Annotated in this window: 63 protein-coding genes and 2 riboswitches (2 of these 65 cut by a window edge); of the genes, 27 read left to right on the top strand and 36 right to left on the bottom strand. The window is 71.0% G+C overall.

Annotated elements, in window-relative coordinates; all coding sequences use genetic code 11:
* The 9 genes from gcvP to FB391_RS09065 form a co-directional block, all read right to left on the bottom strand.
* Positions 1-60: the beginning of an aminomethyl-transferring glycine dehydrogenase gene (gene gcvP / locus FB391_RS09105; protein ID WP_141894112.1), read on the bottom strand. The gene continues 2832 nt to the left of window position 1, outside the view; 60 of the gene's 2892 nt are visible here — the first part of the coding sequence; it begins with the start codon at positions 58-60; its stop codon lies beyond the left edge, outside the window.
* The gene (gene gcvH / locus FB391_RS09100; RefSeq protein WP_141894111.1) at positions 57-440 is read right to left on the bottom strand and encodes a glycine cleavage system protein GcvH; all 384 of its coding nucleotides are present in this window, start codon (positions 438-440) and stop codon (positions 57-59) included. The genes gcvP and gcvH overlap by 4 nt, the downstream gene beginning before the upstream one ends.
* Positions 441-468: 28 nt before the next feature.
* Positions 469-1581, bottom strand: a complete 1113-nt coding sequence (gcvT, locus tag FB391_RS09095; RefSeq protein WP_141894110.1) for a glycine cleavage system aminomethyltransferase GcvT — start codon at positions 1579-1581, stop codon at positions 469-471.
* A 50-nt stretch (positions 1582-1631) separates the two neighbouring features.
* Positions 1632-1730, bottom strand: a riboswitch (glycine riboswitch).
* Position 1731: 1 nt separating this feature from the next.
* Positions 1732-1828, bottom strand: a riboswitch (glycine riboswitch).
* Between the two features lie 62 nt (positions 1829-1890).
* Positions 1891-3063 (bottom strand): MarP family serine protease, encoded by a 1173-nt coding sequence (locus tag FB391_RS09090; protein WP_141894109.1) that lies wholly within the window; start codon positions 3061-3063, stop codon positions 1891-1893.
* Between the two features lie 73 nt (positions 3064-3136).
* Complete coding sequence (locus FB391_RS09085; protein ID WP_141894108.1) at positions 3137-4003, bottom strand: ABC transporter ATP-binding protein; 867 nt, start codon at positions 4001-4003, stop codon at positions 3137-3139.
* On the bottom strand, positions 4000-4890 hold the full coding sequence (locus FB391_RS09080) for an ABC transporter ATP-binding protein (protein ID WP_141894107.1): 891 nt from the start codon (positions 4888-4890) through the stop codon (positions 4000-4002). The genes FB391_RS09085 and FB391_RS09080 overlap by 4 nt, the downstream gene beginning before the upstream one ends.
* A complete protein-coding gene (locus tag FB391_RS09075; protein ID WP_141894106.1) occupies positions 4887-5969 on the bottom strand; it encodes an ABC transporter permease in 1083 nt (360 codons plus the stop codon). The genes FB391_RS09080 and FB391_RS09075 overlap by 4 nt, the downstream gene beginning before the upstream one ends.
* A 10-nt stretch (positions 5970-5979) precedes the next feature.
* Entirely contained in the window at positions 5980-6975 is a 996-nt protein-coding gene (locus tag FB391_RS09070) for an ABC transporter permease (RefSeq protein ID WP_141894105.1), read from the bottom strand.
* A 43-nt stretch (positions 6976-7018) separates the two neighbouring features.
* A complete protein-coding gene (locus FB391_RS09065; RefSeq protein WP_141894104.1) occupies positions 7019-8698 on the bottom strand; it encodes an ABC transporter substrate-binding protein in 1680 nt (559 codons plus the stop codon).
* Between the two features lie 237 nt (positions 8699-8935).
* Between FB391_RS09065 and FB391_RS09060 the strand changes: the two genes are divergently transcribed.
* From FB391_RS09060 to FB391_RS09035, 6 genes are read left to right on the top strand one after another with little or no spacing between them, the layout of a single operon-like run.
* The gene (locus tag FB391_RS09060) at positions 8936-9676 is read left to right on the top strand and encodes an NUDIX hydrolase (protein ID WP_425462943.1); all 741 of its coding nucleotides are present in this window, start codon (positions 8936-8938) and stop codon (positions 9674-9676) included.
* 23 nt (positions 9677-9699) lie between these two features.
* Positions 9700-11052 (top strand): quinolinate synthase NadA, encoded by a 1353-nt coding sequence (gene nadA, locus FB391_RS09055; protein WP_141894103.1) that lies wholly within the window; start codon positions 9700-9702, stop codon positions 11050-11052.
* The gene (gene nadB, locus FB391_RS09050; RefSeq protein WP_141894102.1) at positions 11049-12653 is read left to right on the top strand and encodes an L-aspartate oxidase; all 1605 of its coding nucleotides are present in this window, start codon (positions 11049-11051) and stop codon (positions 12651-12653) included. Before nadA ends, nadB begins: the two co-directional genes overlap by 4 nt.
* The gene (nadC, locus tag FB391_RS09045) at positions 12647-13504 is read left to right on the top strand and encodes a carboxylating nicotinate-nucleotide diphosphorylase (protein WP_141894101.1); all 858 of its coding nucleotides are present in this window, start codon (positions 12647-12649) and stop codon (positions 13502-13504) included. Before nadB ends, nadC begins: the two co-directional genes overlap by 7 nt.
* 31 nt (positions 13505-13535) lie before the next feature.
* On the top strand, positions 13536-14681 hold the full coding sequence (locus FB391_RS09040) for a cysteine desulfurase family protein (RefSeq protein ID WP_141894705.1): 1146 nt from the start codon (positions 13536-13538) through the stop codon (positions 14679-14681).
* Positions 14682-14726: 45 nt separating this feature from the next.
* A complete protein-coding gene (locus FB391_RS09035; protein WP_141894100.1) occupies positions 14727-15683 on the top strand; it encodes a glycosyltransferase family 2 protein in 957 nt (318 codons plus the stop codon).
* A gap of 28 nt (positions 15684-15711) precedes the next feature.
* Here FB391_RS09035 and FB391_RS09030 read toward each other — a convergent pair whose 3' ends face one another.
* A complete protein-coding gene (locus tag FB391_RS09030) occupies positions 15712-17616 on the bottom strand; it encodes an ABC transporter ATP-binding protein (RefSeq protein WP_141894704.1) in 1905 nt (634 codons plus the stop codon).
* Between the two features lie 61 nt (positions 17617-17677).
* Here FB391_RS09030 and FB391_RS09025 point away from each other — a divergent pair, with 61 nt between their 5' ends.
* From FB391_RS09025 to FB391_RS09015, 3 genes are all read left to right on the top strand, one after another.
* On the top strand, positions 17678-17887 hold the full coding sequence (locus FB391_RS09025) for a hypothetical protein (protein WP_141894099.1): 210 nt from the start codon (positions 17678-17680) through the stop codon (positions 17885-17887).
* Between the two features lie 133 nt (positions 17888-18020).
* Complete coding sequence (locus tag FB391_RS09020) at positions 18021-19544, top strand: MDR family MFS transporter (RefSeq protein WP_141894098.1); 1524 nt, start codon at positions 18021-18023, stop codon at positions 19542-19544.
* Between the two features lie 101 nt (positions 19545-19645).
* A complete protein-coding gene (locus FB391_RS09015; protein ID WP_141894097.1) occupies positions 19646-20251 on the top strand; it encodes a carboxymuconolactone decarboxylase family protein in 606 nt (201 codons plus the stop codon).
* A 67-nt stretch (positions 20252-20318) separates the two neighbouring features.
* Here FB391_RS09015 and FB391_RS20085 read toward each other — a convergent pair whose 3' ends face one another.
* The 8 genes from FB391_RS20085 to FB391_RS08980 form a co-directional block, all read right to left on the bottom strand.
* Entirely contained in the window at positions 20319-20441 is a 123-nt protein-coding gene (locus FB391_RS20085) for a hypothetical protein (RefSeq protein WP_018172270.1), read from the bottom strand.
* A 38-nt stretch (positions 20442-20479) separates the two neighbouring features.
* On the bottom strand, positions 20480-21307 hold the full coding sequence (locus FB391_RS09010) for a DNA-formamidopyrimidine glycosylase family protein (protein WP_141894096.1): 828 nt from the start codon (positions 21305-21307) through the stop codon (positions 20480-20482).
* A 33-nt stretch (positions 21308-21340) separates the two neighbouring features.
* A complete protein-coding gene (locus FB391_RS09005; RefSeq protein ID WP_141894095.1) occupies positions 21341-21631 on the bottom strand; it encodes a hypothetical protein in 291 nt (96 codons plus the stop codon).
* A 69-nt stretch (positions 21632-21700) separates the two neighbouring features.
* Positions 21701-22180 carry a GNAT family N-acetyltransferase gene (locus FB391_RS09000; protein WP_141894094.1) on the bottom strand — a complete coding sequence of 160 codons (480 nt, stop codon included), beginning with the start codon at positions 22178-22180 and terminating at the stop codon, positions 21701-21703.
* Between the two features lie 9 nt (positions 22181-22189).
* Positions 22190-23179 carry a hypothetical protein gene (locus FB391_RS08995; RefSeq protein ID WP_141894093.1) on the bottom strand — a complete coding sequence of 330 codons (990 nt, stop codon included), beginning with the start codon at positions 23177-23179 and terminating at the stop codon, positions 22190-22192.
* A gap of 49 nt (positions 23180-23228) precedes the next feature.
* Positions 23229-23435: a hypothetical protein gene (locus FB391_RS08990; RefSeq protein WP_141894092.1), complete on the bottom strand. Its 207-nt coding sequence runs from the start codon at positions 23433-23435 to the stop codon at positions 23229-23231.
* The gene (locus FB391_RS08985; protein ID WP_141894091.1) at positions 23435-23947 is read right to left on the bottom strand and encodes a hypothetical protein; all 513 of its coding nucleotides are present in this window, start codon (positions 23945-23947) and stop codon (positions 23435-23437) included. Before FB391_RS08985 ends, FB391_RS08990 begins: the two co-directional genes overlap by 1 nt.
* Positions 23948-24015: 68 nt before the next feature.
* Positions 24016-24408: an MmcQ/YjbR family DNA-binding protein gene (locus FB391_RS08980; protein WP_141894090.1), complete on the bottom strand. Its 393-nt coding sequence runs from the start codon at positions 24406-24408 to the stop codon at positions 24016-24018.
* Positions 24409-24515: 107 nt separating this feature from the next.
* Here FB391_RS08980 and FB391_RS08975 point away from each other — a divergent pair, with 107 nt between their 5' ends.
* The gene (locus FB391_RS08975; RefSeq protein ID WP_141894089.1) at positions 24516-25889 is read left to right on the top strand and encodes a pyridine nucleotide-disulfide oxidoreductase; all 1374 of its coding nucleotides are present in this window, start codon (positions 24516-24518) and stop codon (positions 25887-25889) included.
* A 140-nt stretch (positions 25890-26029) separates the two neighbouring features.
* On the opposite strand, the gene FB391_RS08970 is transcribed toward FB391_RS08975, so the two are convergent.
* Positions 26030-26464 (bottom strand): VOC family protein, encoded by a 435-nt coding sequence (locus tag FB391_RS08970; RefSeq protein WP_141894088.1) that lies wholly within the window; start codon positions 26462-26464, stop codon positions 26030-26032.
* 66 nt (positions 26465-26530) lie between these two features.
* Positions 26531-27223, bottom strand: a complete 693-nt coding sequence (locus FB391_RS08965) for an alpha/beta fold hydrolase (protein WP_141894087.1) — start codon at positions 27221-27223, stop codon at positions 26531-26533.
* Positions 27224-27359: 136 nt separating this feature from the next.
* Here FB391_RS08965 and FB391_RS08960 point away from each other — a divergent pair, with 136 nt between their 5' ends.
* Positions 27360-27944 carry a 1-acyl-sn-glycerol-3-phosphate acyltransferase gene (locus tag FB391_RS08960; RefSeq protein ID WP_141894086.1) on the top strand — a complete coding sequence of 195 codons (585 nt, stop codon included), beginning with the start codon at positions 27360-27362 and terminating at the stop codon, positions 27942-27944.
* Positions 27945-27947: 3 nt separating this feature from the next.
* Here FB391_RS08960 and ychF read toward each other — a convergent pair whose 3' ends face one another.
* Positions 27948-29021 carry a redox-regulated ATPase YchF gene (gene ychF / locus FB391_RS08955; protein WP_141894085.1) on the bottom strand — a complete coding sequence of 358 codons (1074 nt, stop codon included), beginning with the start codon at positions 29019-29021 and terminating at the stop codon, positions 27948-27950.
* Positions 29022-29032: 11 nt separating this feature from the next.
* Positions 29033-29680 (bottom strand): dihydrofolate reductase family protein, encoded by a 648-nt coding sequence (locus FB391_RS08950; RefSeq protein ID WP_141894084.1) that lies wholly within the window; start codon positions 29678-29680, stop codon positions 29033-29035.
* Between the two features lie 72 nt (positions 29681-29752).
* Here FB391_RS08950 and FB391_RS08945 point away from each other — a divergent pair, with 72 nt between their 5' ends.
* Positions 29753-30409: a class I SAM-dependent methyltransferase gene (locus tag FB391_RS08945; RefSeq protein ID WP_185843015.1), complete on the top strand. Its 657-nt coding sequence runs from the start codon at positions 29753-29755 to the stop codon at positions 30407-30409.
* Positions 30410-30421: 12 nt separating this feature from the next.
* Here FB391_RS08945 and FB391_RS08940 read toward each other — a convergent pair whose 3' ends face one another.
* A complete protein-coding gene (locus tag FB391_RS08940) occupies positions 30422-31189 on the bottom strand; it encodes a class I SAM-dependent methyltransferase (protein WP_141894083.1) in 768 nt (255 codons plus the stop codon).
* 76 nt (positions 31190-31265) lie between these two features.
* On the opposite strand from FB391_RS08940, the gene FB391_RS08935 reads away from it, so the two are divergent.
* On the top strand, positions 31266-31868 hold the full coding sequence (locus FB391_RS08935; RefSeq protein WP_141894703.1) for a 3'-5' exonuclease: 603 nt from the start codon (positions 31266-31268) through the stop codon (positions 31866-31868).
* Between the two features lie 57 nt (positions 31869-31925).
* Positions 31926-33254 carry a DNA recombination protein RmuC gene (locus FB391_RS08930; RefSeq protein WP_141894082.1) on the top strand — a complete coding sequence of 443 codons (1329 nt, stop codon included), beginning with the start codon at positions 31926-31928 and terminating at the stop codon, positions 33252-33254.
* A 37-nt stretch (positions 33255-33291) separates the two neighbouring features.
* Here the strand turns inward: FB391_RS08930 and FB391_RS08925 are convergent, their stop codons facing one another.
* Positions 33292-33504, bottom strand: coding sequence for a UDP-N-acetylmuramyl pentapeptide phosphotransferase (locus FB391_RS08925; protein WP_141894081.1), 213 nt, complete (start codon positions 33502-33504; stop codon positions 33292-33294).
* A 145-nt stretch (positions 33505-33649) separates the two neighbouring features.
* On the bottom strand, positions 33650-34639 hold the full coding sequence (gene glpX / locus FB391_RS08920) for a class II fructose-bisphosphatase (RefSeq protein ID WP_141894080.1): 990 nt from the start codon (positions 34637-34639) through the stop codon (positions 33650-33652).
* A gap of 213 nt (positions 34640-34852) precedes the next feature.
* On the opposite strand from glpX, the gene fbaA reads away from it, so the two are divergent.
* On the top strand, positions 34853-35884 hold the full coding sequence (gene fbaA, locus FB391_RS08915; protein WP_141894079.1) for a class II fructose-bisphosphate aldolase: 1032 nt from the start codon (positions 34853-34855) through the stop codon (positions 35882-35884).
* Positions 35885-35971: 87 nt separating this feature from the next.
* Here fbaA and FB391_RS08910 read toward each other — a convergent pair whose 3' ends face one another.
* The 5 genes from FB391_RS08910 to FB391_RS08890 all read right to left on the bottom strand — a co-directional run bounded on the left by FB391_RS08910 (position 35972) and on the right by FB391_RS08890 (position 39566).
* Complete coding sequence (locus tag FB391_RS08910; protein ID WP_141894078.1) at positions 35972-36523, bottom strand: MOSC domain-containing protein; 552 nt, start codon at positions 36521-36523, stop codon at positions 35972-35974.
* Between the two features lie 54 nt (positions 36524-36577).
* Positions 36578-37273, bottom strand: a complete 696-nt coding sequence (locus FB391_RS08905; protein ID WP_141894077.1) for a zf-HC2 domain-containing protein — start codon at positions 37271-37273, stop codon at positions 36578-36580.
* A complete protein-coding gene (locus FB391_RS08900) occupies positions 37270-37821 on the bottom strand; it encodes a sigma-70 family RNA polymerase sigma factor (protein WP_185843014.1) in 552 nt (183 codons plus the stop codon). The genes FB391_RS08905 and FB391_RS08900 overlap by 4 nt, the downstream gene beginning before the upstream one ends.
* A gap of 99 nt (positions 37822-37920) precedes the next feature.
* The gene (locus FB391_RS08895) at positions 37921-38529 is read right to left on the bottom strand and encodes a DUF6264 family protein (RefSeq protein ID WP_141894076.1); all 609 of its coding nucleotides are present in this window, start codon (positions 38527-38529) and stop codon (positions 37921-37923) included.
* Positions 38526-39566 carry a 4-hydroxy-3-methylbut-2-enyl diphosphate reductase gene (locus tag FB391_RS08890; RefSeq protein WP_185843044.1) on the bottom strand — a complete coding sequence of 347 codons (1041 nt, stop codon included), beginning with the start codon at positions 39564-39566 and terminating at the stop codon, positions 38526-38528. Before FB391_RS08890 ends, FB391_RS08895 begins: the two co-directional genes overlap by 4 nt.
* 104 nt (positions 39567-39670) lie before the next feature.
* On the opposite strand from FB391_RS08890, the gene FB391_RS08885 reads away from it, so the two are divergent.
* Genes FB391_RS08885 through FB391_RS08845 form a run of 9 tightly spaced genes read left to right on the top strand, consistent with a single transcriptional unit; the run spans position 39671 to position 47740 of the window.
* On the top strand, positions 39671-40849 hold the full coding sequence (locus tag FB391_RS08885) for a low temperature requirement protein A (RefSeq protein ID WP_185843013.1): 1179 nt from the start codon (positions 39671-39673) through the stop codon (positions 40847-40849).
* On the top strand, positions 40846-42162 hold the full coding sequence (xseA, locus tag FB391_RS08880; protein WP_141894074.1) for an exodeoxyribonuclease VII large subunit: 1317 nt from the start codon (positions 40846-40848) through the stop codon (positions 42160-42162). Before FB391_RS08885 ends, xseA begins: the two co-directional genes overlap by 4 nt.
* Entirely contained in the window at positions 42159-42485 is a 327-nt protein-coding gene (locus tag FB391_RS08875; protein ID WP_141894073.1) for a DUF4190 domain-containing protein, read from the top strand. The genes xseA and FB391_RS08875 overlap by 4 nt, the downstream gene beginning before the upstream one ends.
* A gap of 59 nt (positions 42486-42544) precedes the next feature.
* A complete protein-coding gene (locus tag FB391_RS08870) occupies positions 42545-42799 on the top strand; it encodes an exodeoxyribonuclease VII small subunit (protein WP_141894072.1) in 255 nt (84 codons plus the stop codon).
* Complete coding sequence (locus FB391_RS08865; protein ID WP_141894071.1) at positions 42799-43446, top strand: DUF4245 family protein; 648 nt, start codon at positions 42799-42801, stop codon at positions 43444-43446. Before FB391_RS08870 ends, FB391_RS08865 begins: the two co-directional genes overlap by 1 nt.
* Positions 43447-43481: 35 nt before the next feature.
* The gene (locus FB391_RS08860) at positions 43482-44090 is read left to right on the top strand and encodes a carbonic anhydrase (RefSeq protein ID WP_185843043.1); all 609 of its coding nucleotides are present in this window, start codon (positions 43482-43484) and stop codon (positions 44088-44090) included.
* Positions 44091-44137: 47 nt separating this feature from the next.
* Positions 44138-45532, top strand: a complete 1395-nt coding sequence (locus FB391_RS08855) for a class II fumarate hydratase (RefSeq protein ID WP_141894069.1) — start codon at positions 44138-44140, stop codon at positions 45530-45532.
* A gap of 46 nt (positions 45533-45578) precedes the next feature.
* Positions 45579-47087 (top strand): sensor histidine kinase, encoded by a 1509-nt coding sequence (locus tag FB391_RS08850; RefSeq protein WP_141894068.1) that lies wholly within the window; start codon positions 45579-45581, stop codon positions 47085-47087.
* Complete coding sequence (locus FB391_RS08845) at positions 47084-47740, top strand: response regulator transcription factor (protein WP_141894067.1); 657 nt, start codon at positions 47084-47086, stop codon at positions 47738-47740. Before FB391_RS08850 ends, FB391_RS08845 begins: the two co-directional genes overlap by 4 nt.
* Positions 47741-47851: 111 nt before the next feature.
* On the opposite strand, the gene FB391_RS08840 is transcribed toward FB391_RS08845, so the two are convergent.
* The 4 genes from FB391_RS08840 to FB391_RS08825 form a co-directional block, all read right to left on the bottom strand.
* On the bottom strand, positions 47852-48571 hold the full coding sequence (locus tag FB391_RS08840; protein WP_141894066.1) for a hypothetical protein: 720 nt from the start codon (positions 48569-48571) through the stop codon (positions 47852-47854).
* Positions 48572-48738: 167 nt separating this feature from the next.
* Positions 48739-50109, bottom strand: a complete 1371-nt coding sequence (phoH2, locus tag FB391_RS08835; protein WP_141894065.1) for an RNA 5'-3' helicase PhoH2 — start codon at positions 50107-50109, stop codon at positions 48739-48741.
* Between the two features lie 200 nt (positions 50110-50309).
* A complete protein-coding gene (locus FB391_RS08830; protein ID WP_246093432.1) occupies positions 50310-51440 on the bottom strand; it encodes an aminotransferase class V-fold PLP-dependent enzyme in 1131 nt (376 codons plus the stop codon).
* Positions 51441-51499: 59 nt separating this feature from the next.
* Positions 51500-52285: an isoprenyl transferase gene (locus FB391_RS08825; protein WP_141894063.1), complete on the bottom strand. Its 786-nt coding sequence runs from the start codon at positions 52283-52285 to the stop codon at positions 51500-51502.
* 112 nt (positions 52286-52397) lie between these two features.
* On the opposite strand from FB391_RS08825, the gene trhA reads away from it, so the two are divergent.
* Positions 52398-53141, top strand: a complete 744-nt coding sequence (trhA, locus tag FB391_RS08820; RefSeq protein WP_246093431.1) for a PAQR family membrane homeostasis protein TrhA — start codon at positions 52398-52400, stop codon at positions 53139-53141.
* Between the two features lie 43 nt (positions 53142-53184).
* Here the strand turns inward: trhA and FB391_RS08815 are convergent, their stop codons facing one another.
* Positions 53185-53520, bottom strand: coding sequence for a hypothetical protein (locus tag FB391_RS08815; RefSeq protein WP_246093430.1), 336 nt, complete (start codon positions 53518-53520; stop codon positions 53185-53187).
* A 128-nt stretch (positions 53521-53648) separates the two neighbouring features.
* On the opposite strand from FB391_RS08815, the gene FB391_RS08810 reads away from it, so the two are divergent.
* Positions 53649-54056: a DUF4307 domain-containing protein gene (locus FB391_RS08810; RefSeq protein WP_185843011.1), complete on the top strand. Its 408-nt coding sequence runs from the start codon at positions 53649-53651 to the stop codon at positions 54054-54056.
* An 87-nt stretch (positions 54057-54143) separates the two neighbouring features.
* Positions 54144-54635, top strand: coding sequence for a transcription elongation factor GreA (gene greA, locus FB391_RS08805; RefSeq protein WP_141894062.1), 492 nt, complete (start codon positions 54144-54146; stop codon positions 54633-54635).
* A 36-nt stretch (positions 54636-54671) separates the two neighbouring features.
* Here greA and ilvA read toward each other — a convergent pair whose 3' ends face one another.
* Positions 54672-55248 carry the 3' portion of a threonine ammonia-lyase gene (gene ilvA, locus FB391_RS08800; protein WP_141894061.1) on the bottom strand. Its footprint extends 674 nt past the window's final position, so 577 of the gene's 1251 nt are visible here — the last part of the coding sequence; its start codon lies beyond the right edge, outside the window; its stop codon occupies positions 54672-54674.

Raw genomic sequence — 55248 nt, 5'->3', positions numbered from 1 at the left:
CATCGTGCGCTGGGCGGCGGCATCCGTCCCGATGTGACGGTCGGCGAACAGGCCCGTCATTCGGCGCCGCCCGTGAGCGAGACGTAGGCGTCGCGGTCGAGGAGTCCCTCGACCGCGGCCGGGTCCACCGTGATCTTGACGAGCCACCCCGCGCCGAACGGGTCGGCGTTCACGAGCGAGGGGTCGTCGACGACGGCGTCGTTGACGGCGACGACCTCGCCGGTGAGCGGGGCGTAGAGCTCGCCGACCGACTTGGTCGACTCGATCTCGCCCACGACGGTGGCCGCCGTCACAGCGCTGCCGACGGCCGGCAGTTCGACGAACACGACGTCGCCGAGCTTGTCGGCGGCGTACTCGGTGATGCCGACGGTCGCGGTGTCGCCGTCCAGGGCGACCCACTCGTGCTCGGCGGTGTACTTGAGGGCGGTCAGGTCGGTCATGGGTTCCTCCGGTGTGCGGGTCGGTGGCTCAGCGGGCGCGCTGATAGAACGGGAGAGCGGTGACGGTGGCGGGCACGCGGGTGCCGCGCACATCGATGAACAGGGGTGTGTCGGCGGTGCTCACGGCCGGCGACACGAAGGCCAGGGCGATGGGATGCCCCAGCGTCGGGCTCAGGGCGCCGCTGGTGATCTCGCCGACGGCCGCACCGTCGCCGTCCACCACGGCGTAGCCGGCGCGCCCGGCCCGCCTTCCCTCGGCGGCGAGCCCGACGAGGACCGGGGCGTCGGGAGCGACGACGGCGGCGAGCGCGGTCTTGCCCACGAAGTCAGGCTTGTCGACGGCCACGACGCGGCCGAGGCCGGCCTGAGCGGGCACGATGTCGAGCGACAGCTCGTGGCCGTACAGCGGCATGCCCGCCTCCAGTCGCAGCGTGTCGCGGGCGGCGAGGCCGGCGGGAACGAGGCCGAGCGGCGCGCCGGCGGCCAGCAGCGCATCCCACAGCGCCGGTGCGGAGTCGTTGCGCACGAGCAGCTCGAACCCGTCCTCGCCGGTGTAGCCGGTGCGGGCGATGAACAGCGGGGCGCCCTCGAAGGTGCCGTCCGACCACGCGTAGTAGCCGAGGTCGGCGAACGGGGGCTGCACTTCGGCGATGCCGGGGACCGCCTCGACGACGGCACGCGCGACCGGCCCCTGCACGGCGATCAGCGAGAACTCATCGGTGCTGTCGACGACCTCGGCGCCGAAGCCCTCGACGCGATCCGCGAACGCGGCGGCGACGGCATCCCGGTTCCCGGCGTTCGCGATCACGAGGAAGCGGTCGTCCGCGCGCCGGTAGACGATGACGTCGTCGACGATGCCGCCGGACTCGGCGAGCACCAGCGAGTATTTGGCCTTGCCGATGCGCATCGGCGAGATCGCACCCGCCAGCGCGAAGTCCAGGAACGTGCCGGCATCCGCGCCGGTGACCTCGAACTCGGCCATGTGCGAGATGTCGAACAGCCCCGCCGCCGTGCGCACCGCGTGGTGCTCGGCGAGGTCGGAGGTGTAGCGCACCGGCATGAGCCAGCCGCCGAAATCGGTGAACGAGGCGCCGAGCGCCTCATGGCGGTCGTGCAGGGCGGTGGTGCGAAGGTCTGTCATCGAGTTCTCCCGGTCGTGGGCGGGCAGGCGCCTGTCGACGCCTGTAGAACTCCCCCTCTGTCATAGGCCTGAGAGCTTCGCCCGCCCCCGAGGGGTGCGGACTTTCACCGTCGGCGGATCCACGGTGCGCGGATCGCTTTTCAGAGTCGGCCTGCCCGAACGGTACGCGTACCTGAGAGATTGGCGGGGAGGCTTGCTCCTTCGGTGCTCGACGATCGCGCTGCCGAGGCTCTCCCGCCCGGGTGAGGGGCCGTATGTTGACTTGCGGAGCCAGCATACCGGGCGAGGCGGCTGATCGACGCAGCGACGTCAGTCCGTGCAGCGCCCGGACGACACGCGGTCGGTGAGCTGGGGCGCCTGCGCGGCCACCGGGGTGAGCTCGGCCATCGTCATCGCGTAGCCGAGCTGGGGGTCGTCCTCTGCGCGCGCGAACACGACCCCGGCGACGGACCCGTCGGCCGTCAGCAGCGGGCCGCCCGAGTTGCCCGGCCGCACCTCGGCGTCGAGCGCATAGATCTCGCGAGGGCTCCAGGACGACTCGTACACGTCGGGCACGGTCGCGGTGCCGACCGAGCGCACGCCGGCCGAAACCATCGTGAACGGGCCGCCGTAGGGATAGCCCTGGACGACCGCGGCGGCGCCCGCCTGCAGCGTCGTCGAGAACGGCAGCGGGCGGGCCTCCAGGTCGTCCACGGCGATCACCGCGAGGTCGTCGGTCGGATCGAAGTACACGACGCGACCCTCACGCGCGGGGACGCCCGGCAGTTCGACGATCGGCGTGTCGACCCCCGCGACCACGTGGGCGTTCGTGACGACGCGGTCGTCGGCGATCACGAAGCCGGTGCCGCTGGAACCGCGTCCGCACGCGTAGGCGTTGCCCGAGACGCGGGCGACCGATGCCGCCGCCGTCTGCAGCGCGGGATCGTCCAGCGCGACGGGCGGCGCGGGATCGACCGTGCCGGGTCCGAGGAGCGTGCCCAGGCCCGGGAGCCCGTCGTCGAGCACGGCGCCGCGCAGCTCGGCCAGGGCGGCGGCGACGGGGTCGGGCGTGGCCGCCTCGATGCCGCGCAGCACGTTGGACGACGCGACGGCCGACGACACCACCGGGATGCCGGCGACCGCGATCGCCGGTGCGACCAGCGCGAGCGCGAGGCCGGCCGCGACCACCGAGGCGACGCCGCCCAGCGCGCGCTCCACGCCGCCGAGCTTGAGCCGGTCCGCGCCGGACCGCAGCACGGCGCCCAGGGCGGCGCCTGCGGCAGCGCCGAGCGCGACGAGGCCGATGGCCGTCACCAGCAGCGCGGGGCCGCGCCAGATCGGCGATGGCACCCACGTGCCCACCAGCGGCGTCAGCCAGAACGCCGCCACCGCCCCCGCGGCGAGCCCCGCGAGCGCGCCGATGCTCGCGAAGAACCCGCGATGCATGCCGCCGGCCAAGGCTCCGACCAGGATCAGGACGACCAGCACGTCGACGACGATCATGCCCATCCCTTCGCGTGCCGAACCGTCCCGACAGGCTACGCAGAGAGCCTGGGAGACGACCGCGACCCGCCGGTCAGGGCTGCTGCGCCGCGAGCTCCCTGCGGACCTGGTCTCGCAGCATCCCCTGATTCTCGGGGTCGGGTGCCGCGCCCAGCAGCGTGCGCGTGTACTCGTGCTGCGGGTCGAGGATGACGTGATCGGCGGGGCCGCGCTCCACGATGTCGCCGTGGTACATGACGAGGATCTCGTCGGAGAAGTGACGCGCCGTCGCCAGGTCGTGCGTGATGTACAGCACACCCAGATGGTCCTCGCGCTGCAGCTGCGCGAGCAGATTCAGCACCCCGAGCCGGATCGACACGTCGAGCATCGACACCGGCTCGTCGGCGATGATGAACTGTGCGCCCGGCGCGAGCGCGCGGGCGATCGCGACGCGCTGCCGCTGCCCGCCCGAGAGCTCGTGAGGACGCCGTTCGGCCATCCGGTCGCTCGGGACCAGCCGCACCCGGTCGAGTAGCTCGAGCACGCGGCGGCGCAGCTCGGTCCGGCTGATCCCGGGGTTGTGGATCTTGAGCGGGCGCTCCAGGTGATGGGCGATCGAGTGGAACGGGTTCAGCGACGCGAACGGATCCTGGAACACCATCTGCACATCGCCGCGGTAGGCCGCGACCGAGCGTCCTCCGCCCGTCGCCTTGCCGTCGAGCAGGATCTGTCCGCTCGTCGGGGTCTCCAAGCGTGCGAGCATCCTCGCGATCGTGGACTTGCCCGATCCGGACTCGCCGACGAGCGCGATCGTGCGCCCCGCCTCGAGGGTGAACGACACATCCTTCACCGCGTGCAGGGTCGAGACCTTCAGGCCGTTGCGCAGCCGGAAGTCCTTCACGAGATTGCGGGCCTCCAGCGTGCGCGACGCGGGAGCGGTGGCGGTGGGTTCGGCGGTCATGCCGCGCCTCCTTCGAGGGTGCCCCGCGCGCCCAGCGTGGACGCGACGGACTGCGTGCCGGTCCGCACGAAGTCGCCCCGCTCGCCGCGCAGGCTCGGGAAGCTCGACAGCAGCTTCTTGGTGTACTCGTGCTGCGGACGGCGGTAGACGTCGGTGGCGGTGCCGAGCTCGACGATCTCGCCCTGCAGCATCACCGCGATGCGGTCGCTGATCTCGATCAGCATCGGCAGGTCGTGCGTGATGAAGATCACGGCGAACCCGAGCTTCTCGCGCAGGCGCATGATCTCGCGGATGATTCCGCGCTGCACGACGACGTCCAGCGCCGTCGTCGGCTCGTCCATGATCATGACCTGCGGGTCCAGGGCGAGCGCCATCGCGATCATGACGCGCTGACGCATGCCGCCCGACAGTTCGTGGGGGAAGCTCGACAGCCGCTGCGGGTCGACACCGACGAGCTCCAGGAGCTCCTCGCTGCGCTGCTGCTTCTGCCGCTTCGACATCTCCGGCCGGTGCGTCGTGAACACGTCGAACAGCTGCGCCCGGATGTTGATCACCGGGTTCAGCGAGTTCATGGCGCCCTGGAAGACCATCGACACCTTGTCCCAGCGGAAGCGGCGCAGCTCTTCGTCGGCGAGCGCCACGACGTCGATGTCCTCGCCCGAGCGGTCGTGGAACACCACCTCGCCCGCGGTCATGAGGGCCGGCGGCTTGAGCAGCCGGTTCATGCCGTAGGCCAGCGTCGTCTTGCCGCATCCCGACTCCCCCGCGAGACCCAGGATCTCGCCGCGGTTCAGCGTGAGCGACACGTTGCGCACCGCCTTCACCGGCGGATCGACCTCGTACTCGATCGACACATTGGTCGCCGTCAGAACGGCCTCGCCCGTCATGCCTCTGCTCCGTTCGGGGTGTGGGCGGCCTCGACGCCGCGGCCCGCGCGCCTGGCCTGGCGCACCCGGCGGGCGTTCTGCGGTGCCAGTCGCAGCTTCGGGTTGATGATCTCGTCGATCGAGAAGTTGATGAGCGACAGTCCGGCGCCCAGGAGCGCGATCATGATGCCCGGAGGGACGAACCACCACCACGCCCCGGTTCCCAGCGCCTGCCCGCTCTGCGCGTCGTTGAGCATCGTGCCCCACGTGATCGAGCCGGTCGGCCCGAGTCCCAGGTACGACAGGCCCGCCTCGCCGAGGATGGCGAAGATGATGGCGAAGAGGAACTGCGCGGTCAGCAGCGGCAGCAGGTTGGGGAGGATCTCGACGGCGATGATGCGGCCGGTCTTCTCCCCTGCGACGCGACTCGCGGCCACGTAGTCGCGCGAGCGCAGGGAGCGTGACTGCGCCCGCAGCACGACCGCGGAGCCCGCCCACCCGGTGATGCCGAGGACGAGGGCGATGAAGAGCCAGCTGCGCACGGGCATGTAGCTGGAGATCACCATGACGAGGGGCAGGCCGGGGATCACCAGCATGATGTTCGTGAACAGCGACAGGATCTCGTCCCACCAGCCGCCCTTGTATCCGGCGACGATGCCGAAGATCAGCGACAGCACGAGGGCGATGAGGCCGGCGATGAACCCGACCATGAGTGATCCCTGCGCACCTGTGGCCAACTGGGCGAAGACGTCGTAGCCGAGCTTGGTCGTGCCGAGGATGTGCTCCGGGCTGGGTGGCTGCAGAGCGGGGTTGTCGGAGTCGCGGGGGTCCTGCGCGAAGATCGGCGCGATGATCGCGAAGAGCACGATGCCGACGACGATCACCAGGCCGACCGCGAGCTTGAGCGACATGCGCGGCATCAGCTGACGGATGCCGCGGCGCGCGGCCCGTGCTTCGTCGCGGGCCGTGACGATGTCGACGGTCGCGGGCGGCGTCATGATGGCGCCCGGCGCGATGATCGCGGGATCGATGGTGCGGTCCGACAGCGTCTGCGGCTCTTCAACACCAGGCTCGTCGACGGCGGTGCGCGGGTCGGTCACTTCGGTTTCCTCAGACATTGTGGCGCGCCCTCGGGTCGATGAATCCGTAGACGAGGTCCATGATGAAGTTCGCCGCGAGCACCGCGATCGTGATCACGAGGAACACACCCTGCATGAGCGCGTAGTCGCTGTTCTGCACGGACTGGATCATCAGCTTTCCGACACCCGGGTACGTGAACACCTGCTCCATGACGATGGAGCCCGCGACCACGAAGCCGAGCGAGATGCTGAAGCCGGCGATCGAGGGGATGGCGGCGTTGCGGGTGGCGTACGTGCGGAGGATGCGCATGGGCTTCAGGCCCTTCGCCTCCGCGGTGACGATGTAGTCCTCGGACACGGTCGACACCATCATGTTGCGCATGCCCAGCAGCCACCCGCCGACCGAGCTGATCACGATCGTGAGCGCCGGCAGGAAGCCGTGGTAGATCGCGTTGCCGATGAACGCCCAGCTCCACTCCGGCCCGTCGGGGTACTCGAACACGTCGTAGCCGCCGATGATCGGGAACCACCCCAGCGCGACCGAGAAGATCGCGACGAGGACGAGAGCGAGCCAGAAGTAGGGAATGGACTGGAGCACCGTCGTGAACGGCACCAAGTGGTCGACCCACGTGCCGCGACGCCACCCGACCCACGCGCCGATGCCGATGCCGAGGACGAAGGAGATGACGGTGGCGAGCCCGACGAGGATCACCGTCCACGGCAGCGCGGCCGAGATGAGGTCCACCACCGGGGTCGGGTACTTCGTGATGGAGATGCCGAGATCGCCCTGGAGCAGCCGGCTCCAGTAGTTGAGGTACTGCTCCCACAGCGACTGATCGGTCCCTCCGAGGAGGGCCTTGATGTTGCGGATCTGGGATTCGCTGATCTCCCCGCCGGCACGCTGCATCTTGGCGATCATGATGTCGGCGGGGTCGCCGGGCAGAAGCCTCGGCAGGAGGAAGTTGAGGGAGATCGTCGCCCACAGTGTCACCACATAGAACGCGATCCGCCGCGCATAGAACTTCATTGCGGCCTGCTCCTCCGTGCCGCGGCTTCTGCCCGGTTCTGCATTACTTCACCGGCTCCAGGTGCTGGAGGATGTAGCCGGCCGCCACCGAGCCCCACGCGGGCGGGAAGGCGTACAGGTCATCCTCGGTCGGCCAGCCCGTGAAGTCCTTCGAGTTGTAGAACGTCTGGGTGGCGTTGATGACGAGCGGGATGTAGGGCAGGTCGCGCACGATCTCGGTCTGCACCTTGGCGTACGCCTCCTTCTTGACCGCCTCGTCGTTCGTGGCGGCTGCGGCGGCCACGGCCTCGTTGACGATCGGGTTGTCGTAGCGGCTGAAGTTCCAGCGGCCCGTCGGGACCTCCTGGCCGACCTGCGAGGTCGACTCGCCGGTGAACCAGTCCTTGTAGATCTGGAACGGGTCGGCGACCGAGGTGCCGATGACGCCACCCATGATCAGCTGGTACTGACCGGTCTGACGGGCGTCCGAGAACTCCTGCCACTGCACGGTCGACGCGGTGACCTTGATGCCGGCCTCAGCGGCCTCCTCCGAGATCAGCTTGGCGGCGTCGTTGTAGTCGGTCCAGCCGTCCACCGAGATGAGGCTCAGCTCGATCGGGGTGCCGTCCTTGCCGTAGAAGCCGTCGCCGCCCTTGGTGTAGCCGGCCGCCTCGAGGATCTCTCCTGCGGCAGCGGCGTCGGGCGACTGCGGGCTGGTCTCGTTCGCCGGGTCTGCCAGCCACTTCGCGTCGCGCGGCATCAGCGTGAAGGCGGGCGAGATGTCGCCGGTGAGGCCGACGAAGGCCTTCTCCTTGATCGTGCCGCGGTCGATGGCGACGTTGAGCGCCTGGCGGACGGCGACGTCGGTCTGCGGACCGGTGCAGCCGAGCTCGGCGTTCGAGCACGTGTACAGGACCGTGGGGTCCTGCGGCGTGTTGATCATGCTGATGACGCCCTTGTCGGTGACCGAGTCGGGGTTCGGCACGAACATGCCGGTCCAGTCGAGCTTGCCGGCCGTCAGCAGGTCCTGCGCCGACTGGTTCGCGTCGATGCCGATGTACTGCACCTTCTTGATGGCGGGCACGCCCTCTTCGCGGAAGTTCTCGTTCGCGACGACCGTGTACGAGGCGTCCGTCACCTTGTCGACGACGTACGGACCGGTGCCGACCGGGTCTTCGTCGGTGAACGTCGAGTAGTCGTCGACGTCCTTCCAGATGTGCTCGGGCAGCATCCACGTGGTGCCCAGGATCTGGAACTCGTTCGTGTACTGCGGGGTCGAGTACGTCAGGACGAGCGTGGTGTCGTCAGGAGCCTCGGCCGAGACCAGGCCGTCCCGGTGGTTGGGCTCGTAGTTGAACGTGAAGGCGGCGTCGGCGGCAGAGAAGTCCTCGCCGTCGCTCCACTTCACGCCGTCCTTGAGCTTGACGGTGATGACGGTGCCGTCCTCGTTGTACTCGAAGCTCTCGCCGAGCATGGGCGATGGGGCGTCGTCGGCGGTCTTGTTGTAGAAGAAGAGCGGCTCGTAGATCGGGCCGAGGGCGGCGTGGAGGACGGTCGGCGAGAACGGGTTGAAGTTCGCCTCGATCGGGGTCTGGCTTCCGGCCCAGACCCGCAGCGTGCGTCCTTCGGAGGAGGAGTCGTTGCCCCCGCCTCCACCGGCACAACCCGACAGGCCGAGACCGAGGATCGCTGCCCCGGCGACGGCGAGAAGCGCGGCGCGGCGCTTCGCGTTTCGAATCATCATTGGTTCTTTCTCTCGTGCGGCATTGCAGGGAGGAGTGCAGGGCACCCGTACGTCCATTAGTTCTGTTCCCTAACAAACGTTTGAACGTAAACCTAACAAACATTCCCCTGCGACGCATCCCGGATTCGTCACGTCTTGGCAACGGTTCGACCTCGGTGTCGTGATCCGCGTTTTGTGTCGCTGCCGGTTTGGCTTCAGGTCACTCTGACACTATGATCGGGTACAGTTAGAGTCATCATGACCAGAACAACCGCCGACACCACGCCCACCACCGTCGCATCGTCCTCCGCCGACGCGACGCGCGTCGCCGTGTCGACCGTGATCTTCGCGCTGCGCCGGCTCGAGGGCGGCGACGCGGCACGGGTCGCGCTCCCCCTCGTCCGGCGCACGCGCGACCCGCACGAGGGCCAGTGGGCGCTGCCGGGCGGCTGGCTCGACATCGCCGAGAGCCTGGATGCCGCGGCATCCCGCACCCTCGCCGAGACGACGGGGCTGGCACCGAGCTATCTCGAGCAGCTGTACGCCTTCGGAGCGGTGGACCGCTCCCCCACGCGCGTCGTCTCCATCGTCTACTGGGCGCTCATCCGCGCCGACGAGATCTCGGAGGATGCCGTCGAGCCCCTGTTCGCGACCGAGAACGTGCAGTGGTTCGACGCAGCCGCACTCCCTCGCCTCGCCTTCGACCACAACGAGATCGTCGACTACGCGCTGTGGCGCCTGCGCAACAAGGTGGGCTACAGCCGCATCGCGCACGGCCTGCTCGCCGACGAGTTCACCCTCGCCGATCTGCGCGAGGTGTACGAGGCCATCCTCGGACGCCGGCTCGACCCCGCCAACTTCCGTCGCCAGGTCGAGAACTCCGGCACCCTCATCCCGACCGACCGCTTCCGCACGGGCAGTCATCGCCCCGCGCGGCTGTACCGCTACAACCAGGACGTCGAGCTCGCCGACCGCGGCCCGCTCGACGTCGCCCACTGACCCATCCCGAACGGAGCGCCGACATGCCCGCCGTCAACATCACCCTCCAGCCCCGGCCCGAGCTCGATCCCTCTGTGGACCACGAGATCCAGGCGATCGTGTCGGGCGCGCTGCAGGGCGAGACCTGCAACACCGATCTCGCCGCCGGACCGTGGGACTTCGACGTCCGGCCCGGCTACGGTCCCGGCTCGTCGATGGGCGACGTCATCCCCACGGGTTCGCCGCGCCAGGGCGAGCTGCCCCGCGAGTACCGCGAGGCGTCCGAGGCGGAGCTCGCCGAGCGCGTCCGCGCGGCCAAGGCGGCCCTCGGCGACCGCGTGGTGGTGCTCGGCCACTTCTATCAGCGCGAAGAGGTCGTCGTGCACGCCGACTACGTGGGCGACTCCTTCCAGCTCGCGAACGCGGCGCTCGAGCATCCCGACGCCGAGGCGATCGTCTTCTGCGGCGTCCACTTCATGGCCGAGACCGCCGATCTGCTGTCGCGCCCTGAGCAGGCCGTCATCCTGCCGAACCTCGCCGCCGGCTGCTCGATGGCCGACATGGCCGACATCGACCAGGTCGAAGACGCGTGGGAGCAGCTCGCCGAGATCTACGGCGACATGGACGCGGTGGATGCCGACGGCCTGGTGCCGGTCGTGCCGGTGACCTACATGAACTCCAGCGCCGCCATCAAGGGCTTCGTCGGCCGTCACGGCGGCATCGTGTGCACGTCCTCCAACGCGCGGACGGTGCTGGAGTGGGCCTTCGAGCGCGGTCGTCGCGTGCTGTTCTTCCCCGATCAGCACCTCGGCCGCAACACCGCCAAGGCGATGGGCGTGCCCCTCGAGCAGATGCCGATGTGGAACCCGCGCAAGCCGTACGGCGGCTCGGACGCCCAGACGCTGGCCGATGCCCGCGTGATCCTCTGGCACGGCTTCTGCTCGGTGCACCGCCGCTTCTCGGTCGACCAGATCGCCGCCGCCCGCGCCGAGCACCCGGGCGTGCGCGTCATCGTGCACCCGGAGTGCCCGATGGAGGTCGTCGACGCGGCCGACGAGTCCGGCTCCACCGACTACATCCGCAAGGCGATCGAGGCCGCGACCGAACCCACCACGTTCGCCATCGGCACCGAGGTGAACCTCGTGCAGCGTCTGGCCGCCGAGCACCCGCAGCACACGATCTTCTGCCTGGACCCGGTGGTCTGCCCGTGCTCGACGATGTACCGCATCCACCCGGGCTACCTCGCCTGGGTGCTGGAGGGCCTCGTCGACGGCGAGGTGCGCAACCGCATCACGGTCCCGCAGGACGTCGCGGAGCCGGCGCGCCTGGCGCTGGAGCGGATGCTGGCGGCCAAGCCGCCGGCAGCCCCCGCGGCCGATTGGGAGAACGCCTCATGACCGCATCCGGCGCCCCGCACGCGATCGTCGTCGGCTCGGGCATCGCCGGGCTGCTGACGGCGCTGCACGCGGTGCAGCACGGCTGCCGGGTGACCCTCGTCACCAAGGACGTGCTCGAGCACGCCAACACCCGCTTCGCACAGGGCGGCATCGCGGGAGTCATGTTCGACGACGACCGAGCGGAGGACCACGTGCGCGACACGCTGGTCGCCGGCGCCGGGATCGGCGATGAGGCCGCCGTGCGCGTGCTCGTCGACGAGGGGCCGGACCGGATCCGCGAGCTCATCGCCCTCGGCGTCGCGTTCGACCGGGACGCGAGCGGCGGATTCGTGAAGGGGCTCGAGGCCGCGCACTCGTACCCGCGCATCCTCCACGCCGGCGGCGACGCCACCGGCACCGTCATCGAGAAGGCGCTGGTGTCGCGGCTGCGCGCGAGCGCGGTCGAGGTGGTGGAGCACGCCTTCCTCGTCGACCTCGTCGTCGCGGCGGGCCGGGTGCGCGGCGTCGAGCTGCTGGTCGGCGACGCCCCCGGGGTCCCCGGCCGCCACGAGACGATCGTCGCCGATGCGGTGGTGCTGGCCACGGGCGGCGCCGGCGAGCTGTACGCGCACACCACGAACCCGCCCGTCGCGACCGGCGACGGGATCGCCGCGGCGCTGCGCGCCGGCGCCGACGTGCGCGACCTCGAGTTCTTCCAGTTCCATCCCACGGTGCTGACAGGCAGAGCCGACGCCGCCGGCACCGCGGCCGGCGCCCCGTTCCTGGTCTCCGAGGCCGTGCGCGGCGAGGGCGCGACGCTGATCGACGAGCACGGGCGGCGGTTCACCTTCGACGCGCACCCCGACGGCGAACTCGCCCCGCGCGACGTCGTGGCCCGGGCGATCGCGCACCAGATGGAGCTGCAGGACGAACGCCCCGTGCTCCTCGACGCGACCGGACTGCGCCCGACCGAGGCCGAGCGCCGCGCGTTCCTCGCCCACCGCTTCCCGACGATCGACGCCGCGGTGCGCGAGCGGGGCCTCGACTGGGCCCGGGAGCCCATCCCCGTCACCACGGCCGCGCACTTCCTCATGGGCGGCGTCACGACGGACCTTTTCGGCCGGTCGTCGCTGCCGGGCCTCTACGCCGTCGGCGAGGTCGCCCGCACCGGCGTGCACGGCGCCAACCGGCTCGCCTCGAACTCGCTGCTCGAAGGGGCGGTGTTCGGCGCCCGCGCGGGCGACGCGGTCGCGGCAGACGCCGCCTCCGGCGCCTGGCCCGCGGCGAGCGCTCCCGCCCCGGCGGACATCCCCGCCCCCGCGCCGGCGGCGGACGCCCCGGCGTTCTCCCGCCACGCACTGCAGGAGCTGATGTGGGAGGACGCGGGACTCGTGCGCGACGAAGCGGGCCTCGGCCACGCGGCATCCCTCATCGCGTCGTGGCGCGCGCAGCCGCGCACCCCGCGCACCGAGCGCGACTTCGAGGACGAGAATCTGCTGCTCGTGGCGGAGCGGGCGGTCGCGGCCGCCCGCGCTCGCCGGGGCTCGGTGGGCGCCCACTACCGTTCCGACGATGCTGGCGCGGTGGCCGCCGCGCCCGAGAAGGAGGCCGTCGCATGCTGACGCGAGCCGTGATCGACCGCGCCGTCGGCGCCGCGCTGGAGGAGGACGCACCCTGGGGCGACCTCACGAGCGAGGCACTCATCCCCGAGAATGCGGTCGCCCGCGCCGATCTGGTCGCACGCGAGCGCGGCGTCTTCTCGGGCGGCGAGGTCTTCGAGGCCGCCTTCCGGCTCACTGATCCGCGCATCGGCGTCGAGCTGGTGGTCGAGGACGGCGAGTGGTTCGAGCTGGGCGCCGTGCTCGCGGTCGTGACGGGCCCCGCGCGCGGCGTGCTCACGGCCGAGCGCATCGGCCTCAACTTCGTGCAGCGCATGTCGGGCATCGCGACGCTCACCGGCGCCTACGTCGCCGAGGTCGCCCACACCGGGGCGCGGATCGCCGACACCCGCAAGACCACGCCCGGGCTGCGCGCGTTCGAGCGCAAGGCCGTGCGCGACGGCGGCGGGCGCAACCACCGCCATTCGCTCTCGGATGCCGTGATGGCCAAGGACAATCACCTCGCGGTGCTCGCGCAGAAGGGGGTCTCGCCCACCGACGCGCTGCTCGCGGCGAAGGACTTCCTGCCCCACACCACCCACATCGAGGTCGAGGTGGACCGGCTCGACCAGATCGAGCCCGTGCTCGCCGCCGGCATCGGCACGATCATGCTCGACAACTTCTCGCTCGACGACCTGCGCACGGGCGTCGCCCAGGTCGCGGGCCGGGCGACCGTCGAGGCATCGGGCGGTGTCTCGCTGGAGACCGTCCGCGCGATCGCCGAGACCGGGGTCGACGTCATCTCGGTCGGCGCGCTCACGCACTCGGCGCGCGCTCTCGACGTCGGCCTCGACGTCCGGATCGACGCGGCCTGACCGCATCCCCCTCCCGGAGAACCCGATGAGCATGCTCTACCTCGACAACGCGGCGACCACCCCGGTGCGGCCCGAGGTGCTCGAGGCGATGATGCCGTACCTTACGCGGTGGTACGGCAACCCGTCGAGCCATCACACGGTCGGCGAGGCCGCGGCCGAAGCGCTCGCCGACGCGCGTGGCCGCGTCGCGCGCGTGCTCGGACTGCGCGCCGGCGACATCGTGTTCACGAGCGGCGGCACCGAGGCCAACAACCTCGCGATCAAGGGGATCGCCATCGCCGCGGCCCTCCGGCGCGAGGATCGGCGCGCGCACGTCGTGACGACGCCCATCGAGCACGAGTCGGTGCTCGAATCGGTCGCGTACCTCGAGCGGGTCCACGGCTTCGAGGCGAGCCGTGTGCCGGTCGACGAGCACGGCCGCCTGTCGGTGGATGCCGTCGCCGCCGCGCTGCGCGACGACACCGCGCTGGTCGCCGTCGGGTACGCGAACAACGAGATCGGGACGATCCAGGATGCCGCGGCCCTCGCGGCGGCCGTGCACGCGCGCGGCGTGCCGCTGCACCTCGACGCCGTCCAGGCGGCGGGCTGGCTGCCGCTGTCGGCCGCCGTGCTCGGCTACGACGCGATCTCGCTCGCCGGCCACAAGCTCGGAGCGCCCAAGGGCACCGGAGTCCTCGGCGTGCGGGGACGCATCCCGCTGGAGCCGCTGCTGCACGGCGGCGGCCAGGAGCGCGGACGCCGCAGCGGGACCGAGGACGTCGCCGGCGCCGTCGGGGTCGCCACCGCACTGGAGCTCGCCGAGCGGGAACGCGAAGAGGCATCCGACCGCGTCAGCGGCATCCGGGACCGCTTCATCGCCCGGGTCCTGGAGCGCGTGCCGTCCGCGCGGCTCACGGGCGACCCCGAGCACCGGCTCCCCGGCACGGCGAGCTTCACGTTCGCCGGAACGAGCGGCGAGGCCGTCCTGCTCGAGCTGGAGCGACGCGGTGTGGTGTCGTCGAGCGGGTCGGCCTGCGCGGCCGGCAGCGACGAGCCCTCGCACGTCCTCGTGGCGATGGGCATCGCCCCCGAGGTCGCGCAGACGGCCGTGCGCTTCACCTTCCCGCGCTGGCTGAACGCGCCCCTCGATGCGGTCGCCGACGCGGTCGAAGCCTCGGTCGCCGCGGTCGCGGGATGACGTCGGCGGGCCGGCGCACCCACGCGGCACCCTAGGATCGGGGACGTGCAGAGCCCTGTCGTGACCGTCATCGTCCCCGGCTACGACGTCGGCCCGTACGCCGCCGAGGCGCTCGAATCGCTCCGCGCACAGACCTTCACCGACTGGGTGGCCGTCCTCGTCGACGACGCGTCGAACGACGACACCGGCGCGCTCTTCGACGCCGCGGCAGCGGACGACGACCGCTTCCAGGTCGTGCACCACCGCGAGCGCGGCGGACTGAGCGCGGCCCGGAACACCGGGCTCGACCTCGTGCGCACGCCGCTCGTCGGCTTCCTCGACGCCGACGACCGCTACACCCCGCGCGCCCTCGAACGTCTCGTCGGCACGATCAGCGGCAGCGGCAGCGACGTCGTGCTCGGCGCGTACGTGCGCCTGCGTCCGGAGGCCGACGGCCGTTACGTCGCGGGATCGGTGCAGCCGTGGGTGGCCGCGGCGACCGATCCCGCGCGCACCGGCACGACCCTCGACGTCCACCCCGAGGCGTCGGGCAACATCGTCGCGTGGTCGAAGGTGAGCCGCACCGAGCTCTGGCGGCGCACCGGGGTGCGCTTCCCGGTCGGCAAGGCCTACGAGGACCAGATCGTCGCGCAGCAGCTCTACACCCGCGCGCGGGCGTTCGACGTCATCCCCGACGTGGTGGTGGAGTGGCGCGAGCGGGCGGACGGATCGTCGATCACGCAGCACAAGGGCGAGTTGCCGGTGATGCGCGATTATCTCGAGGCGCTCACGGGCGGGATCGCCGTGCTGGATGCCGCCGGCCAGACCCGCGCGGCGGCCGCTCGCGTACGCCTCATCCTCGGGATGGATCTGCCGCCGCTGGTCGACCTCGCGCGCGACCACGCCGATCCTGCCTATCGACGCGAGCTCGGCGCCTTCGTCCGCAGGCTGTGGGCGCGCGCCGACGGCGTGGAACTCGCCGAACCGGCCGCCACGGCGATCACCGCCGCACGGCTCTGGTAGGTCCGCCGCACGGCGCGGCGGTGAGCCGTCAGTCCTCGCGCTCCAGGGCCTGTTCGGCCTCGAGGATGCGCGACGACGCGAGCTGCTGCGCGGCGAGCTCGGAATAGAGACCCCCGGCGGCGATCAGCTCGGCATGGGTGCCCGACTCCACGATGCGTCCGCCCTCGACGACGTGGATCACGTCGGCGGCGATCACCGTCGACAGGCGGTGCGCGATCGTGAGCGTCGTGCGGCCGCGGGACGCGGCATCCAGCGCCTCCTGCACGACCCGCTCCGACACGGTGTCCAGTGCCGAGGTCGCCTCGTCCAGCAGCAGCACCGGCGGGTCCTTCAGCAGGACGCGCGCGATCGCGATGCGCTGCTTCTCACCGCCCGAGAGACGGTAGCCCCGCTCGCCGACGACCGTGTCGTAGCCGTTCTCGAACCCCGAGATCACGTGGTGGATGTTCGCGGCGCGGCAGGCGGCCTCCAGCTCGGCGTCTGTCGCGTCGGGCTTTGCGTAGCGGAGGTTCTCACGGATCGTCGCGTGGAACAGGTACGTCTCCTGCGACACGATCCCCACGCTGTCGATGATGGACTCCTGCCCCAGATGCCGCACCTCCTCGCCCGCGAACAGCACGGATCCGTCTGACGCCTCGTACAGGCGCGGCGTCAGGTAGAGGACGGTCGTCTTGCCGGCACCCGACGGACCGACGAACGCGACGTGCTGGCCGGGCTCGGCGACGAACGACACGCCCCGCAGCGTCGGATGCGCATCGGGCGCGGCATCCGGATAGCGGAAGACGACGTCGCGGAACTCGATCCGTCCCAGCGGACCGGGCGCCGCGGCCACGTCGAGGGCGTCGGGGGCGTCCTGGATCGAGGGGACGAGGTCGAGGTACTCGAAGATGCGGGCGAACAGTGCCGACGACGTCTGCAGGTCGAGCGAGACGCGCATGAGGCCCATGAGCGGCATGAGCAGACGCGCCTGCACGGTCGTGAAGGCGACGATGGTGCCCGCCGTGATCGCGTCGGCGCCGTCCGAGATGAAGTACCCCGACACGAGGTAGATCACCGCGGGCACGCTGGCCATCAGCACCTGGACGACCGCGAAGAAGCCCTGACCGCTCATGGCGCGCCGCACCTGCAGCCGCACCTGGTTGGTGTTCTCGTCCGAGTACCGCGCCGACTCGGTGCGCTGCCGGTTGAACGACTTCGACAGGAGGATGCCCGAGACGCTCAGGGTCTCCTGCGTGATGGACGTCAGCTCCGACAGCGACTCCTGCGTCTCACCGGCGATGCGTGCGCGCACCTGGCCGACGCGCCGCTGGACGATCACGAGGAACGGCATCAGCACGACGGCGATCAGCGTGAGGCGCCAGTCGATGATGATCATCGCGACGAGCGAGGCCACGACCGTCACCGCGTTGCCGAGGATGCTCGTCACGGTGTTGGTCAGCACGCCCGACACCCCGCCGACGTCGTTCTGCAGCCGCGACTGGATCACGCCCGTCTTGGTGCGTGTGAAGAAGGCGAGCTCCATCGACTGGAGGTGGTCGAACAGCTTCGTGCGGAGGTCCCCGGTGACCCGGTTGCCGACGGTGGAGGTGAGCCAGGTCTGCAGCACGCCCACGCCGGCGCCCAGCAGGAACAGCGCGATCATCGCGAGCACGAGCCGCCACAGCAGAGCGAGGTCGGGCGCCGAGCCGTCCACGGGGAACAGCGCGTCGTCGAACACGCGCTGCACCAGCAGCGGCGGGATGACCGCGATGCCGGCGCCGACGACGACGAGCACACCGGTGAAGACGATCGACCACAGGTACGGGCGAAACAGGCCCACCACGCGGGCGCCGAGATTCGGGATGCGCGGGGCCGAGGCGTTCGCGCGCCGCTGCGCCTCGGTGTCGACGGGCCGGAACCCGGGATGCCCTCCCCCGCCACCACCACCGCGCATGCTCACCCCGTCAAGCCTAGTGAGCGTGTCGACATGGGCGGCGCGACGCTAGGCTCGCGGTATGACCTCGACTCCCGACGCCCCCGAACACGACGGCAGCGACCTCGCGGAGCTCCGCGCAGAGATCGACGAGCTCAAGGCGATCCCGCACGAAGAGATCGTGAACCCGCTGCCGCATTTCGTGGAACAGCGCGAGCCCACGCCCGAGCCGACCGACTCGATCGGCTCGGAGGACTGGAACGCTCGCGACGAGGGCCCCGCAGACAGCTGACCCGCGGCAGCGGCCCGCCGGCTCCGCATTTTCCCCTCGACGGGAATGCGATGTCGGACCCCGCGGTTACCTTGGAAGCTTGCCATCCTCGGATGGCACACTGCTGTCCATCCGAGCCGCGAGGAGACCACCTATGGCCGCCGTCGAAACGACCCCCGGAACCGGCAGCATCCCCGCTGCCTCGATGCCCGGCGCCGCCCCGGCGCTGCGCCCCGAAGAGAGCCGCGTCGTGTGGCTGCTGCTCGCAGCGGCCTTCGTCGCCATCCTCAACGAGACCACGATGGGTGTGGCGATCCCGCACCTCATCACCGACCTCGGCATCACCGCGCTCGCCGCGCAGTGGCTGACCACCGCCTTCATGCTGACGATGGCCGTCGTCATCCCGATCACCGGATTCCTGCTGCGCCGGTTCACGACCCGCACGATGTTCGTCGCGGCCATGGGCCTGTTCTCGGTGGGGACATTGATCGCGTTCCTGTCGCCGGGATTCACGATGCTGCTCGTGGCCCGCGTCGTCCAGGCCTCCGGCACCGCGATCATGATGCCGCTGCTCATGACGACGCTCATGACGGTGGTGCCCCCCGCGATCCGCGGACGCATGATGGGCCGCGTCAGCATCGTGATGTCGCTCGCACCCGCGATCGGCCCGACGCTGGCCGGCGCCCTGCTGAACAACTTCGAGTGGCGCTGGATCTTCGGTGTGGTGCTGCCGATCGCGGTCGTCGCCCTCGTCGTCGGCGCGCGGTGGATCCACAACCTGGGCGAGACCACGCACGCGCCCATCGACGTGCTGTCGGTGATCCTGTCGGCCCTCGGGTTCGGCGGTCTCGTGTTCGGCCTCAGCCAGCTCGGCGCGGGCGGGCACGGCGGCGGGGCGGATGCCGCGGCAGCGAACGCCGCGTCGACCACTACCCTGGTCGTGGCCCTCACCGTCGGCGTGATCGCGCTCGGGCTGTTCGGCTGGCGCCAGGTGGTGCTGCAGCGCAAGGACGACGCTCTGCTGGACCTCCGCGTGTTCCGCAGCGCGAACTTCTCGCTGTCGATCGCGCAGATGGCCATCATGTCGATGGCGTTCTTCGGCGCGATCACCGTGGTGCCGCTGTACGTGCAGGACGTCCTCGGCGTCGATCCGCTCACGACCGGTCTCATCGTCCTTCCCGGTGCGCTCGCGATGGGTCTGGCCGGTCCTTTCATCGGCCGCATCTACGACCGCTGGGGCACGCGCATCCTCCTCGTACCGGGCGCCGTGATCACCAGCGCGATGCTGTGGTACTACACCACGTTCACAGAGGCGACGCCGGTGTGGGTGCTGGCGATCGCGCAGACGGTGCTGTCGATCGGGCTCGCGCTGTCGTTCACGCCGCTGTTCACCGCGTCGCTCGGCTCACTGCAGCCGAAGTTCTACTCGTACGGGTCGGCCGTCGTCGGCACGGCGCAGCAGGTCGCCGGCGCCGCGGGCATCGCGCTGATGTTCGGCGTCATGGCCGCCGCGACGTCCAGCGCGACCGAGGCGGGTGCCGACGCGGTGACCGCCGGCGCCGCGGGCACGCATGCGGCATTCCTGACGGCGGCGATCCTCTCGCTGCCGCTGCTGGTCGGCGCGTTCCTCATCCGCAAGCCGGCAGACCAGCCCGAGGGCATGCCCGCCGGGCACTGATCCGTTCCGCTGCGTATCTCACCGATGCCCCGCTCCCTCGACAGGGGGCGGGGCATCGGTGATTCTGGATGCACCCAAGACGCACCTGCTGGGAGGCATCCATGATCGTCACCACCCCTGAGATCGACACCGCCACCGGTCACGTCGCCGACATGTACGCCGGCGACCTGCGTGAGGACGGGATCGTCTTCGCGCACACGCGCGCCATGGCGGTGAACCCCGAGGCCCATCAGGCGTTCGAGGCGCTCATCCGCGCGATCGTGCCCTCGATCGGCCTGCGCAACTACGAGCTCGCGACGCTCGGTGCCGCGCGCGCGATCGGCTCGCAGCACTGTCTGCTCGCGCACGGGCGCAAGAGCCTGCGCGCCGGCCTGCTGGATGAGGACCAGCTCGCCGCGCTGGTCCGTGACGAGCCCGGCAGCGGACTGGACGAGGCAGATCGCGCGGTGCTCGAGTTCGCAGAGAAGGTGTCGACGGCTGCCGCCGGCATGACCGATGACGACACGCTGCGCCTGCGCGAGGTCGGATTCACCGACCGGCAGATCGTGGACCTGACCCTCGCGGCGGCAGCGCGCAACTTCTTCAGCCGCGCCCTCCAGGCGCTCGCGGTGCCGGTCGACGAGGTCCCCGGCCTCAGCCCGGCCTTGTCGTCGGCGCTCCGTGACGCCCGGCCCGACGAGGTCGCGCGTGACGCCAGTGGCGGATGAGGGCCGCCACCCGATCAGCACGAGGCCGAATCCGGCGGTGATCAGCGACTCAGCGCAGGATGACCCGTCAGCCGATGCTGCAGCTGCCGCCGCCGCAGCAGGAGTCGCCGGCGTCGACGACCGTGAGGAGGTTCTTGTCGTCGGGCACGGGGGCGAGGGTGATGGTCGCCGGCTGCTGCGGGGTGCTCATGGGTCCAATGCTACCCGCGGGGCGGGCCGTCGGGTCGATCAGAGCGGCTCGCCGCCCGTCTGGCAGGTCGGGCAGTACTGTGCGGTGGTGCTGGCGAACGCGAAGTCGCGGATCGTGTCTCCGCAGACCGGACACGCCTCGCCCGCACGCCCGTGCACGCGCATCGACGCCACCTTCTGAGCCTTGAGGCGATCGATCGGGATGCCGCTCTGGGCGTCGATCGCACCCCGCACCGTCGACACCGTGGCATCGAACAGCCGGCCGGCGGCCGCCTCGTCCAGCGCGGCGGCGTGGACGACGGGCGACACCCGCGCGAGGTGGAGGATCTCGTCGGAGTACGCGTTGCCGATGCCCGCGAGCGACTCCTGCTCCTGCAGGATCGCTTTCACCTGCTTGCGGCGCCCGCCGAGCGCGGCGTCGAAGGCCGCACGGGTGAAGGCCGGGTCGGCCGGGTCCGGCCCCAGCTTCGCGATCGCGGGGACCTCCGTGGGGTCGCCGACGACCGACAGCCCGAGCGACACCCAGTTGCCGGCATCCGTCGCCTGAAGGGTGACGCCGTCCGACAGCTCGAACACAGCGAGGGCCGGCGGCTCTTCCGCCTCGGGTTCGGCGGCGTCGGCATCGAGCCACCGCATCCATCCGTGGCGTCCGAGCGACACGACGAGGCTGACGTCGCCGAGCTCGAGCTCGACGTGCTTGCCGTGGCGCGCGGCTCCGGTGATCTTCCGTCCGACGAGCGACGACGGAGGCGCTGCCCGTGTCTTCACCGTGCGGAACTCCAGCACATCGACGCCGCGGATCTCGCGCCCTGACCCGGCGTGCGCGAGGAAGCGCGCGAGGGCCTCGACCTCCGGTGACTCAGGCATGCGCCCATCCTGCCACCGGGCACAGACACGCGCTCAGGCGTGCGCGGGCGGGCGGTGCGGGATGGGAGACGGCTTGAACGGCCCCAGGCTGCCCGACTGCTCGATCAGCCGCAATGCCGCCCGGAAGAGGGCCTCGATGCTGGTGAACCGGACGCAGCCGATGCCGACCGAGACCCACACCGCCTCGTAGCCCCCGGTGTCGAGCTGTTCCACATAGGCGATGACACTCGCCGCGTCGGAGCCTGCCACGCTGCGGTCGCACAGCCGCCACGAGCGCTCCGCGAGCGGGGTGAGCTCGAGTTGGTGGATGTCGTTCGATCGCATGTGCTGACCATGCCCCGTCCAGTCTGACCGGCGCAGGGGCTTGACTTCGAGCCCCTGCGCATGCTCGTCTCAGCGTTCGGCGATCGAGGCGTCGGCCCAAAGCAGGCGATCATTCGGCTGGAAGCCGTGCCGCGCGTACATGCGGACGGAACCGGCGGAGGTGTGGACGGTAACGTGCTCGGCGCCGCGGGCGCGGGCGGTGGCGAGCACGGCCTCGACGAGCCGGCCCCCGATTCCGCCGTTGCGGCGCTCCGGCAGCACATAGCAGGACTGCAGGTCACCCGACCACCGGTCGAGGCTGTGCGTGCTCGCCACGCGAGGCGTGAGCGCGAGCCACGCCATGCCGACGATCGCGCCGTCCGGGCCGACAGCGACGTGCGGAACGTGGGTCTCGCGGTGGGCGCGCGCCCAAGCCGCGGCACCGGTGACGAACGCGGACTCGTCGATGTCGGCGGTGCCGCCGAGCTCCGTCGTCCAGAGCCAGCGCAGCCGCACCACACGCTCCAGCTCGTCGTCCCGCGCGGTCCTGATCTCGATGTCGTCCGTCATACAGCCCCTTCAGCCCTCCAGCTGCTCGATCGACTGGGCGATCATCGCAAGCTCGCGACGGCTGCGCTGCGCGTTCGCGGGGAGCAGCTCGCTCAGCATGGAGCGGTAGACGACTTCTGCGATCTCGCGGTCGTAGGCGTACGACGCCCCGATCGCGGCGACGGCCGCATCGTCGCTGTCGGCGAGGCGGACGATCTCGATGAGGCGCACGGGGTCGGCCGACACCGCCAGCTGCGCCTCGACGCGCAGGCGCTGGTTCTCGAGCGACCGTCGTCGCTCCGCCGGCGACGGCCGGGCCGCGGATCGCGCTGCTCTCAGACGGGTGAGGTCGGACGCCGAGATCTCGACGACGAACGGCAGCGGGGTCGTCAGGCCCAACGCGACCAGGTGCGCATGGAGTTCGTGGCGCCCGGGTTCGAGGGCATGCCAGTCGGTGCTGGTGTGAGTGACCGGCACCCGGAGGTACTCCCCCGGGTCGAGCGGCACGCCACGCTGCTGCTGGGACGACATCCACCCGAACACCCGCGGCGCCTCGCCGGTCGGGATCAACGACCCGATGACGAGCATTCCGTCGTCGCCGGGCGTCCAGCGTGCGGCACCCGTGTTCACGACATCGACGACGAACTCGTCTGGAGGCGTATGCCGCGAGACGACGGCGGGCCAGCGCAGCTCCAGGCCCGCGCGGCTCTGCGCACGGCTGGGCCGCAGCGGCGCCAGCTCAGGTGCTGTGTGCAGCGCTCGTCGATCGCCCTCGGCGGTCAGCTGCACGACATGCCAGCGAGCGGCGGCGGGGTCAGCGGGCGCCCCCAGGACCGTGTGGCGGACGGAAGGTTCGGCAAGGATGCGCCAGCCGTGCGCCGGTGCGCCGGGGACCGGCATCCCGTCGCTCGTCCCGCCCAGCCGATTCAGCACCGCCTCCAGCGCCTCGCCCGATGCCGCGACGGCGGCCGGGTCGACATCGATTCCGAGCAGTCGCGGCCAGTCGTCGTGTGGGGTCACGGCTCGATGCTCGCACAAACCGCCGTCACGGGTGCCGCCGTCACGGGGGTCAGGGGCGGTGGCGCACGCGCTCGTTGCCGTGCTTGTACTGCCCGGTCACGCGTGCCATCACCTGCTGCGCGTCGCGGCGCTCGACGTCGTCGAGGAACCGACGAGCGGTCGCGCCGCGAAGGGTCGCCGCGGGACGCCCGTGATGACGCACTTCCACGCGTTCGCCGAAGACCTCGAAGGCGAACCCGCTCGGTGTGCCCGCCATCAGCCCGCGACTCCCGCCATCGGCTCGGTCGTCACGTCGATGAACCCGAACGGGAACGGGCTCAACACGCTCCACGACCCCGACGTCAGCTCGTGGAGGGGAATCTGCTGGAACCACGCCTGCGAGACGACGATCGCCACCACGGTCAGCACCCCGATGCCGGCCGCCGCCCGGTCGAGCGTGCGCACGGCGGTCGACTCGTGTGCGGCCTTGAGCACGCGTCCGATCGCGAGCAGCACGATCGCCGCGATCGCGATGTACATGAGGGGGCTCGGCTTCAATGTGAGCTGGACGCACATCGGAGCCGCGTCCGTCGGGTGCCCGGCGGCGTCGACGAAGCCGCCGCTGCCAGCGATCCCTCCCGCGCAGCCGCCGTGGCTCGCCACGGTGAAGGTCGCGTAGGCGACGCCGGCGATGAGCGCGACGCTCAGCAGGCGCCGGATGCGTGCGATCACGGCGTGACCGGCGACCAGTCCCGCTCCGGACACTGCGGGGGCGACGGCATGCGACACGCATCCTCCTCGATCGATGTAAGTGAAGGATGCCGCACCGGGCGCCGCGTCCGCCACCTCGGGGGCGGTCAATCCCCGACGGACTCGTCGTACTCGCGCCGAAGGTACTTCGGCGCCTGCACGCGCCAGGCCTCGGTGACGAGCTCGGCGAAGTGGTCGGTGTCGATACCGGCCATGCGGAACGCGATCTTCGGTTCGCCCCACGGGGACGTCGACGGCAGGAACACCCCCGGGTCCATCTCACGGAGCGCGAGCGCGTCCTCCGGATCGGAGAGCTTCACGCCGACGACCAGCTCGGACGCCAGGATGGGGCGAACCTCGTCGGGCGTGCTCGGCCACGGCTGGCACTCCCACGCGAACAGCTTGCTGCGCACGAACCACGCCGCCCCGCCCGTGGTCGCGCGCTCCTCACTGCCGGGGAGTCCCGCGGCGACAGCACGGAGATCGTCGAGGGTGGCCATGGCCTTGAGCGTACGCGGCACTCCCGACACCCGCGCCGGACGGCACGGGACCGGCGGGAGTCCGGCATCCCATTGACCGGCACTGCGCGCACTGCTCTGATGAGCGCATGGAGACGAAGGTCGATGTCGACTACGTCGTCGTCGGGGCGGGGGCCATGGGGATGGCGTTCGTCGACGCGCTCATCGGCGGCAGCGCCGACCTGTCGGTGGCGCTCATCGACCGCCGGGTCGGAGCCGGCGGGCATTGGCTCGACGCCTACGCGTTCGTCCGGCTGCATCAGGCGTCCGCGTTCTACGGCGTGGCCTCGACGCTGCTCGGCGGTGGTCGCGTGCAGGCGACAGGTCCGGAGCGCGGCCTGCACGAACGGGCCGGTATGGCCGAGGTGTGCGCCTACTACGCCCGCGTACTCGAGCGCCTCGTCGCGACGGGACGTGTCGTGTTCCACGGACGCAGCGAGTACATGGGCGATCGGCGCTTCCGGTCTCTGCTCAGCGGCGCGCAGTTTCACGCCCCCCGCGCGCGCGTCGTGGACGCGAGGTACCTGTCTCCCGACATCCCCTCGCAGACACCTCCGCCGTTCGCGATCGAAGAGGGTGCTCACGTCGTTCCCGTGAACGATCTCGCCGCCATCGACGCGCCGCCCGGGCGGTACGTCGTCGTCGGCGCGGGCAAGACGGCGATCGACACCTGCGTGTGGCTGCTGCAGGGCGGCGTGGCGCCGAACGCGATCACGTGGGTGCGCCCGAGGGACCCGTGGCTGCTCAACCGGGCGGTCGTCCAGCCGGACCCGGCGATCTTCCTGGGCATGGGCGCCGACACGATGGCCGCCGCGGCGGCCGCCCGCGACCCGGACGACGTCTTCTTCCGGATGGAGGATGCCGGGATCATGCTCCGCATCGACCCGGGGGTCACGCCGACGATGGCCAAGACGCCGACGCTGGCCCGCTGGGAGCTCGACCTGGTGCGCACGATCGACGACGTGGTCCGCCGCGGGCATCTGCGGGCGGTGTCACCGGGCCGCCTCCGGTTCGCGAGCGGTGACGTGCGCATCCCTGCCGATGCCCTCATCGTGCACTGCGCGGCGGAGGGACTGAAGTATCCCGGCCTGCGGCCGATCTGGACGCCGCAGGCGATCACCCCGCAGCCGGTGCGCGTCGGCTTCCCCTGCTTCGGCGCCGCCCTCGCCGGCTACGTGGAGGGCACGCGCGACGACGACGCCGAGAAGAACCGGATCTGCCGCCCATCCCCGTATGCCGACACGACGGCGGGCTGGGCGGCGATGCAGGTGATCGGCGGGGATGCGTCGCTGGCGATGTCGAAAGAGACCGACCTGCGATCCTGGGCGAACCGGACGACCCTCAACCCGGCGCGCATCCCTGAGGATCACGCCGACGAGCCTGCTGTCGTGGACGCGCTGGCGCGGGTGCGGGAGCACATCGGCGCAGGGCGCGCGAGACTCGCCGAGTTCGCAGCGCGCTGAGCCCGTCGCGCGCCAGACCTCGTCAGCACGCCGGACGTAGGAGCCGGCATCCGCCGCTGCACGACAGCAGTCCCGTCACCGCACCGCACCGCACCGCACCGCACCGCACCGCACCGCACCGATCACACCGCCCCGGCGACTCACCACGGGGCGACCGCGACTCCACCCCAGTCCGCCGGATCCACATCGCGCACCGTCTGGGTCAGCTCCCACCGGTGACGTGCGGGGTCTTCCAGCAGCCACGAACGCTCCCCGTACTCGAACGTCGTCAGCGGCTCGATGACGAGGGCCCCCGCGGCCTGTGCACGCGCGACGGCCGCGTCCACATCGGGCACCCGGATCTTCACCTGATGCGACGTCCCGCCGGGCTGCGGCACGCGTCGTCCGTTGCCGCCCTCGGTGATCACCACTGCGCCGTCGTCACCCACGCGCAGCTGCGCCCGGTGCGACTCGCCGATGCGAACGCGCTCCCCGAACCCGAACGCCTCCGCGAGCCACGCGACCGCAGCGCGCACATCGGGATAGACCAGGACGGGAGTGACCGTCACCGGCGAAGCCGATCGGTTGGTCAGCACCGCGTCAGCGTACTGCGGCCCGTCCGGCCCGGCAACCATCGGCCCGACACGCGGTACCGGAATGCATCAGTCCCAGTCGAGGTAGTCCTCGATCGGCCACGACGTGGCACCCACGTGCGTCACCGGGAACAGATGCCCGCCGCCCTCGACGGCGACGACGCTCACACGATCGGGCGCGGACGCCTGCAGCCGCTCACCGTTCGCGACAGGGGTCAGGGTGTCCTCGGTGCCCTGGATCACGAGCACCGGCACCGCGGGCGCCAGCGACGACCATTCGAGGTCGGGCGTGGCATCCTGAGCCGCTCGCTGCATGGCGTCGACCTCGACGTCACGGGCGCCCTCGGGGATCTCGGCGCCGCCGGCGTTCAGCTCGTCGGTCTGCTCCGCGCCCTCGACGCCGAGCAGCAGCACGCCGCCGACGCGGTCGAGGTGGTCGAGCGACACCGCGCGGGCGACCGAGCCGCCGAACGCGTGACCGCCGATCCAGGCGTGGCCTAGGCCGATGTGGTCCATGACGTCGACGACGTCCTGGGCGAGGTCGTGCATCGAGACGACGGCGTCCGCCGCGGAAGAGGGATGCCGCGGCCCGATCCGCACGATGCGGAAGTCCTCCTCGATCAGCGCGTGGGCGAGCGGGCCCAGGTAGCTGATATTCAGGCCGCGACCCGGGATCAGCACCACGGCGGGACCGCTGTTGGTTCCCTCGTCCACGAAGGGGATCGCGCGGCCGTCGGGTTCGAAGATCTGGGTGTCGGCCAAGGTGCTTCCTCTCGGGTGGCGTTCGTCTCGCGGGCGCGGGCGTCCGATCGGACGCAGTCCCGGGGTTCTACGTTACGCGGAACCGCGGACGACCTGCATGCCGCCGAGGTCATATGCGATCGCATACGTTTGCGGGATGCTTCGTCGACTCGTCTCACGCCTCTACTGGGCGATCAGCCGGTGGACCCTGAGGAGCGAGCCGGCACCGGCCCGTCCCTCCGTCCTGATCGGCGCCCCGCACACCTCGAACTGGGACTTCGTGCTGATGCTCGCCATCGCGTGGCGACTGGGCATCGATGTGCGCTGGCTCGGCAAGAGCAGCCTGTTCGCGGGCTGGCGCGGTCCGATCATGCGCGGGCTCGGCGGGATCCCCGTCGACCGCGCCGATCCGAGCCGCGTCGTCGGCGAGGTCGTCGCGCGCATCCGCGCGGGCGAGGTGTTCGGCCTGGTGGTCACCCCCGACGGGACCCGCGGCGCGCACGAGTACTGGAAGTCGGGCTTCTACCGCATCGCCCGCGAGACGGGCATGCCCGTCACCCTCGGCTATGTCGACCGCCGCACGATGACCACCGGGCTGGGACCGACCATCGAGCTGACCGGCGACGTGTCCGCCGACATGGAGCGCATCCGCGCCTTCTACGCCGACAAGTCGGGCGTGCACCCCGCACAGCGCGTCGAGCCGCGTCTTCGCGAGGAGTCGGGCGGGGCGCCGGCGAGCTGATCGCTAGACGTTGAAGCGGAACTCCACGACGTCGCCGTCCTGCATGACGTAGTCCTTGCCCTCAAGGCGCGCCTTGCCCTTCGCACGCGCCTCGACGACCGAGCCCGTCTCGACGAGGTCGTCGAACGAGATGACCTCCGCCTTGATGAAGCCCTTCTCGAAGTCGGTGTGGATGACCCCGGCCGCCTGCGGGGCCTTCCAGCCCTTGCCGATCGTCCACGCGCGGGCCTCCTTGGGGCCGGCGGTGAGATAGGTCTGCAGGCCCAGGGTGTCGAAGCCGATGCGGGCGAGCTGGTCCAGGCCCGACTCGTCCTGACCGGTCGAGGCGAGCAGCTCGGCCGCGTCCTCGGGGTCGAGGTCGATGAGCTCGGACTCGATCTTCGCGTCGAGGAACACGGCCTTCGCCGGAGCGACCAGGGCCTCGAGCTCGGCCTTGCGCGCGGCATCCGTCAGCACGCTCTCGTCCACGTTGAACACGAAGATGAACGGCTTCGCGGTGAGCAGGCCCAGCTCCTTGATCGGAGCGAGGTCGATCTTCGACGCCGACAGCAGCTCGCCGCGCTGGAGCGCGTCGCGCGCCTCGACGGCGGTGGAGAGCACCACGGGGTCCAGCTTCTTCCCGCGGACCTCCTTCTCGTACCGCGTGATGGCCTTCTCGAGCGTCTCGAGGTCGGCCAGCTGCAGTTCGGCGTTGATCGTCTCCATGTCGTTCTGCGGGTTCACCGCGCCCTCGACGTGCACCACGTCGTCGTCCGCGAACCCGCGCACCACCTGGGCGATCGCATCGGCCTCGCGGATGTTGGCGAGGAACTTGTTGCCGAGCCCCTCCCCCTCCGAGGCGCCGCGGACGATCCCCGCGATGTCGACGAACGAGACCGCGGCCGGCAGGATCCGCTCGGAGCCGAAGATCCCGGCGAGCGTGTCGAGCCGCGGGTCCGGCAGGTTGACCACGCCGATGTTGGGCTCGATCGTCGCGAACGGGTAGTTCGCCGCGAGCACCTGGTTCTTGGTCAGGGCGTTGAAGAGGGTCGACTTGCCGACGTTCGGGAGTCCGACGATTCCGATGGTGAGAGCCACGGGCACCCAGTCTAGTTGGGGGCGGATGCCGCACCCGCCGGGCGTCGTCGGTCCGGGTCGACGCGCCAGCGCATCAGCACGTTGCCGCTCTCGACCCAGACCCGCGTCTCGAGCAGCTTGAGTGCCACCGGAGGGCGCGCGTCGAACAGCGGCACGCCGCCGCCGGCGATGAGGGGAAAGGTCACGAGGTGCAGCTCGTCGACGAGTCCCGCACGCATGAGGTCGTTCCAGAGGACGCGCCCGAGGAGGATCAGGATGCCGGGCCCGTCGCCCTGCTTCAGTGCGGCGATCTCGGCGCGGGCGTCGGCGATGCGCACGATCCGGATGTTCTCGTACGGTGCGATGTCGGCGTGGGCGATGGTGTCCGAGACGACGATCTTCTCGATGCCGAGGATGAGCTCCGCGAACTCCCGACGGATCGCTGTCGCGTCCGGATCGCCGCGCACGCCCGTCCAGTACTCGAGGTTGCCGAGCGCGGAGCGCCGACCTGACAGCACCATCGTGCCCGACGCCCGGGTGAGCTCCGCCGTGTAGTGGTCGAACGAATCCGCGCCGTGATAGTCGGGGTGCCAGTGTTCGAAGAACGAGACGATGTCATGGTCGTCGTCCTCGTACCGGCCGTCGACGGTGACGAAGTTGCAGACGGTCAGGGTGCGCACCGGCTCACCGTACGCCGCTCCCCCGACACCGCACCCGTTGCCGGCCCGGTGCGGCGCGGCGATACTGACGGCATGGACGACTGCTGCGCTCCGCAGCCGCCGGGCGGCTACGACCGCGAGTTCGACGAGCGCTTCGCGCGACGCCTCGCCCGGCGCTATCGCAGCGAGGGGCTGACGCCCAGCGCGCAGCTGATCCTCTCGTTCGCGGCATCCCTCGGCCTCGACGGCGCGTCGGTGCTCGAGATCGGCGGAGGCATCGGCGACATCCAGCTCGAGGCGCTCAAGCGCGGCGCGGCGCATACGACGAACGTCGAACTGTCGTCCGCGTACGAGCCGGAGGCCACCCGGCTGCTCGACGAGGCGGGACTGCGCGACCGGGCGACACGCGTGCTCGGCGTGGACCTCGCCGGCACCCCGGAGGCGGTCGAACCGGCCGACATCGTCGTGCTGCACCGCGTCGTGTGCTGCTACCCGGACTACCGCGGGCTGCTCGGCGCCGCGGCCGGGCGCGGGACGCGCGCGGTCGTGTTCAGCCACCCGACGCACAACCTCGGCACACGCTTCACGGCGCGGCTGATCAACGCGTGGTACTCGCTCACGGGCAACCCCTATCGCGCTTTCGCGCACGCGCCAGAGGCCATGGTGGCCGTCCTGCGCGACCGCGGCTTCGAGCCGCGCTTCCGCGAGCGCAGCGGCCCCTGGCACGTCGTCGGTGCGGTCCGCGCGTGACGTCGCCCCGCGTCAGGGACGGATGCCGCGATACGCGCGTGTCAGGTACGGCAGGCTGATCGTCTCGCCGTCGGCCGCCGTCCCGCCCTCGGTGCGCCGGCGCTCGTCGAACAGGTCGCCCACGCTCCCGAGGATCTCGGCGCGCTCGGCCGCCGTGGCGGTGATGATGTAGCTGCGGGATGCCACCATGTCGAGCAGTGCCTTCCGGGTGAGCGTGCGCGTCCAGGTCCAGCGCCGCTCTTCCAGCTCCTCGAACGGCGCCGCGACCTGCGGCCCGCTGCCCGCGAGCATCTCCTCGGCGTGGCTCCCGTGCATCGCCGCGGTGAGGCGGGCGACCCACGGATCGGACTCGTCGCGGATGTTCCACACGAGTCCCAGCACGCCGCCCGCGCGCAGGACGCGCCCTGCCTCGGCGGACGCCGCCGCGACGTCGACCCAGTGCCACGCCTGACCGAGGACCACCGCGTCGACGGACGCGTCGGGCAGTGGCATCCGCTCGGCCGTCCCGACGAAGGTGGGCACGCCATGGACGTTCTCGCGCAGCGCAGCCAGCATGTCGGCGTCGGGGTCGATCGCGACGACCTCTCCGCCCGCCTCGACGATCGTGCGGGTGAGCTTGCCCGTGCCGGCGCCCACATCGGCCACCCGCACCGCGCGATCGTGCGCGCGAACCGGATCCAGCATCCAGTCGACGGCCTCGCGCGGGTAGTCGGGGCGTCCCGACTGGTACGCGCTTGCGGCGGCTCCGAACGACAGCGACATCTCTTCGCGGCTGGCCATGCTCCGACCCTATGACCACGCGCCGCGCACGGCGCGCCTGCTCGCGGATGCGGCGACGTCGGGTGAGTCTGGAACCGTGCCACTGGATTTCACCGCGATCGACTTCGAGACGGCGAACTCCAGCAACGCGTCGGCGTGCGCGGTGGGACTGGTGCGCGTCCGCGGCGGCCACATCGTCGACCAGGCCGGCTGGCTCATCCGCCCGCCCGCCGGCCATGACGTCTTCTTCGAGCTCAACGTGCGCATCCACGGGATCCAGGCCGAGGACGTCGCCCACGCGGCAGGCTGGAGCGAGCAGCTCGCCGACCTCGTCGCCTTCACCGGCGACGACGTGCTCGTGGCGCACAACGCCGGCTTCGACATGGCCGTCATCAAGCGCGCCTGCGACGCGACCGGCGACGACTTCCCGGCCTACCGCTACGCGTGCAGCCTCCAGGTGGCCCGCAAGGTGTACCGGCTCGACTCGTACCGGCTGCCGTTCGTGGCGGCCGAAGCGGGATTCGCCGACTTCCTCCATCACAACGCCACAGCGGACGCACTCGCGTGCGCGCACGTCATGATCGACGCCGCACAGCGGGTCGGGGCGGGGTCGATCGACGAGCTCGCCGCAGCGGTCGGCGTGCGGGTGTCGCAGCTGGCGGCCGCGGATGCGCCGGCGGTCTCGTTCGCCGTCGCATAGCAGGATGCCGCCGCCCGGCGCCGCGGCGATGTCGGAGCCCTCGGGCACGATGTCGGCATGGACGCACTCGTGATCAGTGTCGTGGTGATCGTCGCCCTCGTGCTGGGCGCGATCGCCGGATGGGCGATGGGCCTCGCCAGAGGCGCCGCGCGCGGCGCGCGCGATCACGCCGAGCTCACGGCGCGGCTGGCCGCGTCCGAGGCGGCCCGTCAGGGGGTGCAGGCCCAGCTCGACCACCAGCAGCTGCTGTACCGCGAGCTCGCCGGCCAGGCCCGTCACGACCAGGCCGCCCGCGAGGAGCGCGAACGACGCGAGCAGTCGGTGCTGCGCGCGCTGGCTCCGGTCCAAGAGACCCTGGCCGCCATGCACGCCAAGGTCGACGACCTCGAGCGCGACCGTCACACCCAGTTCGGAACGCTCGCCGAGCAGCTGCGACGGGCGCACGAGTCCGATGAGGCGCTGCGGGCGACGACGGAGTCCCTCGCGAGCGCGCTGCGCTCGGGGAGCACTCGCGGTGTGTGGGGCGAGACCCAGCTGCGGCGCGTCGTCGAGGCGGCCGGCCTCACCCGGCACGTCGACTTCGACCTGCAGACCTCCATCACGACGGACGCCGGCGCGGGCCGTCCCGACATGGTGATCCGCCTGCCCGGCGACAAGGCGATCGCCGTCGACGCCAAGGTCCCGCTGGACGCGTTCCTCGAAGCCAGTGCGATCCCCGTGACGGCGCAGGGCGCCGAGGGTGCGCGCCGGCAGAGTCTGCTCGAGAAGCACGTCAAGGCGGTGCGCGCCCACGTCGACGCCCTCGCGCGCAAGACGTACTGGGCGGGGCTCTCGTCGAGCCCCGAGTTCGTGGTGTGCTTCGTGCCGAGCGAGTCGCTCCTGGCCGCTGCACTCGAAGAGGACCCGGCGCTCTTGGACTACGCGTTCGGCAAGCGCGTGGCGCTCGCATCGCCGGTCAACCTCTGGGCGGTGCTGAAGACCGTCGCGTACACGTGGACGCAGCAGGACGTGTCCCAAGAGGCGCGGGCGCTGTTCGACCTGGGCAATCAGCTGTACGAGCGGCTCGGGTCGCTCGCGTCGCACGCCGACGATCTGCGTCGTGCCATCGAGCGCACCGTCGACAGCTACAACCGCTTCGCCGGATCGCTGGAGACGCGCGTGCTCGTCAGCGCGCGGAAGTTCCCCGGCATCGATGCGACCAAGCTCGACGCGGTCAGCGAGCCGGCCACGATCGAGAAGAGCCCGCGACGACTCACCGCCCCCGAGCTGCTGGACGAGACGCTGCCGGGACTCGAGTCACCGGCCGCTGAGACCGGCCCCGCCCCTCGGGCCGCCACGGCCGAACTGGGCGATGTGCGCACGCGGATCGCTTCGCCCGGGGACTGACCCGCGGAGGCCGACCCCGAGGCGCGCGCGTGATCGCTCAGGCGCCGCCGGGCACGAAGCTCAGCAGCAGGATGACAGCCGCGGAGACGCCGACGAACGCGCCGACCATCCACCACGCGCTGATCTCGTGGCCCTCGTCGCGCCGGACGCGCAGCAGGACGTCGGGACGACGTGCGGGATCGATCGCGTTCGCGACCACAGCGTGCGCGCCCGTCTGGGGCTGCGACGAGTCACCGGACTGCGCAGACATCGTCAACTCCTTGCGTCAGGAACACCTTCGTGTCCCCCTCGACACCAGCTCGATTCTGCCAGAGTTCCTCGTCGCAGAGGTCACGAACACATCACAGCAGCATCACGGGCCACATGCGTCACATCAGTCACCCTGACCGGCGGCGTCAGAGCCACTTCGACACGAGGTGCTCCGACGAGATGCGGCGCAGCGTTCCGGAGGCGCCGCGCAGCACGACGCTCTCGGTGTAGACGTAGCCCCCTTCGCGGCGGACGCCGGCGACCAGCGCGCCGTCTGTCACGCCCGTGGCGACGAAGATCGTGTTCTTCCCCTTGACGAGCTCATCCGCCTCGTAGACGTACCCGTCGAGCTGGAGCCCGGCGTCGATGCCGCGCTGCTTCTCGTCGTCGTCACGCGCCCACAGCCGTCCCTGGATGTGTCCGCCGAGGGCCTTGATGGCGCAGGCCGTCACGATGCCCTCGGGGCTCCCGCCGATGCCGACGCACATGTCGGTGCGGGCGTTGTGCCGGGCCGCGTTGATGCCCCCGGCGACGTCGCCGTCGCTCATGAGGCGGGTGCCGGCGCCGGCGGCGCGGATCTCGTCGATCAGCTGCTCGTGGCGCGGCCGGTGCAGCACCGACACGACGATCTCGTCGACCGGCTTGTCGATCGCCTTCGCGAGCAGCCGGATGTTCTCGCCGATCGGCAGGCGGATGTCGACGACGCCCACCCCGGCCGGACCGGTGACGAGCTTGTCCATGTAGAACACGCTGGACGCATCGAGCATCGTGCCGTGGTCCGAGACGGCGATCACCGACAGGGCGTTGTTGCGTCCCGCCGCCGTGAGAGAGGTGCCGTCGATCGGGTCGACCGCCACATCGGCCTGAGGGCCGCGGCCGTTGCCCACGCGCTCCCCGTTGTAGAGCATGGGCGCTTCGTCCTTCTCGCCCTCGCCGATGACGATCGTGCCGTCGAAGTTGACCGTGGTGAAGAACGCCCGCATGGCGTCGACGGCGGCGCCGTCCGCAGCCTCCTTGGCACCGCGTCCGATGAACGGCACCGCGCGGATCGCCGCGGCTTCTGTCGCGCGCACGAGCTCCAGCGCGAGGTTCCGGTCGGGTTGCAGAGGACTCATGTCCGCGGTCAGGCTCACCATGCCGTCAGCCTAACGAGCCACAAGCGCCTTCGACCGGACTTTCGTTCCACGAGCCGCGAAGGAATCGCGATTCTTTCCCGCAAGGCAGGGACGGGGTTTTCCCGGGCGGCCCGGCCGACGGCATCCGACTCACGATTTTCTGCTTCGGTAGGATTTCTCCTGACGCCCGCATCTACTTTGCAGCCCCGCGCCACACCAAAAAGAGGAGCACTCATGCCCGTCGCCACCCCGGAGCAGTACGCCGACATGCTGGACCGCGCGAAGGCCGGTGGCTTCGCGTATCCCGCCATCAACGCCGCCAGCTCGCAGTCGGTCAACGCGGTCCTGCAGGGCCTCACCGAGGCCGGATCGGACGGCATCATCCAGGTCACGACGGGCGGCGCCGACTACTTCGCCGGCCACACCGTCAAGGGCCGCGCGACGGGAGCGCTCGCGTTCGCCGCGTTCGTGCACGAGGTCGCCAAGAACTACCCCATCACGGTCGCCCTACACACCGACCACTGCCCCAAGCCCGCGCTCGAGGACTTCGTGCTGCCGCTGATCCAGGCATCGGAGCAGGTCGTCGCCGACGGCGGAAACCCGATCTTCCAGTCGCACATGTGGGACGGCTCGGCCGTGCCGCTGGCAGAGAACATCGAGATCGCCAAGGAGCTGCTCCCCCGCATGAAGGCGATCAACGCGATCCTCGAGGTCGAGATCGGCGTCGTCGGCGGTGAGGAGGACGGCGTCAAGCACGAAGGCACCAACGACGCGCTCTACACGACGACGGGCGACGTCGCGCAGTTCGTCGAGGCGCTGGGCCTGGGCGATCAGGGCCGCTACATCGCCGCCCTCACCTTCGGCAACGTCCACGGCGTCTACAAGCCCGGCAACGTCAAGCTCAAGCCCGAGCTGCTCGGCGAGATCCAGGAGGGCATCGCCAGCCGCTTCGGCACCGGCCCGAAGCCGCTGGACCTCGTCTTCCACGGCGGCAGCGGCTCGACCGACGCCGAGATCGCCGAGGCCGTGGCGAACGGCGTCGTCAAGATGAACATCGACACCGACACGCAGTACGCCTTCACGCGCTCGGTGGCCGGCTTCATGTTCCAGAACTACGACGGCGTGCTCAAGGTCGACGGCGAGGTGGGCAACAAGAAGGCCTACGACCCGCGTGCCTGGGGCAAGATCGCCGAGTCGGCGATGGCCGCTCGCGTCGTCGAGGCCACGCAGCAGCTCGGCTCGGCCGGCAAGAGCCTGGGCGCGTAATCCCCCGAACCGATCGGATGCCTCGTCCTCCGGCCCCGCACGGGCCCGAGGGCGAGGCATCCGCCGTGTCGGCCGGTGCGACCGGCCTCACGCAGGGTCGACGTAGCGATCGAGCAGGCCGGGAGCGTCGTCGGGTCGATGCACGACCACGATCTCGTCGCCGGCCTGCACCCGCCCGCCCTGCACCACGCGAAGATAGGGTCCCAGCCGGCGCTCGTTCGAGAACCGCTTGACCCAGCCCCGGGCGTCGTCGCCGCCCACCCAGCGGGCGAACGTCTGGCACGGGGTCCGCGGCATCGTCACCTCGACCTCGACGTGTTCGCCGATCCGCCACCGCTCGCCGATCCGCGCCGCGTTGACGTCCAGTCCCTCGACGCGCAGATTCTCACCGAACCAGCCCGGCGGCAGGTCGCGGCCGAGCTCGGACTCCCAGAACGCGGCGTCCTCCGCTGCGTACGCGTAGAGCGCCTTGTCGAGGCCGCCGTGATGCTTGCGGTCGGCCTGCACGTCGGCGTGAACGCCGTAGGGGCCCACCCGGACCGGGCCGTCGACCGGCCCCTTGTCGATGGCGGTGACGCCGACGGATCCGGCGTCGGGACGGAGCTGTCTGACGACGCAGACGGCGATGAGGCGAGGCATCCGCTCAGCCTAGCCAGCCCACGCACCGACGCTGCGCGACGAGACGGGCGGGTGTCATGGCGTGCCGCGCAGCAGGACCGTTCCGTCGACCATGGCTCTGACCTCGATCGACGCGATCTCGTCGGAGTCCAGCGCCGTGCCCGCCTGCAGGCGCGCCGTCGACCCGGGGCCCGCGCGCCACGACGACAGCTCACTCGTCGTGCCGTCCGTCGACGTGACCACCAGCACGTACGGCCACTCCTGCTCGGGCGCGTAAGGGTCGCTGCTTGCGCCGTACTCGCACGTCATGTCGATGCGCGTTCCCCAGGCGACGTCGGTGAGCCGCACCGTGGCGCTCAAGGGAACATCGGTCACCGGCTGCAGCGCGACCGTCTCGGCCGGGCGCACCGCCGGAGCGACAGCGGCCGTGATGCCGAACGCGGCCACGATGACGACGACCGCCGCGGCGGCGAGCGTGCTCCCCCAAACGACGAGGCGGCGCCGACGGCTCGCCCGGGCGCCGACCGACACGAGGCGTGCCCGCGCGCCGGGACCCGGTCCGGGCTGGTCCGCCGGATCGAGGAGTGCTTCCGCGCGGTCGGGCGACAGCCGGGCGAGCAGGCCCAGCGTCGGGGCGAGGTCGGCGAGCGCGTCGCGGCACTGCGGGCACTCGTCGAGATGCTCCTCGTACACGCGTCGGTCGGCCGTGCTCAGCGCGCCGAGGACGTAGGCGGCGTCCCAGTCCGCAAGGGACGGGTGCTCCGGATTCATCGCGTCACCCCCTTCTCCTGCAGGGCGAGCCGCAGGGCGCGCAGTCCGTAGTGCAGCCGCGACTTGACGGTGCCCGGCGGGATCTCCAGCTCTCCCGCCATCTCGGCGACCGAGAGCCCGCGGTAGTACGCGCGCACGACGACGGCTCGGTGCTCGGCCGACAGCGCAGCCAGCGCCTCCTCGACGAGGATCGCTTCGAACAGCGCATCGGTGCCGTCGCCGGCGACCCGTTCGGGAACCTCCGCCACATCGACCTCGCGACGCCGATGCGCGCTGCGGGCCTCGTCGATGACGAGATGGCGCGCGACCGTGAACATCCACGCCCGGGTGGTCGACGGGTCCTCCCCGAGGATCTTCGGCGTGCGCCAGGCACGAAGCAGCGTCTCCTGCACGATGTCGTCCGCGCCGGCCCTGTCCCCGGTCAGGTGCACGACATAGCGCCACAGCGGCGCCGCGTGAGCGTCGTACAGCGCCTCCAGCCGCACGGCGTCGCGTCGCGTCGCCCTGCCGCCGGCGCCTGACCCCTCGTCGAGCCTGGTTCGCGGCATCCGTCACCTCCGCTGGGGACACGAGACGCGGGCGCCGCAGGTTCAACCCGGGCCCACCGCCGTGCTCCCGAGTATGCCGCGAGACGGCGCGGGGCGGTATCAGCCGCCGGTCGTGCCGAGCAGCGCCGCCACCACCGCGGGGTCGCTCATCAGCGGGATGGCCATCAGCACCCCGGTCACGAAGGTGAAGAGGATGCCGGCGGCGAGCGGGATCCACCACGTCAGGCGCCCGCGTCGCAGACTCCACACCGACACCGCCGCGGTGGCGAGCCACCCCAGCGCCAGCACGATCGCGGCGGCGATGCCGTACGGACGGCCGGCGGCGGGGTCCGACAGCGTCACGTCGAGACCCAGCACGGCGAACATCGTCTCGGCGTACGCGCCGTAGTCCAGGAACGACGGGAACGACGTGACGACGTTGAAGAGTCCGTACAGGAGCAGCGAGATCGTAACGACGCGGTCGACCATGCGGGGTCTCACCGGTGCGCCCACGGACGGCGCGGACGCGGTGGGCTGCGCCGGGTGGATGCCGGCGTCCGCGGCCTCGGTCACGACCGGAGCGGCCGGAGTCACCGGCTGCTGCCACTCCGGGGCCGGCTGCTGGATGCGCGCCCGCTGCTCCTCAGGGCTGGCGTACTCGCCGTACTGCGGCCGGGGTCGCGCCGATCCGGCGCTGTCGGGACGAGCGTGCGGCTCGGTGTCGCTCACGAACGGCTCCGTCCGCCCAGGGCGCGGTCGTCACGCTTGCCGGCGGCATCCTGACGCAGCTCCTTCGGCAGCGAGAACATGAGGTCCTCCTCGGCCGTGCGCACCTGCTCGACGTCGCGGTAGCCCGCGGCGGCGAGGTCGTCGAGCACCTGCTGCACGAGCACCTCCGGCACCGACGCGCCGCTGGTGACGCCGACGGTCTCGACGCCCTCGAGCCACGCCTGCTCGACCTCGTCGGCGTAGTCCACGCGGTAGGCGGCCTTGGCGCCGTGCTCGAGCGCGACTTCGACCAGGCGCACGCTGTTCGACGAGTTCGCCGAGCCGACGACGATCACGAGATCGGCGTCCTTCGCGACCTTCTTGATGGCGACCTGACGGTTCTGGGTGGCGTAGCAGATGTCGTCCGACGGCGGGTCCTGCAGCTGCGGGAACCGCGCGCGCAGGCGGCGGACGGTCTCCATGGTTTCGTCCACCGACAGTGTCGTCTGCGACAGCCACACGACCTTCGACGGGTCGCGCACCTCGATGGTGTCGGCCTCGTCGGGCGAGTTGACGACGGTGACGTGCTCGGGGGCCTCGCCCGCAGTGCCCTCGACCTCTTCGTGGCCCTCATGGCCGATGAGGAGGATCTCGAAGTCGTCGCGCGCGAACCGGACGGCCTCGCGGTGCACCTTGGTCACGAGAGGGCACGTCGCGTCGATGGCGCGCAGACCCCGGTCGGATGCCGCGTTCACGACCGCCGGTGAGACGCCGTGGGCGCTGAAGACGACGTGAGCGCCCTCGGGGACCTCGTCGACCTCTTCGACGAAGATCGCGCCCTGCTTCTCGAGCTCGGTGACGACGTGGATGTTATGGACGATCTGCTTGCGGACGTACACGGGTGCGCCGAAGCGCTCCAGCGCCTTCTCGACGGCGATGACGGCGCGGTCGACCCCCGCGCAGTAGCCGCGCGGCGACGCCAGCAGCACGCGCTTGCGTCCGGGGCCGGCGATGTCCTGGAGCGGCTCGCGCCGCCGCGGGACGCGCGGGACGGGCATGCTCACGGTGCTGCTGCTCACCCCACGATTCTAGGGGCGGCTCCTGGACGCGAGCCCGGCGGGCGGCCCGCGCCCACGTCGGTCCCGTGCGCTACCGTGACCGGGTGGCATCCCCCACCCCTTCTCGACCCGTCGTGCGCGCGACGCGCACCGCGCGCATCGCCGCGCGCGTCTCGACGATCGAGCTGCTGTTCGACCTGGTGTTCGTCTTCACGATGACCCGCGTGGCCGAGATCATCGTCCACCACCCCGATCCGACCGGGATCGCCCAGGCGGCGCTCGTGCTCGCGCTGGTGTGGTGGATGTACGACGCCTTCGCGTGGCTGACGAACCAGGCGACACCCGACACCACGGGATTCCGCATCGCACTGATCGCCGCGATGGCCGCGTTCCTGGTGATGTCGCTCGCGATCCCCGACGCCTTCGGCGAGACCGGCGTGCTGTTCGGCGTGACCTACATCGTCGTCGCCGTGATCCATGCGGCGCTGTTCATCGTGCTGGGCGGGGCCGCCGCCGCGCGTCGCATGTTCGTCGTGGGCACGTCGAACGTGCTCGTGGGCGTGCTGCTGGTGATCGCGGGCTTCGTCGAGGGGCCGCTCGACTGGGTGCTGTTCGGGCTGCCGCTGCTGGCGTTCCTCGGCTCCGCACTGCTGAGCGCGCGCGGCGGGTTCGACCCCGGTGCCTCGCACATGGTCGAGCGGCACGGGCTGCTGATGATCATCGCGTTCGGCGAATCGATCGTGTCGGTGGGCGTGGGCGCGACAGGTCACGCCATCGAGGCGCCGCTGCTGGTCGGCACGGTGCTCGCCGTCGCCCTGGTGGCCGCGCTGTGGTGGTGCTACTTCGACGGCGACGACTCGCGCGCCGAGGCCCGCATGGCCTCGGTCGCGCCGGAGCGGCGCACCGGGCTCGCGCTCGTCGCGTTCTACGTCGAGCATCTCGTGATGATCTTCGGCCTGCTGATGCTCGCGGCGGGGCTCCACGGTCTCTTCGCGGCGCCGTTCTCGGCACTCGAGGCTCCCCAGGCGTGGCTCATCGGCTGCGGCGTCGCCCTCTACCTCGCGGGCGACGCGGCCTACCGCGGCACGCTCGACCTCGGTCCGGTGAGCACGAGGCTCCTCGCCGCCGCGCTGGCCGTGGCGACAGCGTGGATCGGATCCACTGCGTCGGGCGCGCTGCAGCTGGCGTGCCTGCTCGCGATCGTGGCGGGCGTGCTCGTCTTCGAGAACGCCCGGCGTCCGCGCGGCGCCGCACACCCCACCGCCCCGACGGAGGCCTCATGACATCGTTCCAGCCCGCCGCCGTGCCCGGCGAACCGCCGCCGGCCGACTCGGTCCGGCCCCGCGACTCGAGCCCCGAGGCGCCGACGTCGGTCGCACGGCTGAACGACACGATCCGCGGGTTCGTGCAGACCTGGGGCTCCGTGTGGGTCGAAGGCGAGATCACCGCGTTCAACGTCCGCGGCGGCAACGTCTTCGGGCGCCTGAAGGATCTCGTGACCGACGCGACGATCTCGTTCCGGATCTGGTCGTCGACGCGCGATCGCCTGCCCGGCGACCTCAAGGTGGGCGACCACGTCATCACGTGCGTCAAGGCCGACTACTTCGTCAAGAGCGGCGACTTCGGGTTCTCGGTGTCGGCGATGCGTCATCTGGGACTCGGCGACCAGCTCGAACGGCTCGAGCGCCTGCGCGCGCAGCTGCGCGCCGAGGGTCTGTTCGATGCGGCGCGCAAGAAGCCGATCCCGTTCCTCCCCCATCTCATCGGCCTCATCACGGGTGAGAACTCGGATGCCGAGAAGGACGTCCACCGCAACGCCGAGCTGCGCTGGCCGCAGGTGCGGTTCCGCACCAAGTACGCCGCGGTGCAGGGCGACCGATGCGTGCCCGAGACGATCGCCGCGCTCAAGGCGCTCGACGCCGATCCCGAGATCGACGTCATCGTCATCGCCCGAGGCGGCGGCGACCCCCAGACCCTGCTCGGCTTCAGCGATGAGCGGATGTTGCGCGCCGTGGCCGCAGCATCCACACCCGTCGTGAGCGCCATCGGCCACGAGAACGACCACCCCCTGCTCGACGATGTCGCCGATCTGCGCGCCTCCACCCCGACGGACGCCGCGAAGCGCATCGTTCCGGACGTCGCCGAGCAGCGCGCCGTCGTCGGGCAGCTGCGCGCGCGCATGACGATGCGGCTCACCCAGCGGATCGGGCATGACATCGCGCAGCTGGAGCAGCTGCGCTCCCGCCCTGTCCTGCGTACGCCTGAGGCGATGCTCACCTCGCGCGCCCACGAGGTGGAGCTCCTGGCCGCGCGCGGTCGCGACCGCGTGGACCGCGCCCTGCAGCAGCACGAGCGGCGGACCGCCGAGCTGCGGGCGACGCTGCGCGCGCTGTCGCCCGCCTCGACGCTCGCCCGCGGGTACGCGATCGCTCACCTGGCCGACGGCGTCATCGTGCGCGATGCGGCGCAGGCGCCGGCATCCACTCCCCTCGTCGTGACTGTGGGACGCGGGTCGTTCGCCGCGCACTCCGACGGCGAGATCGCCGAGGCGGACCCGCGCGCGGGCGCCGCCGTCACCGCAGAGGATGACGCATGACCTCCCCGCAGCAGTACCCGGCACCGCAGCAGTACCCGGCACCGACGCCCGTGGCCAGGACGACGAGCGGACTCTCGATCACCGCGTTCATCGCCGCGGTGGTGGCCGCGCCGATCGGGGTGGTGCTCGGCATCGTCGCGCTCATCGTCGATGCCCGGCGACCCGATCGCACGAAGGGGCTCTCGATCGCCGCGATCGTGGTCGGCGCCGTGATCGGCATGGCCGCGATCGCGTTCCTGCTGCTGTGGGCGCTGTGGGCGATGGCGACGGGTGTCATGTGCGGCGAGCTGGCGGGAGGATGCCCGGACGGCAATCCGTTCTGACGCCTTCCGGAGCCCACGCACCGGCGAGGGCGGACCCGCTCGCCACGTAGACTGGGGGCATGACCGCGTCGACCGAGGCCCTTCCCGACGTGGCGTCGCTCTCTTTCGAGCAGGCGCGCGACGAGCTCGTTCGCGTTGTAGCCGAGCTCGAGCAGGGCGCCCCGACGCTGGAGCACTCGCTGGCGCTCTGGGAGCGCGGCGAGGCCCTCGCCGCGCGGTGCGAAGAATGGCTGCTCGGCGCGAAGCGCCGCCTCGACGCGGCGCGGGCGACCGCCGACGGTGCCGCGCGGGCCGACGGGAACGGGGCCGGCTGATGGCTCGCGAACCCCGCGTCGTCGCGGAGCTCGGTCGTCCCGAGACGCCCGACGAGACCGCCGCACGCAAGGCGGAGTCCTCTCGCGTCTACCGCTCGAGCCAGAACGTGCGCAACCTCGTGGCGGCGCTGCTCGCGACGCTCGCGGTCGTCGCCGTGATCGTCTTCGCCGTCCCCCGCGGATCGGCGCCGGAGCGCGAGCCGATCGACGTCGCCGCCGCCGCGGAACGCGTCGCGACCGCTGAAGGACGCACGGTGATCGTCCCCGAGATGTCGGACGACTGGGTCGTGAACCTGGCGGGCGTCGACGGCGAAGGTCGCGTGAAGGCGTTCAACGTCGTCTACGCACCGGCCGACGAGAACGCGCGCGGGTTCCTCAACGTCTCCCAGGGCTTCGACGCCGACGAGTCGTGGGTCACGCGCGTGCTGTCCGGTTCGGCTCCCGACGACACGGTGACGATCGACGGCATCACGTGGGATCGCTACGAGCTCGACCCCGAGCGCACCGGCAACATCTCGGTCGCGCTGTCGACAGACGCCGGCACCGACACCGTCCTCATCTACGGCACGACGACCCGCGACGCGCTCGAAGAGACCGCGCGATCCGTGACCGACCAGATCACCGCACTTCGCCAGGAGGCCCCGTGACCGACGCACCGACTCCCGCCGACGTCTGGAACGAGATGCTGCGCGGCAACGCGCGCTTCGTCGCCGGCGAGCCGCAGCACCCGCATCAGGACGTCGACCGGCGTCATGAGCTCGCCGACGGCCAGCGCCCGCAGGCGGTGCTGTTCGGCTGTTCGGACTCGCGACTGGCCGCCGAGATCATCTTCGACAACGGCCTGGGCGACCTGTTCGTCGTGCGCAACGCGGGCCAGGTGGTGTCGGAGTCGGTGATCGGCAGCCTCGAATACGCGGTGGCGGTGCTGAAGGTGCCGCTCATCGTCGTGCTCGCGCACGACGCGTGCGGCGCCGTGCGCGCCGCGATCGACAGCACCGACCCCGAGACGCCGGCGCTTCCCGCTCACATCTGGCGGCTCATCGCGCCGATCGTACCCGCCGTCCGGCGCGTGCAGCGCAGTGCGGGCACCACCGTCGCGACCTCGGACATCGATGCCGAGGCCGTCGGACGCGAGCACCTCAGCACGACCGTCGCCGACATCCTGCAGTCGTCCGAGCTGATCAGCGACGCGGTGGCCTCGGGCGCCCTCGGCATCGTGGGTGCCAACTACCGGCTCGCGGAGGGCACCGCCGTCCCGGTCGTGTCCGTCGGCATCGACGCCGCAGCCTGAGCATCTTCCCCGACCCCAACCCCTGCACACACGTGAGGAACGACGACGTGACCGACACCGAGTACCGCATCGAGCACGACACCATGGGCGAGGTGCGCGTGCCCAAGAACGCCCTGTACGCCGCGCAGACCCAGCGCGCCGTCGAGAACTTCCCGATCTCGGGTGACCGCCTGGAGCCCGCCCAGATCGTGGCGCTCGCGCGGATCAAGAAGGCCGCCGCGCTCGCCAACAAAGAGCTGGGTACGCTCGACGGCGCGATCGCGGACGCCATCGCCGGCGCCGCCGACCGCATCATCGCGGGCGAGTACGCCGACCAGTTCCCGATCGACGTCTACCAGACCGGCAGCGGCACCTCGTCGAACATGAACATGAACGAGGTGCTCGCGACGCTCGCGACGCAGGCCCTCGGCGCGACGGTGCACCCGAACGACCATGTCAACGCGTCGCAGTCCTCCAACGACGTCTTCCCGACCTCGGTGCACATCGCCGCCACGCAGGAGCTCATCGACGACCTCATCCCCGCTCTCGACCACCTCGCGGTGGCGCTCGAGGCGAAGGCCGAGGAATGGAAGGAGGTCGTGAAGTCCGGTCGTACGCACCTGATGGACGCGACCCCCGTCACCCTCGGACAGGAGTTCGGCGGCTATGCGCGTCAGATCCGCCTGGGCATCGAGCGCGTGCAAGCGGTGATCCCCCGCGTCGCGGAGGTCCCGCTCGGCGGCACGGCCGTCGGCACCGGCATCAACACCCCGCTCGGCTTCCCGCAGCGCGTGATCGAGCTCATCGTCGACGACACCGAGCTGCCGATCACCGAGGCGAAGGACCACTTCGAGGCCCAGGCGAACCGTGACGCGCTGGTCGAGGCATCCGGCGCACTGCGCACCATCGCGGTCTCGCTCACCAAGATCAACAACGACCTCCGCTGGATGGGCTCCGGTCCCAACACCGGTCTCGGCGAGCTGCACATCCCCGACCTGCAGCCGGGGTCGTCGATCATGCCCGGCAAGGTCAACCCGGTCGTCCCCGAGGCCACTCTCATGGTGTGCGCGCGCGTGATCGGCAACGACGCGACCGTCGCCTGGGCGGGAGCCTCGGGCTCGTTCGAGCTGAACGTGGCCATCCCGATCATGGGAAGCGCCGTCCTCGAGTCGATCGAGCTGCTCGCGAACGTGTCGCGCGTGCTCGCAGACAAGACGATCACGGGTCTGCAGGCCGATGTCGAGCGCGCGGCCGCGTACGCGGGCATGTCGCCGTCGATCGTGACGCCGCTCAACAAGCTCATCGGATACGAGGCGGCCGCCAAGATCGCCAAGCACTCGGTCGCGAAGGGCATCACGGTGCGCGAGGCCGTCATCGACCTCGGCTACGTCGAGCGCGGGGAGCTGACGCTCGAGCAGCTCGACGAGAAGCTCGACCTGCTGTCAATGACGCACCCGGGCTGAAAAAGCCCCTGTGCCGCTCGTGCCGCGTCGGCGGGATAATCAGGACATGTCCCGCTCGACCCGCCCGGTTCCCGCGCGCGTCAGGATCCTCTCGGCGATCCTGGCGGTCGCGTGCGTGGGGCTCGCGATCGTGGGGAGCGTGACGTTCGTGGTGCAGCGCGAGCAGGCGATCAGCAACGTCGACGAGCGGCTGAAGACGCAGGTGAAGTCGCTGCAGGCGGTGGCGCAGGATCCGACGGCTCCTGCCGGCAGCGACGGGGCGTCCGAGGCGACCGACGAGCTCGACATCAATCAGTACTCGTCGATCGACGAGTACCTGAACGCCGTCGTCGCCCGTCTGGTGCCGGCACGGAACGAGGCATCGCTGGCGCTCGTCGACGGCGTGCCGCGATGGGTGCCGTCGACACTGTCGGGGTTCAGCATCGAGGACCAGCACGAGCTCATCGACCGGGCGATCGCCGAGACCGAGGGCGGCGCGACGAAGATGGGCACCATCGCCACAGACATCGGATCGCTGCGCTACATCGCGATCCCGGTGTCGATGCCCGGCGACCCGCGGCAGGGCCTCTACCTCCGCGCGATCGATCTCGGGGCGGAGCTGCAGCCGGTGACGTTCGCCATGACGACCTACATCATCGCGGCGCTGGTGGTGCTCGCCGCGGTCGGGGTCGTGGGGTGGTTCGTGACAGGCCGGCTGCTCTCTCCCATCCGGCACCTGCGCGAGACCGCGGATTCGATCTCGATCAGCGACCTCTCTGCTCGCCTCGAGCCGCACGGCAACGACGACATCGCCGATCTGTCGCGCACGGTCAACTCGATGCTCGATCGGCTCGAAGGCTCCGTCGACGTCCAGCGTCAGCTGCTGGACGACGTGCGCCACGAGCTCAAGACCCCCATCACGATCGTGCGCGGGCACCTCGAGCTCATGAATCCGCGGGATGCGGTGGACGTCGCCTCGGCGCGCGACATCGGCATCTCGGAGCTCGACCGGCTCGCCCGCCTGGTCGAGGACATCGACCTGCTGGCCGCCGCGGAGGCGGACTCGTACACGATGTCGCCGGTCGACCTCGCCGCGCTGACAGCGCGCGTCGGCGAGCTCGTCGCGGTGATCCCCGACCACACGTGGACGGTCGAGGCGCATGCCTCCGGGACCGTCGCGGGCGACAGCGACCGGCTGCTGCAGGCCTGGCTGCAGCTCGCCGACAACGCCGCCAAGTACACGCCCGCGGGCAGCCCGATCGAGATCGGGAGCTCCACACGTGCCGACGGCGCGCGACTGTGGGTGCGCGACCACGGCGCCGGCATCCCGCCGGCGGCCCGTGTGCGCATCTTCCGCCGGTTCGACCGCGCCCACATCCATCGGACCGTGGGCGGCTCGGGGCTCGGCCTCGCGATCGTGGACGCGATCGCGAAAGGCCACGGCGGACATTGCGCCGTCACCGACACTCCCGGCGGCGGCGCGACCTTCACCATCCACCTGCCTCTGTCCGAGGCTGAACTGCCGGCTCCCGTGCGTGCGGGCGATGTCGTGCTGCAACGGGAGGCGTCTGGATGACGAGGATCCTCATCGTCGAAGACGAGCCGCGGATCGCCGCGTTCGTGAGCCGCGGACTGGAGTCGGCCGGGTATGAGACGACCGTGGTCGACGACGGCCCCGAGGCGCTGGAAGCCGCGCTGCGCGGCGACGCCGACCTCGTGCTGCTCGATGTCGGCCTGCCCACCATGGACGGCTTCGAAGTGCTGCGGGCGCTGCGCGCGCGCGGTTCGGCGGTGCCGGTCATCATGCTGACGGCACGCTCGAGCACACGGGACACCGTCGCGGGATTGGATGCCGGAGCCAACGACTACGTCCCCAAGCCGTTCACGTTCGAAGAGCTGCTCGCCCGCGTCCGGTCACGGCTGCGCGAGAGCGTGCCGCAGCAGGGCGTCTCGGTCTCGCACGGTGCCGTCGTTCTCGACATCCTGGCGCGGCGGGCGACGGTCGACGGCCGCGAGGTCGATCTGTCGGCACGCGAGTTCGCCCTCGCCGAGCAGTTCCTGCGCAACCCCGGCCGGGTGCTCAGCCGGGAGCAGCTGCTCAGCCGGGTCTGGGGCCTCGACTTCGACCCCGGGTCGAACGTCGTCGACGTCTACGTCCGGTATCTCCGCGGAAAGCTCGGGCCGGACCACATCGTCACCGTGCGGGGCGCCGGGTACCGCTGGGAGTGAGCGCGCGGCGGTCCGTCCGCACCGGCGAGCGCTTCCCCAGGGACGAAGAAGCCCCCGGCGCTGGGGGACGCCGGGGGCTGTGAAGGGCCGGACTGGGGGATCCGACCGCCGTCAGTCGCGCTTGTCTGGGGAATTGCGCGACTGGTCTTTCTTCGCGTGGGGTCCGGCACCGTTGCCGTTCCCGTTCGAACCCGCGTTCGCGGGGTGCTCGGGGTGAGTTTTCTGCTGAGTGACCTGGGGCTTCGACGGAGCGACCTGCGTCTGGAGCGAACCATTGCGCTCCGCGGTCCCCGCCTCCTTCTGCGCGGGCTCGCCGGCACCGGGGCCCTGAAGCTCGGCGCTCCCGGTCAGGCGGTCGGCCGTGGCTTCGCGGACGAGACGCTCGATCAGGGCGTCGATGCGACCCGTCGACCATCCTCGGGCCGCGGCCCACGCACGCAGCGAGTCCCACGTGCCCGTGGCACGGGCCGCCTCGATCGCCGCATCCACATCGCCGACGGACTTCTCCGCGGCCGGGGCCGGAGGCGCCGCTGCCGCAGCGGGCGGTGGAGTGGATTCGCCGGGGACGGACGGCACGACCTCGGTCGGATCCGGCGCCTCGACGACCTCGGCCTCGTTCGGCGTCACGACCGGCGCGGGCACGACGGGAGACGGCGACGGGGTCGCGGACGGCGAGGACGCGGCCGGCACGAGGATGCGTGCGGCGGCGACGGTCGTCGCGGGCGTGTCCTTGAGGGCGGCGGTGTTGGTCATCGCGACGGCGCAGACGACGGCGACGCTCGCTGCGACAGCGGTCATGCCGCCGATCACGAGCCCCGTTCGTGCGTCCACAGTGCGTTCCCCACTCCCCTGCTGTGCGCAGTTCCTCCCCTCCATGGTGACAGACGCCGAAGGCCGAAAGCACCGGATCGCGATGAGACTCTTCTCATCCGGTTACGACGACGAGGGCCGGGATGCGGCATCCCGGCCCTCGTGCGTCCCCGGCCGTCCGGGGTGTTTCAGGCGAGCTCGCCGGCCTCGAGCAGGTCGGTGACCAGTGCGGCGATGGCCGAGCGCTCGGAGCGCACCAGCGTGACGTGACCGAACAACCCGTGACCCTTGAGCGTCTCGATGACCGAGGCGACGCCGTCGTGGCGGCCGACGCGGAGGTTGTCACGCTGGCCCACGTCGTGCGTCAGCACCACCCTCGAGTTCTGGCCGATCCGGCTCAGCACCGTCAGCAGGACGTTGCGCTCCAGCGACTGCGCCTCGTCGACGATCACGAACGCGTCATGCAGTGAGCGTCCGCGGATGTGGGTCAGGGGCAGGACCTCGAGCATGCCCCGCTCGACGACCTCGTCGAGGACGTTGCCCGAGACCACCGACCCGAGGGTGTCGTACACCGCCTGGCCCCACGGGTTCATCTTCTCCTGCTGGTCGCCCGGCAGGTAGCCGAGCTCCTGCCCGCCGACGGCGAACAGGGGCCGGAACACGATGATCTTGCGCTGCTGCTGCCGCTCCAGCACCGCCTCGAGACCCGCGCACAGCGCCAGGGCCGACTTGCCGGTGCCGGCGCGTCCGCCGAGCGACACGATGCCCACCTCGGGATCGAGCAGCAGGTCGATCGCGATGCGCTGCTCCGCCGAGCGGCCGTGGAGGCCGAACACCTCCCGGTCGCCGCGGACGAGCCGGTACTCGCCGTCGCCGACGACACGACCGAGAGCCGAGCCGCGCTCGGAGTGGATGATCAGACCCGTGTTGACCGGGAGTCCTCTGACGTCGTCGCTGGCGGCGACCTCGCTCTCATACAGGTCGCTGATGTCGTCGCCCGACACGTCGATCTCTGAGATGCCGGTCCACCCGGAGTCGACCGCCTGCTCGGCGAGGTACTCCTCAGCGCTCACCCCTAGCGATGCGGCCTTGACCCGCATCGGCAGGTCCTTCGAGACGACCGTGACCTCCTGCCCGTCCTGCGCGAGATGCATCGCCACCGCCAGGATGCGGCTGTCGTTGTCGCCCAGCCGCATGCCCGAGGGCAGGACCCCGGCGTCGGTGTTGTTCAGTTCGACGCGGAGCGTGCCGCCCCTGCCGACCGGCACGGGGAAGTCGAGCCGCCCGTGCTCGACACGCAGCTCGTCGAGGTGGCGCAGCGCCTGCCGGGCGAAGTAGCCGATCTCGGGGTCGTGCCGCTTGCCTTCGAGCTCGGTGATCACGACGACCGGGATCACGACGTTGTGCTCGGCGAAGCGGAAGAAGGCCCGCGGATCGCTCAGCAGCACCGACGTGTCGAGGACGTAGGTTCGCAGGTCCTGACCGGGAAGCTCCCGATCCGACAGGGCGACCTGCTCGAGATCCTGACTGCGCTGCTCGTGTGGTGCTCGTGTGGTCACAACCCACTCCCGCCCCGGGTGGTTCACCCGGCAGTCACGAGTCGACCGGTGAGTCACGAGTCGCGATCCTGAGGCCGACTCGACCGGGCTCCTTGCCCGATGCGATCAAAGTACGACGGACCGACGACATCCGGCGCGCCCGACACGCAGATTGCAGATGAACTCTTCGTGACGGGGATGCCGGCGGCCGCGGCATCCGCTCACCACACGCGGGTCGACGCGAACGCGGCCAGGGCGTCGCCGAACAGACGCAGCGTGTCGGCGCCCGTGCCGACGTGCGGCGCGACGCGGATCCGGCCGGCACGGGTCGTGACCGTGAGGCCGTGGTTCGCGAGGGATGCCGCGAGCGGCCCGGCATCCTGCGCGGCGGGCTCGAGCGTCACGATCCCGGCGCGCCGCTCGGGCTCGCGCGGAGTGACCACGGGGATCTCGTAGCGATCGGCGAAGAACATGACGTCGGAGGCCCGCGCGGTGAGCTCGGACGCGATGGATGCCACGCCCACGTCGGCGATCTCGCGCAGCGCCGTGGCGAGCCGTGCCGCGGCGAGGGTGTCGTCGCCGGCCACCGAGAACGCCTGGGCGGACGTCGCCGGTCCGGGGACGTTGTCGACGGGGAGCTCTCCCTCGACGCCGCGGAAACCCGACAGCACCGGCGCGATGCGCTCCAGCGCGCGGTCGCCGAACCACGCGAAGCCGGTGCCGCGACCCGCGCGCAGCCACTTGTAGCCGTGGCCGCACACGACATCGGCGGCGAGGTAGTCCGCATCCACCATGCCGAAGCCCTGCGTCGCGTCGACGATGAGCAGGCGGTCGTCGATGATGTCGCGCAGCGCCGAGAGGTCGGCGCGGTAGCCGGTGCGGAAGTCGACGAGGCTGACCGCCACGGCGCGCGTGTCGTCGGTGAGCGCGTCGCGCACGACCTCGGGCGTGATCATGCCGTCGGCGGGTTCGAGCCACTGCAGCTGCAGCGAGCCGAGCGCCTCGGACGCGCGCGTCGCGGCGACCGTGAGGCTCGGGAACTCGCCGCGCCCCAGCATCAGCCCGCCGGCCAGGCCGTAGATCGCATGCATGAGCCCGTACGTCGTCGACGGCTGCAGCACGACCTGCGCGGCATCCGCGCCGATCAGCTCGGCGACGAGCTCACGGGCTTCGCGCACGTGGTCGGCCACGAGCGCGATGCTCGTGCGGCGACCAGAGCCGAGGAGCTCCGTGTCACCCTGCGCCTCGCTGCGCACCGCGGGTGAGAGGGGGCCGAATGCGGCCCAGTCGAGATATCCCGGCTCGCCGTCGAACGACGCGAGATACGACTCCAGATCGGTCACGCCGAACATTCTGGCAGAGCGCGAGGGCAAGCGCTCACCCGGCCGCTCCCGCGCCCGAAGGAGGGCCCTCAGCCGCCGTAGCGCCGGTCGCGCGAGGTGAAGTCGCGGATCGCGCGCAGGAAGTCCACCTCGCGCAGATCCGGTCCCAGCGCCTCGACGAAGTAGAACTCGCTGTGCGCGGACTGCCACAGCAGGAAGTCGCTCAGCCGCTGCTCCCCCGACGTGCGGATCACCAGGTCGGGGTCGGGCTGACCGCCCGTATAGAGGTGCTCGCCGATCTGCTCGGGCGTGAGGCTCGCGGCGAGCTCTTCGAGCGAGCCGCCCTCCTGCTGGTGCTGCGCGATGATGCTGCGCACGGCGTCGACGATCTCGCCGCGTCCGCCGTACCCGACCGCGAGGTTGACGTGCATTCCCGGATTGCCCTGCGTGCGCTGCTCGACGTCGGCGAGCACGCGTGCGAGATCGGCCGGCAGCGAGTCGGCGCGGCCGACGTGCTTGACGCGCCAGTCCCGCTCGCGCGACAGCTCGTCGGCCAGCTGAGCGATGATCTCGATGAGGTCCGACAGCTCCCGCGAGTCCCGCTTGCGCAGGTTGTCGTTCGACAGCAGGTACAGCGACACGACGCGGATGCCGACGTCGTCGCACCAGCGCAGGAACTCCTTCATCTTCGCGGCGCCGGCGCGGTGGCCGTGCGCGGCGGAGTCGTAGCCGAGCTGCTTCGCCCAGCGCCGGTTGCCGTCGATCATCATCGCGACATGGCGGGGAGCGGATGCCGGATCCAGACGTCGCCGCAGACGGTTGATGTAGAGCCGGTAGAGGGGGCCCCTGCCCTCGTTCGTCTCGCCGCGCGCCACACGCCTACGCTACCCCGCCGCAGGCGGTGCCCCTAGCGTGGCACTGGGTCCCGGCATCCCTGAGACGGAGTATGTTCCGCGCGCGGCATGCACCGGGATCTACGCTGGGACCATGAGCCGCCGTCGTCGCCTTCCCCGGGCCCCCGAGGTCCCCGTGCTGCCGCTCATGGACGCGGCCGCCGTCGACGCGGCCGCCCCCGAGGTCAAACCCAGCTGGCGCGGCTGGATACACGCGGGCACGTTCCCCGTGGCGATCGCCGCGGGGATCGTGCTGATCGCGCTCGCGCAGGGCGCCCCGGCGAAGTGGGCCTCGGCGGTGTTCATGGCGACCTCGCTGCTGCTGTTCGGCAACTCGGCCCTGTACCACCGGTTCAACTGGAAGCCCAAGACGAAGGCGATCCTCAAGCGGATCGACCACGCGAACATCCTGCTGCTCATCGCGGGGACGTACACGCCGATCGCCGTGCTCGCGCTGCCGCCGCAGAAGGGCATGCTGCTGCTCGTCCTGGTGTGGACCGGCGCGATCCTGGGCATCCTGTTCCGCGTCTTCTGGATCAACGCGCCGCGCTGGCTCTACGTCGCCCTGTACCTCGTGCTGGGCTGGGCGGCGGTCATGTACATCGTCGACCTGTTCCAGGCGAACGCGGCGATGATGGTGCTCGTCATCATCGGCGGTCTGCTCTACACGGGCGGCGCGGTCGTGTACGCGCTGAAGCGGCCCAATCCGTGGCCCGGCCACTTCGGCTTCCACGAGATCTTCCACGTGTGCACCGTGCTGGCGTTCCTGTGCCATTGGGCGGCGTGCCTGCTCATCGCGCTGCGCCCGCTGTCGCCCTCGCTCGGCCTGCCCGGCTGAGCCAGGCCTCCCGCGGCGGCGCGCGGAACAGGATGCCGCCCGGTCAGGCGCGCGGCGTCTTCGGGTCGTCCGCGCCGTCGCCGCCCGCGTCGACCTCGTCGTCGTCCGTCTCGGTGGCCTCCACCGCACGCTCGGCCTGCTCCTCGGCATCCAGCTCCTCGCGGATGTCCGCGCGGACGCGACCCCGCCGGATGCGACGCATCATGTCCCACACCAGCAGGATCACGGCGATCGCCACGAACGCCGTGGCGAGGAATCCGACGACTCCGGGCGTCACCAGATCGGGGTTGACCGCCGGAGTGGGAGTGGGCGTCGGTGTCGGCGATCCGGCGGCACCGACGATCCCGGTGCTGACGAAAGCGGCGATCACGTGAAGCATGGGGGTCCTCGCTCTGCCCGCTCGCACGGGCGCGGTCATCGGCGATGCCCGGAAGCGCATAGCCTGGAGTTCCAGCCTAATCTTCCGGCCGATCCGCCACGGACGGCCGCGGCCCCGAGAGGAGCGGCGTGACCACGCAGGAGATGCTCGACGACCGCTACGGCCGTCGCCGCTCGCCCGCGCGCCGCTGGCTCATCGGCGGAGGCATCGTCCTCGCCGTCGCGGTGGTGGCCCTGTTCGGCTGGTTCACGGTCAGCGGCGCCCTCGACGACGTGGATGCCGACACGACCGCGTTCGAGGTCGTCGACGCCCACTCGGTGTCGCTCGGCTTCCAGATCACCGCGCCCCCGGGATCCGCGGTGGCGTGCGCCATCGAGGCGCAGGACCAGGAGCACGGCGTCGTCGGCTGGCGGGTCGTCGAACTGCCCGCGTCGGACGAGCACGCGCGCGCGTTCCGCGAGGCCATCCCGACCACGGCGCTCGCCACGACCGGCTTCGTGAACTCCTGCTGGGTTTTGCCCAACCCGGCGGACTGACGTAGTCTGGCGGGAGTTCACCTCGAATCGCGCCCTGGCCGAGAGCCGGGGCGTTCGGTTTATCCCCCGGACCCCAAGGAGTCAGCCGTGTCCAACGATGCACCCGTGACGTTCCTCACGCAGGACGCATACGACCGTCTGGCCGCCGAGCTCGAGCATCTGTCGACGACCGGTCGCGAAGAGATCGCCAAGCGCATCGAGGCCGCCCGCGAAGAGGGCGACCTCAAGGAGAACGGCGGCTACCACGCCGCCAAGGACGAGCAGGGCAAGCAGGAGGCGCGGATCCGCACCCTGCAGCAGCTGCTGAAGACCGCCACCGTCAGCGAGGCGCCCGAGAGCAACGGCATCGTCGAGCCGGGCACCGTGATCACGGCGATCGTGGCCGGCGGCGAAGAGGTCTTCCTGCTCGGCAACCGCGAGATCGCGGTCGGCAGCGAGCTCGACGTCTACAGCGAGGCATCACCCCTGGGCACCGCGATCCTCGGTCGCAAGGAGGGCGAGAAGACCTCGTACACCGCGCCCAACGGCCGCGAGATCTCCGTCGAGATCGTCAAGGTCGAGACCTACAACGGTCAGTGATCCGCCGGCCGGAGCCCCGGTCGTCTCGTCGACGGTCTAGTCGACGACCACGGTCGGGGTGAAGCCGGCCTCCTCGAGCACGGCGATGACGTGCGCGCGGTGCTCCTCGCCCCGCGTCTCGACGCTCAGCTGCAGGATCACCTCGCTGATCTGCAGGCCCTGCCCGTGCCGCGTGTGCAGCACCTCGATCACGTTGGCGCCCGCGATCGCGAGCAGATCCGACACGCGCGCCAGCTGGCCGGGACGATCCGGCAGCGGGATCCGCAGCGTCATGTATCGGCCGGATGCCGACAGCCCGTGGGCGACGACGCGCTGGAGCAGCAGCGGGTCGATGTTGCCGCCCGAGAGCACCGTGACCGTGGGCCCGGTCGCGACGACCTTGCCCGCGAGAATGGCAGCGACCCCGACGGCGCCCGCAGGCTCGACGACCTGCTTCGCGCGCTCCAGCAGCACGAGGAGGGCCCGGGCGATGTCGTCCTCCGAGACCGTCACGACCTCGTCGACGAGGTCACGGATGATCTCGAAGGGCAGATCGCCGGGTCGTGCGACCGCGATGCCGTCGGCGATGGTCGGCAGGGTCGGGACGTCGAGCGGTTCGCCGGCGGCCAGCGAC

Origin of the sequence: Microbacterium kyungheense, from assembly GCF_006783905.1 — a bacterium.
GTDB lineage: Bacteria > Actinomycetota > Actinomycetes > Actinomycetales > Microbacteriaceae > Microbacterium > Microbacterium kyungheense.
The sequence above is the reverse complement of the archived record's forward strand: the minus strand, read 5'-3'. Positions and strand labels throughout refer to the sequence as shown.

Coding starts and splice junctions, on each gene's coding strand:
- gcvH (WP_141894111.1), bottom strand. CDS start 440: ATGACCGACCTGACCGCCCTCAAGTACACCGCCGAGCACGAGTGGGTC.
- gcvT (WP_141894110.1), bottom strand. CDS start 1,581: ATGACAGACCTTCGCACCACCGCCCTGCACGACCGCCATGAGGCGCTC.
- FB391_RS09090 (WP_141894109.1), bottom strand. CDS start 3,063: ATGATCGTCGTCGACGTGCTGGTCGTCCTGATCCTGGTCGGAGCCTTG.
- FB391_RS09085 (WP_141894108.1), bottom strand. CDS start 4,003: ATGACCGCCGAACCCACCGCCACCGCTCCCGCGTCGCGCACGCTGGAG.
- FB391_RS09080 (WP_141894107.1), bottom strand. CDS start 4,890: ATGACGGGCGAGGCCGTTCTGACGGCGACCAATGTGTCGATCGAGTAC.
- FB391_RS09070 (WP_141894105.1), bottom strand. CDS start 6,975: ATGAAGTTCTATGCGCGGCGGATCGCGTTCTATGTGGTGACACTGTGG.
- FB391_RS09065 (WP_141894104.1), bottom strand. CDS start 8,698: ATGATGATTCGAAACGCGAAGCGCCGCGCCGCGCTTCTCGCCGTCGCC.
- FB391_RS09060 (WP_425462943.1), top strand. CDS start 8,936: ATGACCAGAACAACCGCCGACACCACGCCCACCACCGTCGCATCGTCC.
- nadA (WP_141894103.1), top strand. CDS start 9,700: ATGCCCGCCGTCAACATCACCCTCCAGCCCCGGCCCGAGCTCGATCCC.
- nadB (WP_141894102.1), top strand. CDS start 11,049: ATGACCGCATCCGGCGCCCCGCACGCGATCGTCGTCGGCTCGGGCATC.
- nadC (WP_141894101.1), top strand. CDS start 12,647: ATGCTGACGCGAGCCGTGATCGACCGCGCCGTCGGCGCCGCGCTGGAG.
- FB391_RS09040 (WP_141894705.1), top strand. CDS start 13,536: ATGCTCTACCTCGACAACGCGGCGACCACCCCGGTGCGGCCCGAGGTG.
- FB391_RS09030 (WP_141894704.1), bottom strand. CDS start 17,616: ATGCGCGGTGGTGGTGGCGGGGGAGGGCATCCCGGGTTCCGGCCCGTC.
- FB391_RS09025 (WP_141894099.1), top strand. CDS start 17,678: ATGACCTCGACTCCCGACGCCCCCGAACACGACGGCAGCGACCTCGCG.
- FB391_RS09020 (WP_141894098.1), top strand. CDS start 18,021: ATGGCCGCCGTCGAAACGACCCCCGGAACCGGCAGCATCCCCGCTGCC.
- FB391_RS09015 (WP_141894097.1), top strand. CDS start 19,646: ATGATCGTCACCACCCCTGAGATCGACACCGCCACCGGTCACGTCGCC.
- FB391_RS20085 (WP_018172270.1), bottom strand. CDS start 20,441: ATGAGCACCCCGCAGCAGCCGGCGACCATCACCCTCGCCCCCGTGCCC.
- FB391_RS09010 (WP_141894096.1), bottom strand. CDS start 21,307: ATGCCTGAGTCACCGGAGGTCGAGGCCCTCGCGCGCTTCCTCGCGCAC.
- FB391_RS09005 (WP_141894095.1), bottom strand. CDS start 21,631: ATGCGATCGAACGACATCCACCAACTCGAGCTCACCCCGCTCGCGGAG.
- FB391_RS09000 (WP_141894094.1), bottom strand. CDS start 22,180: ATGACGGACGACATCGAGATCAGGACCGCGCGGGACGACGAGCTGGAG.
- FB391_RS08990 (WP_141894092.1), bottom strand. CDS start 23,435: ATGGCGGGCACACCGAGCGGGTTCGCCTTCGAGGTCTTCGGCGAACGC.
- FB391_RS08980 (WP_141894090.1), bottom strand. CDS start 24,408: ATGGCCACCCTCGACGATCTCCGTGCTGTCGCCGCGGGACTCCCCGGC.
- FB391_RS08975 (WP_141894089.1), top strand. CDS start 24,516: ATGGAGACGAAGGTCGATGTCGACTACGTCGTCGTCGGGGCGGGGGCC.
- FB391_RS08960 (WP_141894086.1), top strand. CDS start 27,360: ATGCTTCGTCGACTCGTCTCACGCCTCTACTGGGCGATCAGCCGGTGG.
- FB391_RS08945 (WP_185843015.1), top strand. CDS start 29,753: ATGGACGACTGCTGCGCTCCGCAGCCGCCGGGCGGCTACGACCGCGAG.
- FB391_RS08940 (WP_141894083.1), bottom strand. CDS start 31,189: ATGGCCAGCCGCGAAGAGATGTCGCTGTCGTTCGGAGCCGCCGCAAGC.
- FB391_RS08930 (WP_141894082.1), top strand. CDS start 31,926: ATGGACGCACTCGTGATCAGTGTCGTGGTGATCGTCGCCCTCGTGCTG.
- FB391_RS08925 (WP_141894081.1), bottom strand. CDS start 33,504: ATGTCTGCGCAGTCCGGTGACTCGTCGCAGCCCCAGACGGGCGCGCAC.
- glpX (WP_141894080.1), bottom strand. CDS start 34,639: ATGGTGAGCCTGACCGCGGACATGAGTCCTCTGCAACCCGACCGGAAC.
- fbaA (WP_141894079.1), top strand. CDS start 34,853: ATGCCCGTCGCCACCCCGGAGCAGTACGCCGACATGCTGGACCGCGCG.
- FB391_RS08910 (WP_141894078.1), bottom strand. CDS start 36,523: ATGCCTCGCCTCATCGCCGTCTGCGTCGTCAGACAGCTCCGTCCCGAC.
- FB391_RS08905 (WP_141894077.1), bottom strand. CDS start 37,273: ATGAATCCGGAGCACCCGTCCCTTGCGGACTGGGACGCCGCCTACGTC.
- FB391_RS08900 (WP_185843014.1), bottom strand. CDS start 37,821: ATGCCGCGAACCAGGCTCGACGAGGGGTCAGGCGCCGGCGGCAGGGCG.
- FB391_RS08890 (WP_185843044.1), bottom strand. CDS start 39,566: ATGCCCGTCCCGCGCGTCCCGCGGCGGCGCGAGCCGCTCCAGGACATC.
- xseA (WP_141894074.1), top strand. CDS start 40,846: ATGACATCGTTCCAGCCCGCCGCCGTGCCCGGCGAACCGCCGCCGGCC.
- FB391_RS08875 (WP_141894073.1), top strand. CDS start 42,159: ATGACCTCCCCGCAGCAGTACCCGGCACCGCAGCAGTACCCGGCACCG.
- FB391_RS08870 (WP_141894072.1), top strand. CDS start 42,545: ATGACCGCGTCGACCGAGGCCCTTCCCGACGTGGCGTCGCTCTCTTTC.
- FB391_RS08865 (WP_141894071.1), top strand. CDS start 42,799: ATGGCTCGCGAACCCCGCGTCGTCGCGGAGCTCGGTCGTCCCGAGACG.
- FB391_RS08860 (WP_185843043.1), top strand. CDS start 43,482: ATGCTGCGCGGCAACGCGCGCTTCGTCGCCGGCGAGCCGCAGCACCCG.
- FB391_RS08850 (WP_141894068.1), top strand. CDS start 45,579: ATGTCCCGCTCGACCCGCCCGGTTCCCGCGCGCGTCAGGATCCTCTCG.
- FB391_RS08845 (WP_141894067.1), top strand. CDS start 47,084: ATGACGAGGATCCTCATCGTCGAAGACGAGCCGCGGATCGCCGCGTTC.
- FB391_RS08830 (WP_246093432.1), bottom strand. CDS start 51,440: ATGTTCGGCGTGACCGATCTGGAGTCGTATCTCGCGTCGTTCGACGGC.
- trhA (WP_246093431.1), top strand. CDS start 52,398: ATGAGCCGCCGTCGTCGCCTTCCCCGGGCCCCCGAGGTCCCCGTGCTG.
- FB391_RS08815 (WP_246093430.1), bottom strand. CDS start 53,520: ATGCTTCACGTGATCGCCGCTTTCGTCAGCACCGGGATCGTCGGTGCC.